The 56,708-nt window shown below is 71.3% G+C and carries 51 protein-coding genes and 3 pseudogenes (1 of these 54 only partly in view); 33 read left to right on the forward strand and 21 right to left on the reverse strand.

Features of this window, described 5'->3' with window-relative positions; translation table 11 throughout:
- Positions 1-496, forward strand: the 3' portion of a protein-coding gene (locus ACFV7R_RS31490; RefSeq protein WP_385269511.1) for a phytoene desaturase family protein. 1,082 nt of this gene lie to the left of the window's left edge; only the last 496 of its 1,578 coding nucleotides appear in the window; its start codon lies beyond the left edge, outside the window; it ends in the stop codon at positions 494-496.
- 93 nt (positions 497-589) lie between these two features.
- Here ACFV7R_RS31490 and ACFV7R_RS31495 read toward each other — a convergent pair whose 3' ends face one another.
- Positions 590-2,365, reverse strand: coding sequence for a serine hydrolase (locus ACFV7R_RS31495; protein WP_385269513.1), 1,776 nt, complete (start codon positions 2,363-2,365; stop codon positions 590-592).
- 180 nt (positions 2,366-2,545) lie between these two features.
- Here ACFV7R_RS31495 and ACFV7R_RS31500 point away from each other — a divergent pair, with 180 nt between their 5' ends.
- From ACFV7R_RS31500 to ACFV7R_RS31510, 3 genes and pseudogenes are all read left to right on the forward strand, one after another.
- Positions 2,546-3,655, forward strand: coding sequence for a nitronate monooxygenase (locus ACFV7R_RS31500; protein ID WP_385269515.1), 1,110 nt, complete (start codon positions 2,546-2,548; stop codon positions 3,653-3,655).
- Complete coding sequence (locus ACFV7R_RS31505) at positions 3,652-5,205, forward strand: acyl-CoA synthetase (RefSeq protein ID WP_385269517.1); 1,554 nt, start codon at positions 3,652-3,654, stop codon at positions 5,203-5,205. The genes ACFV7R_RS31500 and ACFV7R_RS31505 overlap by 4 nt, the downstream gene beginning before the upstream one ends.
- A gap of 3 nt (positions 5,206-5,208) precedes the next feature.
- A pseudogene (locus ACFV7R_RS31510) lies at positions 5,209-5,304 on the forward strand (chloramphenicol phosphotransferase); the annotation flags it as partial.
- On the opposite strand, the gene ACFV7R_RS31515 reads toward ACFV7R_RS31510, so the two are convergent.
- A complete protein-coding gene (locus tag ACFV7R_RS31515) occupies positions 5,303-5,869 on the reverse strand; it encodes an antibiotic biosynthesis monooxygenase (protein ID WP_385269519.1) in 567 nt (188 codons plus the stop codon). The pseudogene ACFV7R_RS31510 and the gene ACFV7R_RS31515 overlap by 2 nt on opposite strands.
- Positions 5,870-6,006: 137 nt before the next feature.
- Here ACFV7R_RS31515 and ACFV7R_RS31520 point away from each other — a divergent pair, with 137 nt between their 5' ends.
- Positions 6,007-7,500, forward strand: a complete 1,494-nt coding sequence (locus ACFV7R_RS31520; RefSeq protein WP_385269521.1) for an acyl-CoA synthetase — start codon at positions 6,007-6,009, stop codon at positions 7,498-7,500.
- Between the two features lie 49 nt (positions 7,501-7,549).
- Positions 7,550-8,380 carry an alpha/beta fold hydrolase gene (locus ACFV7R_RS31525; RefSeq protein WP_385269523.1) on the forward strand — a complete coding sequence of 277 codons (831 nt, stop codon included), beginning with the start codon at positions 7,550-7,552 and terminating at the stop codon, positions 8,378-8,380.
- A 4-nt stretch (positions 8,381-8,384) separates the two neighbouring features.
- Here the strand turns inward: ACFV7R_RS31525 and ACFV7R_RS31530 are convergent, their stop codons facing one another.
- Complete coding sequence (locus ACFV7R_RS31530; protein WP_385269525.1) at positions 8,385-9,989, reverse strand: acyl-CoA synthetase; 1,605 nt, start codon at positions 9,987-9,989, stop codon at positions 8,385-8,387.
- Positions 9,990-10,153: 164 nt separating this feature from the next.
- Here ACFV7R_RS31530 and ACFV7R_RS31535 point away from each other — a divergent pair, with 164 nt between their 5' ends.
- From ACFV7R_RS31535 to ACFV7R_RS31570, 8 genes are all read left to right on the forward strand, one after another.
- The gene (locus ACFV7R_RS31535; RefSeq protein ID WP_385269527.1) at positions 10,154-10,954 is read left to right on the forward strand and encodes a crotonase/enoyl-CoA hydratase family protein; all 801 of its coding nucleotides are present in this window, start codon (positions 10,154-10,156) and stop codon (positions 10,952-10,954) included.
- A 13-nt stretch (positions 10,955-10,967) separates the two neighbouring features.
- Positions 10,968-11,909 (forward strand): Zn-ribbon domain-containing OB-fold protein, encoded by a 942-nt coding sequence (locus ACFV7R_RS31540; protein ID WP_385269529.1) that lies wholly within the window; start codon positions 10,968-10,970, stop codon positions 11,907-11,909.
- A complete protein-coding gene (locus tag ACFV7R_RS31545; RefSeq protein WP_385269531.1) occupies positions 11,906-12,955 on the forward strand; it encodes a thiolase domain-containing protein in 1,050 nt (349 codons plus the stop codon). The genes ACFV7R_RS31540 and ACFV7R_RS31545 overlap by 4 nt, the downstream gene beginning before the upstream one ends.
- Positions 12,952-14,118 (forward strand): thiolase domain-containing protein, encoded by a 1,167-nt coding sequence (locus ACFV7R_RS31550; RefSeq protein WP_385269533.1) that lies wholly within the window; start codon positions 12,952-12,954, stop codon positions 14,116-14,118. Before ACFV7R_RS31545 ends, ACFV7R_RS31550 begins: the two co-directional genes overlap by 4 nt.
- 82 nt (positions 14,119-14,200) lie before the next feature.
- A complete protein-coding gene (locus tag ACFV7R_RS31555) occupies positions 14,201-14,443 on the forward strand; it encodes a DUF397 domain-containing protein (RefSeq protein ID WP_129797712.1) in 243 nt (80 codons plus the stop codon).
- 147 nt (positions 14,444-14,590) lie between these two features.
- Positions 14,591-15,496, forward strand: coding sequence for a universal stress protein (locus ACFV7R_RS31560; RefSeq protein WP_385269535.1), 906 nt, complete (start codon positions 14,591-14,593; stop codon positions 15,494-15,496).
- Positions 15,497-15,572: 76 nt separating this feature from the next.
- The gene (locus tag ACFV7R_RS31565; protein WP_385269537.1) at positions 15,573-16,172 is read left to right on the forward strand and encodes a CGNR zinc finger domain-containing protein; all 600 of its coding nucleotides are present in this window, start codon (positions 15,573-15,575) and stop codon (positions 16,170-16,172) included.
- A gap of 70 nt (positions 16,173-16,242) precedes the next feature.
- Positions 16,243-16,740 carry a hypothetical protein gene (locus ACFV7R_RS31570; protein WP_129797715.1) on the forward strand — a complete coding sequence of 166 codons (498 nt, stop codon included), beginning with the start codon at positions 16,243-16,245 and terminating at the stop codon, positions 16,738-16,740.
- Positions 16,741-16,744: 4 nt separating this feature from the next.
- Here ACFV7R_RS31570 and ACFV7R_RS31575 read toward each other — a convergent pair whose 3' ends face one another.
- Together ACFV7R_RS31575 and ACFV7R_RS31580 are read right to left on the reverse strand one after the other, a co-directional pair.
- A complete protein-coding gene (locus ACFV7R_RS31575; protein ID WP_385269539.1) occupies positions 16,745-18,718 on the reverse strand; it encodes an N-acetylmuramoyl-L-alanine amidase in 1,974 nt (657 codons plus the stop codon).
- A gap of 256 nt (positions 18,719-18,974) precedes the next feature.
- Positions 18,975-20,156, reverse strand: a complete 1,182-nt coding sequence (locus ACFV7R_RS31580; protein WP_385269541.1) for an aminoglycoside phosphotransferase family protein — start codon at positions 20,154-20,156, stop codon at positions 18,975-18,977.
- 245 nt (positions 20,157-20,401) lie between these two features.
- Here ACFV7R_RS31580 and ACFV7R_RS31585 point away from each other — a divergent pair, with 245 nt between their 5' ends.
- Entirely contained in the window at positions 20,402-21,910 is a 1,509-nt protein-coding gene (locus ACFV7R_RS31585) for a hypothetical protein (protein ID WP_385269543.1), read from the forward strand.
- Between the two features lie 11 nt (positions 21,911-21,921).
- Here ACFV7R_RS31585 and ACFV7R_RS31590 read toward each other — a convergent pair whose 3' ends face one another.
- From ACFV7R_RS31590 to ACFV7R_RS31605, 4 genes are all read right to left on the reverse strand, one after another.
- Positions 21,922-23,349 (reverse strand): PP2C family protein-serine/threonine phosphatase, encoded by a 1,428-nt coding sequence (locus ACFV7R_RS31590; protein WP_385269545.1) that lies wholly within the window; start codon positions 23,347-23,349, stop codon positions 21,922-21,924.
- Positions 23,350-23,627: 278 nt separating this feature from the next.
- A complete protein-coding gene (locus ACFV7R_RS31595) occupies positions 23,628-24,653 on the reverse strand; it encodes a Gfo/Idh/MocA family protein (RefSeq protein ID WP_385269547.1) in 1,026 nt (341 codons plus the stop codon).
- 61 nt (positions 24,654-24,714) lie between these two features.
- Positions 24,715-25,809 (reverse strand): chemotaxis protein, encoded by a 1,095-nt coding sequence (locus ACFV7R_RS31600; RefSeq protein WP_385269549.1) that lies wholly within the window; start codon positions 25,807-25,809, stop codon positions 24,715-24,717.
- A gap of 65 nt (positions 25,810-25,874) precedes the next feature.
- Positions 25,875-27,497, reverse strand: a complete 1,623-nt coding sequence (locus tag ACFV7R_RS31605) for an alpha/beta hydrolase (RefSeq protein ID WP_385269551.1) — start codon at positions 27,495-27,497, stop codon at positions 25,875-25,877.
- A 291-nt stretch (positions 27,498-27,788) separates the two neighbouring features.
- On the opposite strand from ACFV7R_RS31605, the gene ACFV7R_RS31610 reads away from it, so the two are divergent.
- The gene (locus ACFV7R_RS31610) at positions 27,789-28,448 is read left to right on the forward strand and encodes a chaplin (protein WP_385269553.1); all 660 of its coding nucleotides are present in this window, start codon (positions 27,789-27,791) and stop codon (positions 28,446-28,448) included.
- A 73-nt stretch (positions 28,449-28,521) separates the two neighbouring features.
- Here ACFV7R_RS31610 and ACFV7R_RS31615 read toward each other — a convergent pair whose 3' ends face one another.
- On the reverse strand, positions 28,522-28,998 hold the full coding sequence (locus ACFV7R_RS31615) for a nucleoside deaminase (protein ID WP_385269711.1): 477 nt from the start codon (positions 28,996-28,998) through the stop codon (positions 28,522-28,524).
- Positions 28,999-29,315: 317 nt separating this feature from the next.
- Here ACFV7R_RS31615 and ACFV7R_RS31620 point away from each other — a divergent pair, with 317 nt between their 5' ends.
- Positions 29,316-30,989, forward strand: a complete 1,674-nt coding sequence (locus tag ACFV7R_RS31620) for a hypothetical protein (protein ID WP_385269555.1) — start codon at positions 29,316-29,318, stop codon at positions 30,987-30,989.
- 6 nt (positions 30,990-30,995) lie between these two features.
- Here ACFV7R_RS31620 and ACFV7R_RS31625 read toward each other — a convergent pair whose 3' ends face one another.
- Positions 30,996-31,259 carry a GlsB/YeaQ/YmgE family stress response membrane protein gene (locus ACFV7R_RS31625; RefSeq protein WP_385269557.1) on the reverse strand — a complete coding sequence of 88 codons (264 nt, stop codon included), beginning with the start codon at positions 31,257-31,259 and terminating at the stop codon, positions 30,996-30,998.
- Positions 31,260-31,512: 253 nt separating this feature from the next.
- On the opposite strand from ACFV7R_RS31625, the gene ACFV7R_RS31630 reads away from it, so the two are divergent.
- Positions 31,513-32,280: an ArsR/SmtB family transcription factor gene (locus ACFV7R_RS31630; RefSeq protein WP_385269559.1), complete on the forward strand. Its 768-nt coding sequence runs from the start codon at positions 31,513-31,515 to the stop codon at positions 32,278-32,280.
- Between the two features lie 69 nt (positions 32,281-32,349).
- On the opposite strand, the gene ACFV7R_RS31635 is transcribed toward ACFV7R_RS31630, so the two are convergent.
- Positions 32,350-32,790: an SPW repeat protein gene (locus tag ACFV7R_RS31635; protein WP_385269561.1), complete on the reverse strand. Its 441-nt coding sequence runs from the start codon at positions 32,788-32,790 to the stop codon at positions 32,350-32,352.
- A gap of 178 nt (positions 32,791-32,968) precedes the next feature.
- Here ACFV7R_RS31635 and ACFV7R_RS31640 point away from each other — a divergent pair.
- Both ACFV7R_RS31640 and ACFV7R_RS31645 read left to right on the forward strand, forming a co-directional pair.
- Positions 32,969-33,373 (forward strand): annotated as a pseudogene (locus ACFV7R_RS31640) (MarR family winged helix-turn-helix transcriptional regulator); the annotation flags it as partial.
- Between the two features lie 397 nt (positions 33,374-33,770).
- Positions 33,771-33,949: pseudogene (locus tag ACFV7R_RS31645) on the forward strand (RNA polymerase sigma factor); the annotation flags it as partial.
- 176 nt (positions 33,950-34,125) lie between these two features.
- Here the strand turns inward: ACFV7R_RS31645 and urtE are convergent.
- From urtE to ACFV7R_RS31675, 6 genes are all read right to left on the reverse strand, one after another.
- Entirely contained in the window at positions 34,126-34,818 is a 693-nt protein-coding gene (gene urtE / locus ACFV7R_RS31650; protein ID WP_385269563.1) for an urea ABC transporter ATP-binding subunit UrtE, read from the reverse strand.
- Positions 34,818-35,591 (reverse strand): urea ABC transporter ATP-binding protein UrtD, encoded by a 774-nt coding sequence (gene urtD / locus ACFV7R_RS31655; protein WP_385269565.1) that lies wholly within the window; start codon positions 35,589-35,591, stop codon positions 34,818-34,820. Before urtD ends, urtE begins: the two co-directional genes overlap by 1 nt.
- Entirely contained in the window at positions 35,588-36,670 is a 1,083-nt protein-coding gene (gene urtC / locus ACFV7R_RS31660) for an urea ABC transporter permease subunit UrtC (RefSeq protein WP_385269567.1), read from the reverse strand. The genes urtD and urtC overlap by 4 nt, the downstream gene beginning before the upstream one ends.
- On the reverse strand, positions 36,667-37,563 hold the full coding sequence (gene urtB, locus ACFV7R_RS31665; RefSeq protein ID WP_385269569.1) for an urea ABC transporter permease subunit UrtB: 897 nt from the start codon (positions 37,561-37,563) through the stop codon (positions 36,667-36,669). Before urtB ends, urtC begins: the two co-directional genes overlap by 4 nt.
- A gap of 63 nt (positions 37,564-37,626) precedes the next feature.
- Positions 37,627-38,883 (reverse strand): urea ABC transporter substrate-binding protein, encoded by a 1,257-nt coding sequence (gene urtA / locus ACFV7R_RS31670; RefSeq protein ID WP_385269571.1) that lies wholly within the window; start codon positions 38,881-38,883, stop codon positions 37,627-37,629.
- 214 nt (positions 38,884-39,097) lie between these two features.
- A complete protein-coding gene (locus tag ACFV7R_RS31675; protein WP_385269573.1) occupies positions 39,098-40,210 on the reverse strand; it encodes a substrate-binding domain-containing protein in 1,113 nt (370 codons plus the stop codon).
- Between the two features lie 78 nt (positions 40,211-40,288).
- Between ACFV7R_RS31675 and ACFV7R_RS31680 the strand changes: the two genes are divergently transcribed.
- The 6 genes from ACFV7R_RS31680 to ACFV7R_RS31705 all read left to right on the forward strand — a co-directional run bounded on the left by ACFV7R_RS31680 (position 40,289) and on the right by ACFV7R_RS31705 (position 45,956).
- Positions 40,289-40,726: a MarR family winged helix-turn-helix transcriptional regulator gene (locus ACFV7R_RS31680; RefSeq protein WP_385269575.1), complete on the forward strand. Its 438-nt coding sequence runs from the start codon at positions 40,289-40,291 to the stop codon at positions 40,724-40,726.
- A 70-nt stretch (positions 40,727-40,796) separates the two neighbouring features.
- Positions 40,797-42,536, forward strand: coding sequence for a DNA polymerase/3'-5' exonuclease PolX (gene polX / locus ACFV7R_RS31685; RefSeq protein ID WP_385269577.1), 1,740 nt, complete (start codon positions 40,797-40,799; stop codon positions 42,534-42,536).
- 222 nt (positions 42,537-42,758) lie between these two features.
- Entirely contained in the window at positions 42,759-43,469 is a 711-nt protein-coding gene (locus tag ACFV7R_RS31690) for a chitinase (protein WP_129797734.1), read from the forward strand.
- A gap of 153 nt (positions 43,470-43,622) precedes the next feature.
- Positions 43,623-44,165 carry an MOSC domain-containing protein gene (locus ACFV7R_RS31695; protein WP_385269713.1) on the forward strand — a complete coding sequence of 181 codons (543 nt, stop codon included), beginning with the start codon at positions 43,623-43,625 and terminating at the stop codon, positions 44,163-44,165.
- A gap of 267 nt (positions 44,166-44,432) precedes the next feature.
- Positions 44,433-44,825: a VOC family protein gene (locus tag ACFV7R_RS31700; RefSeq protein ID WP_385269579.1), complete on the forward strand. Its 393-nt coding sequence runs from the start codon at positions 44,433-44,435 to the stop codon at positions 44,823-44,825.
- 57 nt (positions 44,826-44,882) lie between these two features.
- Positions 44,883-45,956, forward strand: coding sequence for an adenosine deaminase (locus ACFV7R_RS31705; protein ID WP_385269581.1), 1,074 nt, complete (start codon positions 44,883-44,885; stop codon positions 45,954-45,956).
- On the opposite strand, the gene ACFV7R_RS31710 is transcribed toward ACFV7R_RS31705, so the two are convergent.
- Together ACFV7R_RS31710 and ACFV7R_RS31715 are read right to left on the reverse strand one after the other, a co-directional pair.
- Complete coding sequence (locus tag ACFV7R_RS31710) at positions 45,944-46,453, reverse strand: DinB family protein (protein WP_385269583.1); 510 nt, start codon at positions 46,451-46,453, stop codon at positions 45,944-45,946. The genes ACFV7R_RS31705 and ACFV7R_RS31710 overlap by 13 nt on opposite strands.
- Before the next feature lie 28 nt (positions 46,454-46,481).
- Entirely contained in the window at positions 46,482-47,357 is an 876-nt protein-coding gene (locus ACFV7R_RS31715; protein ID WP_385269585.1) for a LysR substrate-binding domain-containing protein, read from the reverse strand.
- A gap of 127 nt (positions 47,358-47,484) precedes the next feature.
- On the opposite strand from ACFV7R_RS31715, the gene mgrA reads away from it, so the two are divergent.
- The 5 genes from mgrA (at position 47,485) to ACFV7R_RS31740 (ending at position 53,343) form a co-directional block, all read left to right on the forward strand.
- A complete protein-coding gene (mgrA, locus tag ACFV7R_RS31720; protein WP_385269587.1) occupies positions 47,485-48,474 on the forward strand; it encodes an L-glyceraldehyde 3-phosphate reductase in 990 nt (329 codons plus the stop codon).
- A 519-nt stretch (positions 48,475-48,993) separates the two neighbouring features.
- Entirely contained in the window at positions 48,994-49,404 is a 411-nt protein-coding gene (locus ACFV7R_RS31725) for a hypothetical protein (protein ID WP_129797741.1), read from the forward strand.
- Between the two features lie 70 nt (positions 49,405-49,474).
- Positions 49,475-51,814 carry an FHA domain-containing protein gene (locus ACFV7R_RS31730; protein WP_385269589.1) on the forward strand — a complete coding sequence of 780 codons (2,340 nt, stop codon included), beginning with the start codon at positions 49,475-49,477 and terminating at the stop codon, positions 51,812-51,814.
- 9 nt (positions 51,815-51,823) lie between these two features.
- Complete coding sequence (locus tag ACFV7R_RS31735; RefSeq protein WP_385269591.1) at positions 51,824-52,369, forward strand: hypothetical protein; 546 nt, start codon at positions 51,824-51,826, stop codon at positions 52,367-52,369.
- Positions 52,370-52,371: 2 nt separating this feature from the next.
- On the forward strand, positions 52,372-53,343 hold the full coding sequence (locus tag ACFV7R_RS31740; RefSeq protein WP_385269593.1) for a serine/threonine-protein kinase: 972 nt from the start codon (positions 52,372-52,374) through the stop codon (positions 53,341-53,343).
- 147 nt (positions 53,344-53,490) lie between these two features.
- Here ACFV7R_RS31740 and ACFV7R_RS31745 read toward each other — a convergent pair whose 3' ends face one another.
- Complete coding sequence (locus ACFV7R_RS31745) at positions 53,491-54,753, reverse strand: streptophobe family protein (protein ID WP_385269595.1); 1,263 nt, start codon at positions 54,751-54,753, stop codon at positions 53,491-53,493.
- A gap of 172 nt (positions 54,754-54,925) precedes the next feature.
- Here ACFV7R_RS31745 and ACFV7R_RS31750 point away from each other — a divergent pair, with 172 nt between their 5' ends.
- Both ACFV7R_RS31750 and ACFV7R_RS31755 read left to right on the forward strand, forming a co-directional pair.
- On the forward strand, positions 54,926-56,128 hold the full coding sequence (locus ACFV7R_RS31750) for a DUF6777 domain-containing protein (protein WP_385269597.1): 1,203 nt from the start codon (positions 54,926-54,928) through the stop codon (positions 56,126-56,128).
- Positions 56,129-56,222: 94 nt separating this feature from the next.
- Positions 56,223-56,675, forward strand: coding sequence for an ATP-binding protein (locus ACFV7R_RS31755; protein ID WP_385269598.1), 453 nt, complete (start codon positions 56,223-56,225; stop codon positions 56,673-56,675).
- The last annotated feature ends 33 nt before the right edge of the window (positions 56,676-56,708 follow it).

Below are 56,708 nucleotides of genomic sequence, written 5' to 3' on the forward strand. Positions count from 1 at the left end.
ACTGCCCGCCGCCCCGCCGTCCGAGATCTACTGCCACTCCCTGACCGACCCGACGATCCTCGCCCCGGACCTGGTCGAGCGGGGCTACCAGACCCTCACCCTGTTCGGCCTGCACACCCCCGCCCGCCTGTTCGCCCGGGACAACGACGCCGTGCGCGACGCGCTGCTGAAGGCGACCGTCGACCAGCTCGACGCCCACCTGGCCGAGCCCCTCGCCGACTGCCTGGCCACCGACGCCGACGGCCGGCCGTGCATCGAGGCCAGGACCCCGCTCGACCTGGAGCGGGAACTGCGGCTGCCCGGCGGCAACATCTTCCACCGCGAGCTGTCCTGGCCGTACGCCCAGGAGAGCACGGGCCGCTGGGGCGTGGAGACCCGGCACGCCAACGTGCTGCTGTGCGGGGCGGGCGCGGTGCGCGGCGGCGGGGTCAGCGGGGTGCCCGGGCACAACGCGGCGATGGCGGTGCTGGAGGGAGCCGACGGCCTCGCCGGGTGACGCCCGGGGCGGCGGTGGCCGACGGCTTCGCTGCGTGATGCCAGGGCGGGCGGGGCCGACCGGACCGGGGTGAGCCGGGGGCTTCGCGGGCCGTCAGTCGGCGGAAGCGGTCCAGCCCGTCGCCGTGATGCGGGCCGCGTCGGCAGGGCGCGCCTCGTCGAAGAGGACGGTGCGGTCGGCCTCGACCCGCAGGGCGTCGACGTAGGCGCCACGGCCGACGTACAGCCGGTCGGTGGTGTACCGCCAGCGCAGCGCGAGCCGTGGGGCCGCCGGGAGGTCCGCCGCCAGCCGGTGCCAGACGCGTCCCGACCATCCGGTGGCCAGGCCGGCCGGGTGGGCCTCGGGTTCCTCGCCGTGGCGTGCCGTCGTGAACGGGACCGGCTGCCAGGTGTCGCCGCCGTCCGCGGAGGACTCGAGGACGAGTCCGTCGGCCCGCGGTTCGGTGTCCCACCACAGGGCGCAGCGCAGCCGTGCCCCGCCCGAGGACGTGTCGAGTGCGGGCAGCGTGAGGGTTGCGGTCGTCGCGTTCGCCGTCCCGGAGAACCAGGCGGTACGTCCCCGCGCCGGGCGGACCGGTACGGCGCGCGCCAGGTTGTTCGCGGCGGCGACCCGGGGCGCGGAGCCGGAACGCCACCTGCGCACGGGGTGCACGGAGTTGCCGAGGACGACGAGGAACGAGTCGGTCGTCGGGTCGAGGACGAGTGAGGTGCCGGTGAAGCCGGTGTGCCCCGCCGTGCGCGGGGTGGCCATCGCGCCCATGTACCAGTGCTGGTAGAGCTCGAAGCCGAGGCCGTGCTCGTCCCCGGGGAAGGCGGTGTTGAAGTCGGTGAACATCAGCTCCACCGACTCCGGCCGCAGGATGCGCTCCCGGCCGTAGCGGCCGCCGTTGAGCAGGGTGCGGCCCAGCACGGCCAGGTCCCACGCGTTGGAGAACACCCCCGCGTGACCCGCGACGCCGCCGAGGCTGAAGGCGTTCTCGTCGTGCACCTCGCCCCACACCAGGCCACGGTCCAGCCCCGACCAGGGCTTTCGGGCGTCCTCCGTGGCGGCGATCCTCGGCTTCCAGGAGGCGGGCGGGTTGAAACGAGTGCGGTGCATCCCGAGTGGAGCGGTGATCTCGTCGTGGAGCAGGGCGTCCAGAGTGCGAGCGGTGATCTTCTCCAGGACGAGCTGGAGGGAGATCAGGTTGAGGTCCGAGTAGAGGTAGGCGGTCCCCGGTGGGTTGAGCGGCGCCTCGTTCCAGATGAGCTGGAGCTTCTCCTCGTACGTCGGCGCGTTGTACAGCGGTATCCATGCCCGGAACCCCGAGGTGTGCGTCAGCAGTTGACGGACCGTGATGTCCTGCTTGCCCCCGCCCGCGAAGTCCGGCAGGTACGAGGCGACGGCGGCCTCCAGCTCCAGCGTCCCCCGCTCGATCTGCTGCACGGCGAGGATGGAGGTGAACAGCTTGGACACGGACGCGAGGTCGAAGACGGTGTCCTCGGCCATCGGGATCTGCTCCCCGGCCGGGAACTCGACGCCGGTGTCGGTCTTCTCGTCGTAGGCGGCATAGCGCACCGCCATTCCGATCGGCTCGTGCAGCGCCACGGTGCCGCCGCGCCCGGCGAGCAGCACGGCACCGGCGTACCAGGGGTACTTGGGGGAGGGGCCGAGGAACGCCTCGGCGTCGGTGACGAGTTGGCGCAGATGGGCGGGGAGCAGCCCCGCGCGTTCGGGCGAGCCGGGGCGCAGGGTCGGGTGGCTCGATGCTGCCGGGGCGGCCGCGGCCGGTCCCGCCGGGAAGGGTGCCAGGGCGAGGGCGCCGCCCAAGGCGAGGGTTCCGGTGCCCAGTTGACGGCGGGTGAGGCCGGTCGCCATCTCTTCGCCCATCGAGGACCCTCCCGTACACAGGCTGAAAGTATCTTTCCGGGATCGCCTTGCGGAGTGAAACTTTCCTGTCAGGCGCGGGATGTGTCAATGGGGCGTGCGGTCCGCATGAGGTGACCAAAAAACTGACGGGACGTCAGAAAACCTCTTCCGTCGTCCGCCGGGCTGCGGCATCCTGCGCCCATGCAGACGGAGCTGAGCAAGAAACTGGGAGTCGAGTACGCCGTCTTCGGCTTCACGCCGTTCCCCGCCGTCGCCGCCGCCATCAGCCGGGCCGGCGGCTTCGGAGTGCTCGGCGCGGTCCGCTACACGGCCCCCGACGACCTCAAGCGCGACCTCGACTGGATCGAGGCCCACGCCGAGGGCAGGCCCTACGGCCTGGACGTGGTCATGCCCGCGAAGAAGGTGGAGGGCGTCTCCGAGGCCGACGTCGAGGCGATGATCCCGCAGGGGCACCGGCAGTTCGTGGCGGACACCCTCGCCAAGCACGGGGTGCCCGAACTCCCGGACGGCGAGGCGTCGGGATGGCGCATCACCGGCTGGATGGAGCAGGTCGCCCGCACCCAGCTCGACGTCGCCTTCGACTACCCGATCAGGCTGCTCGCCAACGCCCTCGGCTCACCACCCGCCGACGTCATCGCCCGCGCCCACGACCGGGGCGTGCTGGTCGCCGCGCTCGCGGGCAGTGCCCGGCACGCGCGCAAGCACAAGGACGCCGGCATCGACATCGTCGTGGCCCAGGGCTACGAGGCGGGCGGCCACACCGGCGAGATCGCCTCCATGGTGCTCACCCCCGAGGTCGTCGACGCCGTCGGCCCGCTGCCCGTGCTGGCCGCCGGCGGCATCGGCAGCGGACAACAGGCGGCCGCCGCGCTCGCCCTCGGCGCCCAGGGAGTGTGGACGGGCTCCATCTGGCTGACCACCACCGAGGCCGACCTCCACTCGCCCGCCCTGACCCGCAAACTGCTCGCCGCAGAGTCCGGCGACACCGTCCGCTCCCGCGCCCTGACCGGAAAGCCCGCCCGCCAGCTGCGCACCGAGTGGACCGACGCCTGGGACGACCCCACCGGACCGGGCACCCTGCCCATGCCGCTGCAGGGCCTGCTGGTCGCCGACGCGGTGTCGCGCATCCAGAGGTACGAGGTGGAACCGCTGCTCGGCACGCCGGTCGGCCAGATCGTCGGCCGGATGACCAGCGAGCGCAGCGTCCAGGCCGTCTTCGACGACCTCACCCGCGGCTTCGAGCAGGCCGTGGACCGCATCAACCGCATCGCCGGAAGGAGCGGCCAGTGACGAGCACACCCCCCGCCGGTTTCTGGGCCCAGGCCACCCAGGACCCCGGCCGCACGGTCCTGATCGCGCCGGACGGCGAACAGTGGACCGCCGGCCGTCTGCACGCCGCCGCCAACCGCCTCGTCCACGGCCTGCGCGCGGCCGGGATGGAACGCGGCGACGCCTTCGCCGTCGTCCTCCCCAACTCGGCCGAGTTCTTCACCGCGTACCTGGCCGCCACCCAGGCCGGCTTCTACCTCGTCCCCGTCAACCACCACCTCGTCGGCCCCGAGATCGCCTGGATCGTCTCCGACTCCGGCGCCAAGGTCCTCCTCGCCCACGAGCGTTTCGCCGGACCCGCCCGCCGCGCCGCCGACGAGGCCGGCCTCCCGCCCACCCACCGGTACGCCGTCGGCGAGGTCGAGGGCTTCCGCCCGTACGACCGACTCCTCGACGGGCAACCGGAGTCGGCACCCGCCGACCGCACCCTCGGCTGGGTCATGAACTACACCTCGGGTACGACGGGCCGTCCGCGCGGCATCCGGCGCCCGCTGCCCGGCAAGCTCCCCGAAGAGGCCTACCTCGGCGGCTTCCTCGGCATCTTCGGCATCAGGCCCTTCGACGACAACGTGCACCTGGTCTGCTCGCCGCTCTACCACACGGCCGTCCTCCAGTTCGCGGGCGCGTCCCTGCACATCGGGCACCAGCTGGTCCTCATGGACAAGTGGACCCCGCAGGAGATGCTCCGCCTCGTCGACGCCCACCGGTGCACGCACACCCACATGGTCCCGACCCAGTTCCACCGCCTGCTGGCCCTCCCCGACGACGTGAAGGCGCGCTACGACGTCTCCGCCATGCGGCACGCCATCCACGGCGCCGCGCCCTGTCCCGACCATGTGAAACGGGCCATGATCGACTGGTGGGGCGACTGCGTGGAGGAGTACTACGCGGCCAGCGAGGGCGGCGGCGCCTTCGCCACGACCGAGGACTGGCTGAAGAAACCCGGCACCGTCGGCAAGGCCTGGCCCATCAGTGAACTCGCGATCTTCGACGACGACGGCAACCGGCTCCCGCCCGGTGAACTCGGCACCGTCTACATGAAGATGACCACGGGCGGCTTCAGCTACCACAAGGACGAGGCGAAGACGCGGAAGAACCGCATCGGCGACTTCTTCACCGTCGGCGACCTCGGCGTGCTCGACGAGGACGGCTACCTCTTCCTGCGCGACCGCAAGATCGACCTCATCATCTCGGGCGGCGTCAACATCTACCCCGCCGAGATCGAGTCGGCCCTGCTCGCCCACCCCGCCGTCGCCGACGCCGCCGCCTTCGGCATCCCGCACGACGACTGGGGCGAGGAGGTGAAGGCCGTCGTCGAACCGGCCCCGGACCACGAGCCGGGCCCCGCCCTGGCCGCCGCCCTGCTCGACCACTGCGCCGCACACCTCGCCGGCTACAAACGGCCCAAGAGCGTCGACTTCATCGCCGAGATGCCCCGCGACCCCAACGGCAAGCTGTACAAACGGCGGCTGCGGGAGCCGTACTGGGAGGGACGTACCCGTCCCGTGTGAACGGCGACGGCCCGTGCAGGCGCCAGGGTCGTCGTCGATGACGTCTTCCTCGGCGGAGCGGCGTCCCGGCAGCGGTGGCAGAAGGCTCCGGGCGGACTCACTGATCCGGCGGGGAATACAGCCAGTGCCGCAGCAGGCGGCTCAGCCGTGGCATCACCAGGTACGTCAGCGTCGGCAGCAGCACCAGCGGGAAGACGGCGGCCCGCAGCGGCAGGGGCCAGGCGTCCGTGTGGGGCGTCACCAGCCACTGGATCAGCAGGGTGAACGGATAGGCACCCAGGAACGTGGTGAGCACCATCTTCCAGCGGGCCGGGGCCTGCACGGTGGTGCCGGGCAGACCGAACCAGGTCTCCATCCCGGACGTCGACTGCCGCTCGCTGCCGATCTCCGTGGCGACGCCCGCGATCCGCGCGTGCCATTGCGCCCGCTCGTCCGACTGCAGCCACGCGGCCAGCCGATGCGGATCGGACCAGCGCAGCACCGCGTGGAAGCGGTGACCCCCCTCGGGACGCAGCCACGAGACGCCCTCGTTGCCCGGGAACCGTCTGGCGCAGCGGGTGATCCCGTGCGTCCACTCCTCGAACTCCTGCTCCCGACCGGGACGCACTTCCCAGGTGAAGACCGTGGTGACCGGCTCGCCCCGCCGTACTTCGGTGGTGCTCATGCTCACCACGTGTCCCACGTACGGCGCGGGTCATGCCTCGTGGCCGTGGGTGACCAAGGTGCCGGCCGTCATCGTGAGGGCAGAATCGACGGGCGGCGGCTTGACCTCCCTCGGCGGTCGTCCGAGGATCGGGTGCCATGACGCCCGGACACGGCAGCACGGTCGACGGGGTGCTGCGGCGCAGCGCCCACCGCACCCCGGCACGCGTCGCGGTCGACTTCCGCGACCGCCGCTGGACGTACGAGGAGCTCGACGACGCCGTCTCCCGGGCGGCGAGCGTCCTCCTCGACCGGGGACTCACCCCCGGGGACCGGGTCGGCGCCTACGGCCACAACTCCGACGCCTACCTCATCGCCTTCCTCGCCTGCGCCCGCGCGGGCCTGGTGCACGTGCCGGTGAACCAGAACCTGACCGGCGACGACCTGGCGTACATCGTCGGCCAGTCGGAGAGCTCCCTGGTCCTCGCCGACCCCGACCTGGCCTCCCGACTGCCGGACACCGTGGACGTGCTGCCGCTGCGGGACGCGGACGACTCGCTGCTGAGCCGGCTGCCCGCGGCGGCGCCGTACGACGGTCCGGAACCGCGCAGCGAGGACCTGACGCAGCTGCTGTACACCTCCGGTACGACGGCCCTGCCGAAGGGCGCGATGATGACGCACCGCGCCCTGGTGCACGAGTACCTCAGCGCGATCACCGCCCTCGACCTCAGCGCCGGCGACCGGCCCGTGCACGCGCTGCCGCTCTACCACTCGGCGCAGATGCACGTCTTCCTGCTGCCCTGCCTGGCGGTCGGCGCGACGAACATCATCCTCGACGCGCCGGACGGCGACCGGCTCTTCGACCTGATCGAGACCGGGCGCGTGGACAGCGTGTTCGCCCCGCCCACCGTGTGGATCGGCCTGACGAACCGCCCCGACTTCACCACCCGCGACCTCAGCGGGCTGCGCAAGGCGTACTACGGCGCGTCGATCATGCCGGTCCCCGTCCTGGAACGCCTGCGCGAACGCCTCCCGAAGCTGGCCTTCTACAACTGCTTCGGCCAGAGCGAGATCGGCCCCCTCGCCACCGTCCTCGGCCCCGACGAGCACAAGGGCCGCATGGACTCCTGCGGCCGGCCGGTGCTCTTCGTGGACGCCCGGGTGGTCGACGAGAACGGCAAGGACGTGCCCGACGGAACACCGGGCGAAATCGTCTACCGCTCCCCGCAGTTGTGCGAGGGCTACTGGAACAAGCCGGACGAGACCGCCGAGGCCTTCCGTGACGGCTGGTTCCACTCCGGCGACCTCGCGGTACGCGACCAGGACGGCTACTTCACGATCGTCGACCGGGTGAAGGACGTCATCAACTCCGGTGGCGTCCTGGTCGCTTCACGGCAGGTCGAGGACGCCCTCTACACCCACGACTCCGTCGCCGAGGTCGCCGTCGTCGGCCTGCCCGACGAGAAGTGGGTCGAGGCGGTCACCGCGGTCGTCGTACCCCGCGGTGAGGTCACCGAGGCCGAACTCATCGCCCACGCCCGCGAGAAACTCGCCCCGTTCAAGGCACCGAAGCGCGTCCTCTTCGTGGACGAACTTCCGCGCAACTCCAGCGGCAAGATCCTCAAGCGGGAGCTCCGGGACCGCTTCAGCTGAGGCGGAAGTGTGTTGCGGCGACCGGCCCCAGGCCCCGATGATCGGCGCCATGCCCACCTTCACCGCACCCGACGGCACCCGGCTCGCCCACCACTCGCGCGGTGCCGGCGAGCCGCTCGTCGTCCTGCCCGGCGGGCCCATGCGGGCCTCCGCCTACCTCGGCGACCTGGGCGGGCTCACCGCGCACCGCCGGCTGGTCCTGCTCGACCTGCGCGGCACCGGGGACTCCGCGGTGCCGGCGGATCCGGCGACGTACCGCTGCGACCGACTGGTGGGCGACGTGGAGGCGCTGCGGATCCACCTGGGGCTGGAACGGATGGACCTGCTCGGCCACTCGGCCGGCGGCAGCCTGGCGATGCTGTACGCGGCCCGTCATCCCGAGCGGGTGGCACGGCTGGCGCTGATCACCGCGACCCCGTGGGCGCTGGGCCTGCCCGCGACGGCCGAGGACCGGCTGACCGCGGCACGGCTGCGCAAGGGCGAGCCGTGGTTCGAGGAGGCCTTCCCGGCGTTCGAGCGCTGGCTGGCGGGCGACGGTGACTTCGACCCGGTGTTCCTGCCCTTCTTCTACGGCCGTTGGAACGACACGGCCGCCGCGCACGCCGCGCTCGAGGAGGAGCAGACCAACGACGAGGCAGGGGAGACGTACGGCTCCGACGGTGCCTACGACCCGCCCGCCACCCGCGCCGCAGTGACCGCCCCCGTTCTCGTGTACGCCGGTGAACTCGACGGCGGCCCCCGCCCCGAGCTGGCGCGCCGCGCCGCCGACGTCTTCCCGAACGCCGAGTTCACCGTCCAGCCGGGAGCGGGGCACTTCCCGTGGCTCGACGACCCCGACCGGTTCGCCCGGCGCACCGCCGCCTTCTTCGACGGCGCCTGACGCCCTAACAGTCCGCCGCCACCGCCACCTCGCGCGCCCACCGGTAGTCCGCCTTGCCGCTCGGTGAGCGGCGGATGGACTCCGTGACCACCAGCTGGCGCGGGATCTTGTACCCGGCCAGACGGTCCCGGCAGTGGGTCTGGATGTCCTCCAGGGACGGGGTCGGCGCGCCCTCGCGCAGTTGGACGACCGCCGCGACATGGCTGCCCCACCGGGCGTCCGGAACGCCGGCCACCAGCGCGTCGTACACGTCCGGGTGGGACTTCAGGGCCTGCTCGACCTCCTCCGGGTACACCTTCTCGCCCCCGGTGTTGATGCACTGCGAGCCACGGCCCAGCACGGTCACCACGCCGTCCTCGTCGACGGTGGCCATGTCGCCGAGGAGCACCCATCGCTCGCCGTCCTTCTCGAAGAAGGTCTCGGCGGTTTTCGCCGGGTCGTTGTAGTAGCCGAGCGGAACATGGCCGCACTGGGCGATCCGGCCCACCTCGCCGACGGCCACCGGCTCGTGCGTGGCCGGATCGACCACCTGCGTACGGGAGTTGACGCGGATGCGGAAGCCGCGCTCGGGGCCGGAGTCGTCCGTGGCCGTGCCGTTGAAACCGGACTCCGAGGAGCCGAAGTTGTTCAGCAGCATCACCTGCGGGACGAGGGTGAGGAACTGCTGCCGGACCGTCTCCGACATGACCGCGCCGGACGACGACACGCTGAACATCGAGGAACAGTCCGTCCCCTTCATGGGCCCGGCGAGCGCGTCGATGAGCGGGCGCAGCATCGCGTCGCCGACCAGCGACATGCTGGTGACCTTCTCCCGCTCGACGGTCCGCAGCACCTCCTCGGGCACGAACTTGCGGTGCAGCACGACCCGTTGCCCGAAGTTGAAGCCGATGAACGCGGTCAGGGTGGACGTGCCGTGCATCAGCGGGGGAGCGGGGAAGAAGGTGATGCCCGAACCGCCCGCCGCGACCCGCTCGGCCAGCTCCTGCGGCTTCTTCACCGGCTCACCGGTCGGCGCTCCGCCGCCCAGCCCGGAGAAGAACAGGTCCTCCTGCCGCCACATCACACCCTTCGGCATCCCCGTCGTACCGCCGGTGTAGATGATGAACTGGTCGTCGCCCGAGCGCGCCGGGAACCCGCGCTCCGCCGAGCCGGCGGCCTCGGCCTCGGCGAACGGCACCCCCAGCGAGCCACCGGTGCCCACCCGCACCAGATGCCGCAGCTTCTTTGCCCGCGGCAACGCTGCCGCCACCCGGTCCGTGAACTCCGCGTCGAAGACCAGGGCCACCAGATCGGCGTCCCGGTAGAGGTAGACCAACTCATCTTCCACATAGCGGTAGTTGACGTTGACCGGCACGATCCGTGCCTTGAGGCAGCCGAGCACCGTCTGGAGGTACTCGACGCCGTTGTACAGATGGAGTCCGAGGTGCTCGCCGGGGCGGATCCCGCTGTCGAGCAGGTGGTGGCCGATGCGGTTGGCGGCGGCGTCCAGTGCGGCGTACGTCAGACGGCGCTCCGCACCCGTGCCGGGATGGTCGAGGTACACGAGCGCCTCGCGGTCCGGCACCACGTCCACGACCGACTCGAACAGGTCGGCAAGGTTGTACTCCACCGCTCCTCCTGACCTCGCTGCCCCTCGGTTGCCGGTCATCAGAGCAAAGGGCGGCACAACTGGGAAGGGTCCGCGCAGAGAAAACTGACTGACTGTCAGAAAACCCTTGAAGTGCTTCACCGCCTCCTGCAACCTGTTCTCGTTCCTGCGGACGGAGGACACCCATGGGTGGCACCGAACACCTCACCGTGCAGCGCGAAGGCGCCACGCTGGTGCTCACGCTCAACCGGCCCGACGCCAAGAACGCGCTCTCGCTTCCGATGCTCGTCGGCCTGTACGACGGCTGGGTCGAGGCCGACGAGGACGAGACGATCCGCTCGATCGTGCTGACCGGAGCGGGCGGCGCGTTCTGCGCGGGCATGGACCTCAAGGCCCTGGCCGGGAAGGGCATGGCGGGTCAGCAGTACCGGGACCGGCTCAAGGCCGACCCCGACCTGCACTGGAAGGCGATGCTGCGGCACCACCGCCCCCGCAAACCCGTGATCGCCGCCGTCGAGGGCCACTGTGTCGCGGGCGGCACCGAGATTCTCCAGGGCACCGACATCCGGGTCGCGGGCGAGTCGGCGACCTTCGGCCTGTTCGAGGTCCGGCGCGGGCTGTTCCCGATCGGCGGCTCCACGGTCCGGCTGCAACGCCAGATCCCACGCACCCACGCCCTGGAGATGCTGCTCACCGGACGCCCGTACAGCGCCCGGGAGGCCGCGGACATCGGCCTGATCGGGCAGGTCGTCCCCGACGGCACGGCGCTCGGCAAGGCCCTGGAGATCGCCGAACGGATCAACGCGTGCGGGCCCCTCGCCGTCGAGGCCGTCAAGGCGTCGGTGTACGAGACGGCCGAGATGACCGAGGCGGACGGCCTCGCCGCGGAACTCGCCCGCGGCTGGCCGGTCTTCGACACCGCCGACGCCAAGGAAGGCGCCCGCGCCTTCGCGGAGAAGCGGCCACCCGTCTACAAACGCGCCTGACGAGGGAGTCACCGTGCCCGAAGTCCTCAAAGCCCCCCTGGTCCTCGAGTTCCCTTTCACCCGCTCCCTCGGCCCCGTCCAGAGCGCCTTCCTGACCGGTCTGCGCGAACGCGTCGTCCTCGGCGTCCGCACCTCCGACGCACGCACCCTCGTCCCGCCCGTCGAGTACGACCCCGTCACCGCCGAGGAGCTGCGCGACCTCGTCGAGGTCGCCCCGACGGGCACGGTCACCACCTGGGCCTGGAACCACGCCCCGCGCCGCGGCCAGCCCCTCGACACCCCCTTCGCCTGGGCCCTGGTCCGCCTCGACGGCGCCGACACCGCCCTCCTGCACGCCCTCGACGCCCCCGGCCCCGACACGGTCCGCACCGGCATGCGCGTCCGCATCCGCTGGGCCGAGGAACGCACCGGCGCCATCACCGACATCGCCTGCTTCGAGCCGTACGACGGTGCAGCACCCCGGCTCACCGGTCACGACGGCCACTTCGACCACGCCGTCACCGGCATCGTCGCCCCCGCCCGCCTCGACTACACCTACAGCCCCGGCCGCGCCCAGTCCGCGTACATCGACGCGCTGTCCGGGCACCGCACCGTCGGCGAACGCTGCCCCGCCTGCCGCAAGGTGTACGTGCCGCCCCGCGGCGCCTGCCCCACCTGCGGCGTCGCCACCGCCGAACAGGTCGAGGTCGGCCCGCGCGGCACCGTCACCACGTTCTGCATCGTCAACATCAAGGCGAAGAACCTCGACATCGAAGTGCCGTACGTCTACGCCCACATCGCCCTGGACGGCGCCGATCTCGCCCTGCACGGCCGTATCGGCGGCATCCCCTACGACCGGGTGCGCATGGGACTGCGCGTCGAACCCGTGTGGACGCAAGGGTCCCGCTACCCCGACCACTACCGGCCCACCGGCGAACCCGACGCGGACTACGACACGTACAAGGAGTTGCTGTGACCCGGGACATCGCCGTCGTCGCCTTCGCGCAGACCGACCACCGGCGCACCAGCGACGAGCTCTCCGAGGTGGAGATGCTCATGCCGGTCCTGCACGAGGTGCTCGACCGCACCGGCCTGCAGACCGCCGACATCGGTTTCACCTGCTCCGGTTCCAGCGACTACCTGGCCGGCCGTGCCTTCTCCTTCACCCTCGCCCTGGACGGGGTGGGCGCCTGGCCGCCGATCTCCGAGTCGCACGTCGAGACGGACGGGGCCTGGGCGCTGTACGAGGCGTGGACCACGCTGCTCACCGGCGAGGCGGACACCGCCCTCGTGTACGCGTACGGCAAGTCCTCACCCGGCTCGGTGCGCGACGTGCTCACCCGCCAGCTCGACCCGTACTACGTCGCGCCCCTGTGGCCCGACTCCGTGGCTCTCGCCGCCCTCCAGGCGCAGGCCCTCATCGACGCCGGCGAGACCGACGAACCCGCGCTCGCGGCCGTCGCCGCCCGCAGCCGGGCGGCCGGTCAGGACAACCCCCATGCCCAGCTGAGAGGTTCGGTGCCGCACGGGGACTACCTCGTACGGCCCCTGCGCACCGGCGACTGCCCGCCCGTCGGCGACGGCGCCGCCGCCGTGATCCTCGCCGCCGGGGAGCGGGCCCGCGCGCTGTGCGCACGGCCCGCCTGGATCCGCGGCATCGACCACCGCATCGAGGCACACGCACTCGGTGTGCGCGACCTGACCGACTCGCCCTCCACCCGCCTGGCGGCCGAGCGGGCCGGCGCCTTCGACCGGCCGGTCGACACGGCCGAGCTGCACGCGCCGTTCACCGCGCAGGAGATCGTCCTGCGCAAGGCGCTGCGGCTCGACGACACGGTGCGCGTCAACCCGTCCGGCGGCCCGCTCGCCGCCAACCCGGTCATGGCCGCCGGGCTCATCCGCATCGGCGAGGCGGCCGCCCGTGTCCACCGCGGTGCGTCCGACCGGGCCCTCGCCCACGCCACGTCCGGTCCCTGTCTGCAACAGAACCTGGTCGCCGTACTCGAAGGGGATCCACGATGAGCAAGGAGCCTGTGGCCGTCGTCGGGATCGGCCAGACCAAGCACGTCGCCGCCCGCCGGGACGTGTCGATCGCGGGCCTGGTCCGCGAGGCCGCCCGACGTGCCCTGGCCGACGCCGAGTTGACGTGGGCCGACATCGACGCCGTCGTCATCGGCAAGGCGCCCGACTTCTTCGAGGGCGTCATGATGCCGGAGCTGTACCTCGCCGACGCGCTCGGTGCGGTGGGCAAGCCGATGCTGCGCGTGCACACGGCCGGATCGGTCGGCGGGTCCACCGCACTCGTCGCGGCGAACCTGGTCGCGGCGCGCGTGCACGGCACCGTCCTCACGCTCGCCTTCGAGAAGCAGTCCGAGTCCAACGCCATGTGGGGCCTGTCCCTGCCGATCCCCTTCCAGCAGCCGCTGCTCGCCGGTGCGGGCGGCTTCTTCGCCCCCCACGTGCGTGCGTACATGCGACGCAGCGGCGCGCCCGACACCGTCGGCTCGCTGGTCGCCTACAAGGACCGGCGCAATGCCCTGAAGAACCCCTACGCCCACCTCCACGAGCACGACATCACCCTGGAGAAGGTCCAGGCCTCGCCCATGCTCTGGGACCCGATCCGCTACTCCGAGACCTGCCCCTCCTCCGACGGTGCCTGCGCCATGGTCCTGACCGACCGGGCCGGCGCGGCCCGCGCGCCCCGGCCGCCCGCCTGGATGCTGGGCGGGGCGATGCGCAGCGAACCGACCCTGTTCGCCGGCAAGGACTTCGTGTCGCCGCGGGCCGGGCGGGACTGCGCCGCCGACGTGTACCGGCAGGCGGGGATCGCCGACCCGCGCCGGGACATCGACGCCGTCGAGATGTACGTGCCGTTCTCCTGGTACGAGCCGATGTGGCTGGAGAACCTCGGCTTCGCAGCCGAGGGCGAGGGCTGGAAGCTCACCGAGTCCGGGGTGACCGAACTCGACGGGGACCTGCCCGTCAACATGTCGGGCGGCGTGCTGTCCACCAACCCGATCGGCGCCTCCGGCATGATCCGCTTCGCCGAGGCCGCGCTCCAGGTGCGCGGACAGGCGGGCGAGCACCAGGTGGACGGCGCCCGCAGGGTGCTCGGGCACGCCTACGGAGGCGGCTCCCAGTTCTTCTCCATGTGGCTCGTGGGCTCCGCGCCCCCGCCCTCCTGAAAGGTCCCCCTCACGTGGCCTGTTGGCCATGGGAACCGATCGCTAGGCTGGCCGCGGACGACGAGTCGGGAGGAGCACGGACGTGGCCGAGACCACCACCCAGCAGAAGCCGCTCATGGGCTGGGACAAGCCGGAACTGGACCTGAGCAAGGCCGAATGGCAGTCCAGCAGCCGCGGCCTGGGGGATGTCCAGATCGCTTTCGTCGAGGGTTTCATCGCCATGCGCAACAGCGACCGCCCGGAGAGCCCCTCCCTCATCTTCACCCCCGCCGAGTGGGGTGCGTTCGTGTCGGGGGCACGGGAAGGCGAGTTCGACCTGACCTGAACCCGGGCAGCCACGTGGACGGGCCGAACCGGGGGTGTTCCGCCCGTGTTTTCCGGACACGCGATCCGGTGAACCCACCCGGGGCCACGCCTGAGCGAGGCTGGCCCTGGAAGAGATGGTGGGTCGCCGTCCGGAGGTGAGGACCCCATGAGCACCCTGCCGGTCATCGCGGCGTTCGACGGTTCGGACGACAGTCTGCGGGCCCTGGACTGGGCTCTCGACGCCGCCCGCAGACGTGCGGTACCCCTGCGGGTGGTCCATGTGCGGCAGTACGCCGTACGGGTACCCGCCGGTGTCGAGGTCGCCCGGCTGCCGGAGCCGGAGGACGACCCGGTGCTCGCCCGGGCCCGTGCGCACCTGGCCGGGCGCACCGACGGGCCGGTCGTGGAGTACCGCGGTCCGGAGGGCACCCCCAGTGCGGTACTGCCCGGACTGGGCGCCGAAGCCCAGCTGATGGTGCTCGGCTCCCGGGGCCGCGGCGGCTTCGCCCGGCTGCTGCTCGGCTCCAACGGCCTGGCCGCCGCCCGCGACGCCGAGTGTCCGGTCGTCGTGGTGCCCCGGCCCGGCCGCGAGGTCGACGACGCGCCGCCGCAGGAGCCGGGACCCCGGGTGGTCGTCGGTCTCAACGTGGACGGACCCGACGACGCCGCTCTCACCTTCGCCTTCACCGAGGCCGCCCTGCGCGACGCCCGCCTCCAGGTGATCGCCGCCTACCCGTGGCCGGTACAGCTGTGGGCGGGAGCCGTCGGTGAGCTGGTCCCGACCGGGATCGACCAGGACGCCGTCGAGAACGAGACGCGGGCCCTCGCGGAGGGCTTCCTCGCCCCGCACCGCGGGCGCCACCCGGGGGTCCGGGCCGAACCGTACGTGGTCCCGGGCGACGCGGCCGGCCACCTCGTCGCCAACTCGAAGGACGCCGAGCTGGTCGTCGTGGGCCGGCACCGCCGCCGGCTGCTCGCGCCCGCCCGCATGATGGGCTCGGTCACGCACGCCGTACTCCTGCACGCGGCGAGCCCCGTGGCCGTGGTGCCCCCGGCACCGCCGGAGGAATGACCCGGCCCCCGCGCGTCCCCCAACCCTCACTCACTCCCGTTCGTTAATGGTTGTGCGCGCACGTATCATTAGCATCATGCAGGACTCGCTCAGCAGGGACGCCCGGATCGCCCTGGATCTCGCCCTGACCGTCCGGCACGACGGACACGGCGGCGTCGCCGACGACCTCACCGACCCGGCGGGCCTCACCACGTGGGTGCGCGCGCACCCCGACACCGTCCCCGATGCCACCGTCTACACCGCCGACGCCGAGGCCCTGACCGCCGTCCGCGAGCTGCGCGCCGCCGTCCGCGCCCTCTTCGCCCGCGCCGTGCGCCCCGCCGAGCCCAGCCCGGCCGACGCGGCCCGCCTGCTGCCCGTGCCCGAAGCCCTCGCCCGCCTCAACGCCGCGGCCGCCCGCACGCCCACCGTCCCCGTCCTGCACTGGCCGGACGACGCCGGCCCCGCCCTGCACCGGCAGGCCGTGCACGGCGACGCGGAGCTCACCGCGGTGCTCGCACAGGCCGCCGTCGCCTTCCTCGCGAGCCCCGACCGGCAGCGGCTGCGCGCCTGCCATGCGCCGCGCTGTGTGCGCTACTTCCTCAAGGAGCACCCACGCCAGGAATGGTGCACACCGTCCTGCGGAAACCGCGCCCGCGTCGCCCGACACCACGAACGGCACCGGAAGCCCGCGTAGGCCTGCCCGAACGCCGCACGTGCGGCCGCCCACCCGACGCCGACGACCTGCGGGCACGTACCATGGCGGCATGTCCTTCCTCCGCCGCCGCAGCGCCACCCCCGCAGGGCCCGACTTCGACGTGCTGGCCATGGACCCGGGCGACTGGCCCGGCAATCTGGGCGCGGGCCTGCTGCCCGCCCCCGACGGCACCTGCCAGGGCGTGTTCCTGCGCTACGACCTGTTCGGCGGCCGCGGCCCCGCGATGATCATCGGCAATCTGCCGGAGGGCTCCCCGGCCCGCGAGATCGCCGAGGGGCAGATCCCCTTCGAGGTGGCCCAGCTGCTGCTGGCCCTGGAGAACGACGAGGAGGTGACCGTCGTCGGCACCGAGGACGTGCCGGTGATGCAGGGCGACAACCTCCTCATCGTGCGCCGTCTGAAGCTCTCCGAGAGCCGGATCTCCTGCGTGCAGTTCGACCGCAGCGACAACGTCCTGGTCACCATCGCCGCCTGGGACCGCCCCATCACCGACGACCTGTACGCCCTGCTGAAGCCGCTGCCCGCGGAGCTGTTCCAGCAGGGCTGAGGCTCTACGACGTCGCCGACGACACCGTCACGTCAGCCGCCCGCACGAACGCCACCCGGTGGCCGAACTGGATCTCGTAGTACAGGTCCTCGCCCACCACGACCTGGTGCGCGTCGGTCGCGAAGGTGACCGCGTAGTAGTACTCGCCGGGCACCTTGTCACCGGCGACGTACTTCTGGCCCTCGAGCAGCCGGTACGACAACGGGGACACCGCCTGGGCGGGCACTCCCGCCGGGTAGGCGGCCGCCTCCGGGTAGGCGCGGCCGTACACCGGAACACTCTCCAGGCCGTCCCTGGGCGTGACGACGAGACCCTTCGCGGGCACTGCCGTCGGGGCCTTCTTCGGGTTCTTGAACCAGGCCTTCTGGCCCAGATACCAGATCGCCGTCCAGTCGCCCTCGCGGCCCGCCACCGCATACTGCTGGCCGGTGGAGACCCGTGATCCGATGTCGTTGACGCCGATCGTCGAGTCCCCGCCGCCCGGGCGCAGACCGATGTCCTTGATGAGGGGGTAGTCCTCGCCGGGCCCCGAGTAGAGCCGTACCGCGCTCGAACCGTGCACCGCGCACGGTGTGCCCGCGGACGCGCAGCCCGTGAACGCGGGCCGGTTCGAGGCGTAGTCCGGAAGGATCGTCACCATGCCGCTGCCTGCCCCGGCGGTGGGGCCGAAGGGGCGGCCGAGCAGTGTGAAGTAGTGCCGCCAGTCCCAGTAGGGGCCCGGGTCGGTGTGCATGCCCGGGACCGTCGACGTGGTCGGGCCGGGCACGTTGTCGTGGCCGAGGATGTGCTGCCGGTCCAGCGGAATGCCGTACTTCCTGGCGAGGTACCTCACCAGGCGGGCCGACGAGCGGTACATCGCCTCCGTGTACCAGGCGTCCGGCGAGGCGAGGAAGCCCTCGTGTTCTAGGCCGATCGACTTGGCGTTGACGTACCAGTTGCCCGCGTGCCACGCCACGTCCTTCGCCTTGACGTGCTGGGCGATGTGGCCGTCCGTGGAGCGCAGGGAGTACTGCCAGGAGACATAGGTGGGATCCTGCACCAGGTCGAGGACACCCTCCCAGGCGCCCTCCGTGTCGTGCACGACGATGTACTCGATGCTCTGCGACGCCGGTCGCTCACCCAGGTCGTGGTTGCCGTAGTCGCCCTCCCCGAACTCCTCGTAAGGCGCCGGGATCCACTCACAGGACACGGTCGCCGGGCACTCGGTGCCCTCCGCGGCGGCCCGGCGCAGGCCCGTCCGGCTCAACTGCCCGGTGTCCGGGGCGAGGTCCGGCTGCGCGGCCAGGGAGATGCGCTGTCCGGAGTCGGTGAGGCGTTCCCCGCCGGTGCGGATGACGTCGTACACGTCGCCCGCGTACGCCGCCGCCGTCGCGGTGTCGTCCGCGCCCGAGAAACGGGCCACCGCCCCGTACCACTGAGCCGGATCCTCGCTCAGCGGCTCGCCCAGCTCCCGCTGCGCGGCGGCGAGCAGTGCGGCCCCGCCCGCCACATTCGCCGCGGGGTCGGTGCGCAACTCCTCGGCGCTCATACCGGTCAGCTCCGCCGCCCTGGTCAACGTCCGCAGTCGGGCCGGGAGTTCGGAGTCCTGAGGCAGCTCCGTGTCGGGGAGCAGCGGCGGGCGGGCGCTGTCGCCGCGCGGATCCTCGGTGCCCTCGCTGTGATGCGGGGGCGCCGTGGCGAGGGCCGTGCGGGCGTCGGTGAGATGCATCGGACCGTAGCCGCCGGTCACGCTCGCCGCACCGCCGTGTCCGTCCCAACGGGACTGGAGGTAGGAGACGCCGAGCAGCACGCTCTGCGGCACGTCGTACTCGGCGGCCGCCGCGGCGAACGCCTGCTGCAGCCGGCCGGCCGACCCGGCTTCGGACGGGGCTGCGCCGAGCAGCGGCAGCAGCAGCGCTGCCGAGGCCACGGCGCCGACGGCCCGGCGTACGCGTCTCGGCCCGGCGGCTCGGGTGGGGTCGGTGGCGGATCCTCGCAAAGCAGCCTCCTGTGACGGTCGGGCGCGATGAGCCGTGCGGGGCCGGGCGTGTCAGTGGTACCGGCTCTCGGACGATCCGTCAATCATGCTGCCCACGAGGCGATTTCCCATGTCAGGGCGGGGCGCGAGGAGTTTCGCGGCGGGGGCGGGCGGGCCTGCGGGGCGTCAGTGGCGTACACCAATGGTCCTGATCCCGGCATGACGACGACCGCGGTGCGCCGCTGTCTGCGGAACACACCGCGGTCCGTCATCCCCGTCAGCGAGTGCCGACGGCCGCGCGCACGGCCCGCCGGGCCAGCTGGCAGTCGTCGTGCAGCCGCCGCAGCAGCAGCCGCTGCTCCTCGCCGGACGGCGCAGCACCCGGTGGGGCCGCTCCCGGTGCCGCCGGGGTCGCGTCGTGCATCGAACGCTGCACGGCCGTCTCGTACGTACGGATCTCACGGGTCAGTACGAGCATCAGGTTCACCAGGAACGCGTCCCGTGAGGCGGGGCCCGCGGACTGGGCGATCTGGCTGATGTGCCGCCGTGCCACCGGCGCGTCGCCGAGCACCGACCACAGGACGGCCAGGTCGTAGCCCGGCAGATACCAGCCCGCGTGCTCCCAGTCCACCAGCACCGGACCCGCGGGGGAGAGCAGGATGTTCGACAGCAGCGCGTCGCCGTGGCAGAACTGCCCCATGCCCTGCCGGCCCGCGGCGAGCGCGATGCCGTGCAGCAGCTTCTGCAGGTCACCCATGTCCCGGTCGGTGAGCAGACCCAGCTCGTGGTACCGGGAGATACGGGCCGCGTAGTCCAGCGGAGCGTCGAACGTCCCGGCCGGGGGGCGCCAGGCGTTCAGCCGGCAGATCGCGCCCAGCGCCGCCCGGATGTCGGCGCGCGGTGGCGCCTCCACCGGGTGCCGCTGGAGTGCCGCCGCCCGTCCCGGCATCCGCTCGATCACCAGCGTGCAGTTGTCCGGGTCCGCCGCGATCAGCCGCGGCACCCGCACCGGTGGGCGGTGCCGGACGAACGAGCGGTAGGCCGCTATCTCGTGCCGGATCCGCTCGGCCCAGGCCGGGGAGTGGTCCAGTAAACACTTGGCGACGGCCGTACTGCGTCCTGTCGTGCCGACCACCAGCACCGATCGTCCGCTGCGCCGCAGCACCTGCACCGGCGCGAACTCCGGGCAGATCCGGTGCACCGAGGCGATCGCCGTACGCAGCTGGGCGCCCTGAGGGCCGGACAGGTCGAGTCTCCCGCTGAGCGGTTGGGTGCCGAGTCCTGCCGGGCGCCGCGACCGGCCGGCACCGAGCGCGGGGGCCGACGGGCGCGCCGGGGCGAGGTAGGGGCCGCCGCCGCCCGACAGGGGCGCCTCAACCGGCCTGGGGGAGGCGGGAGCCGGGGGGCGCGGGTACAGCGGCCGGGGCGGGGCGGACACGGAGGACGATGCTGCGTACATGGGCGAGACAGATCCCTTCGTGTGCCTGCGACGTCATTGCGCCACCCGACCCGGATGCCCGGGTGCACCCTGGGGAATGCACCAGCCGTATCTAGAAGGCGACCGGGTCGGGGTGGCGCGTTCCTACCTGACACCCGATGTGCAGTGGCACACCATCTGGCGTGCCCTGGCGAACCCTGGCGAATAGTCGCCCGGCAACTCTCCCCGGGCTACTGTCAACTCAGCCGAGAACCTGGGGGCTTGATGTGAGCGGAGAACCCAACACCCGCCTTGCGGACCTGTTCGGCCTGGCCGGCTGGTCCAAGGGAGAGCTCGCGAGGCTGGTCAACAAGCAGGCGGCGGCCATGGGCCACCCCCAGCTGGCGACCGACACCTCGCGGGTGCGGCGGTGGATCGACATGGGAGAGATCCCGCGCGATCCCGTGCCGCGGGTGCTGGCGGCCCTGTTCACCGAGCGTCTCGGCCGTGTCGTGACCATTGAGGACCTCGGTCTGGTCCGGCACGGGCGTACGGGGAAACGGCAGGACGGCGGGAGTGTGGAACATCCCGACGGTGTGCCGTGGGCGCCCGAACGGACCGCCGCGGTCCTCACCGAATTCACGGGAATGGACCTCATGCTCAACCGACGCGGCTTGGTGGGCGCGGGTGCCGCGCTCGCCGCGGGATCCGCACTCAGCAGCGCCATGTACGAGTGGCTGCACACCGATCCGGCCCTGACCGCCGACGCTCCCCACCTCGACAACCCCTTGCACGCCGACCCCCTGCACGCCGACCCCGTCGGGTCCGACCGCTATGAGGCCGCCCCCATCGGGTCCCAGGAGATCGAGGAACTGGAGCGCTCGGTCGAGGTGTTCCGTGCCTGGGACGCGGCCCGCGGCGGCGGGCTGCAACGCAAGGCGGTCGTGGGCCAGCTCAACGAGGTGGGCGGCATGCTCGCCTACCGTCACCCACCCCATCTGCAGCGGCGCCTGTGGGGTGTCGCCGCCAACCTCGCCGTCCTCGCGGGCTGGATGTCGCACGACGTCGGCCTGGAGCCCACGGCCCAGAAGTACTTCGTCATCGCCGCCCATGCCGCGCGAGAGGGCGGCGACCGGCCCAGGGCCGGCGAGGCGCTCTCCCGAGCGGCCCGCCAGATGGTGCACCTGGGCCGGCCCGACGACGCGCTCGACCTGATGAAGCTGGCCAAGTCCGGCTCCGGCGAACAGGTGCTGCCCCGCACGCAGGCGATGCTCCACACCATCGAGGCCTGGGCACAGGCGTCGATGGGCAAGGGGCAGGCCATGCGCCGCACCCTGGGGCAGGCGGAGGACCTCTTCGTCGCCGACAAGGGCGATGTGCCACCGCCGAGCTGGATGCAGACGTTCAAGGAGGAGGACCTGTACGGCATGCAGGCCCTGGCCTACCGCACGCTGGCCGAGTTCGAGCCGGGCGCGGCCGTGCACGCCCAGCACTTCGCGGAGAAGGCCCTCGCCCTGAGGATCGACGGGCGGCAGCGCTCGAAGATCTTCGACTTCCTGTCCATGGCCTCCGCCTGCTTCATCGCGGACGACCCCGAACAGGCGGACCGGTACGCACGCCTCGCCCTGGTGTCGATGGGATCGAACTCCTCCCACCGCACCTGGGACCGGTTGCGCCAGATGTACCGGCTCACCGCCGAGTACGCCGGCTACCCGAAGATCCAGGAACTGCGGGAGGAGATCAAACTGGCGCTGCCCAAGACGAAGGGCAAGGGCGGCAACAGCTCACAGGTGTAGTCCGGTGGTCGTTATGACGTAACCCTGGCGATGAGCACGCAGGCGTCGTCCTCGCGCTCCGACTCACCGAACTCCTCCACGACCGTCCGTACGCAGTCCTGCGCGGTGTGCGCCTCGGCGAAGCGCGGGGCCAGGTCGAGGAGGCGGTGCACGGCGGCCGTGCCGGGCGACTCCTCTCGCCCGGGCGCCAGCCCGTCGGTGTGCAGCACGATCAGGTCGCCCGCCTCGAGGGTCTCCTCGGCCTCGCCGTAGGTGGCACCCGAGGTTGCGCCGAGCAGGACGCCGTCCGGCGTGTTCAGCCTGCGCCCCGTCCCGTTGCGGAACAGCAGCGGGGCGGGGTGTCCTGCCTGCGCCCAGACCAGGGTGCGGGTCTCGGGGCGGTAGCGGCAGCAGACGGCGCTGCCCAGGGCCGGCTGGACGGTGGTGTCCAGCAGCTGGTTGAGCCAGGCCATCAACTGGCCCGGGCGGGTGCCCGCCATCGCCATGCCGCGCAGCGCGCCGAGCAGCATCGCCATGCCCGAGGTCACGGTGACTCCGTGTCCGGTGAGGTCGCCGACGCTCAGCAGCGTCTCGCCGCCCGGCAGTTCGAGTGCGTCGTACCAGTCACCGCCCACCAGCGCGCTGGTGGACGACGGCAGATAGCGGGCGGCCAGGTCCAGGCTTCGTGGGCCCTGGTGCGGGAGCCGCAGGGTGCCGCGCCACGGCGGTAGCACGGCCTCCTGCAACTCGACCGCAAGCCGGTGCTCGGTCTGTGCGCGGTGCCGGTGGCGTTGCAGCGAGTCACGGGTCTCGCTGACCGCCTGCTGGCTGCGGCGCAGTTCGCTGACGTCCCGCAGTACGGCCCACATCGAGGCGGTGCTGCCGTCAGTGTCGAGCACGGGCTCGCCCATCATGTGCACGGTCCGGACCTCGCCGTCCGGGCGCACGATCTGGAACTCGCCGTCGATGCGCTGGGCGTCGACCAGACAGTCCGTGACCATCGCCGTCAGCTTGGGCCGGTCCGCGTCGAGCACCAGCGAGGGCAGCTCGTCGAGAGTGAGCGGGGGAGCGGCGGGGTCGCGGCCGAGGATCTCGTACAGCTCTGAGGACCAACTGGCTTCGTCGGTCAGCAGATTCCACTCCGCACTGCCGACCCGGCTGAGCAGCGAGCCGCGCCGCGGGGCGGCGGGCGGCTCCGTGGCGGCCGGTTCGGCGGTCGGGGGCGGGGGGCCGTCCCGCAGCTGTGCCAAGTGCTCGTCGAGGTCGTTGAGTTGGTGCAGGGCGAGGTCGTAGAGAGCGCGCTGCCAGCGGTCCTGCGGGTCCGATCCGTCGCTCTGCGCCTCCCGCCGTACGGCGTTCACGTCGCCCTTGAGCCGCCGCGTCTGCGATATCAGCGTGTCGACCGGGCCGCGTCCTGGCGGCTGGGCGGCTGGGCGGTCCGCAGAGAGATGGGACGGCATGACGCACTCCGATGAGGGGGACGGTACGACCAAGGCTGACGGAGGGACCGTTATGACTGTTGCACAGCCCGCGACGCCCTGTAAGGGATTTGGCAACACACGATACGGTGGTGCTTCCGGCATATGCCACAGTCTTCACGGAGTGGTTCCGGCGTAGGTGAGGCGTACGCCGCCGCATGAGCAAGTCGTAGACCACGTACGTGACTTGACGGGCCGTCCGACGTTTCCTGTCGCGGTCATTCGCACGTTCGGTGCGCATGTGTTCGAGGCGGGTGAGCCTACCGGCCGACGCCCGCGTACAGCTCCGGGCGCGGGGCGAGCTCGACCGTCGTGCGGTGCCCGCTCTCCAGCGCCCGGACGCCGACCTCGGCGACCGCTGAGGCGACGTAACCGTCCCAGGCGCCGGGGCCGGTGACCCGGCCCTGCCGGGTGGCGTCGACCCAGGCCTGCACCTCACGGTCATAGGCGTCCGCGAACCGCACCAGGTAGTCCTGCGGCACCTCCTCGCGGGTGCCGCCCTCCGCCGTGACGACCATGGTGTGCCCGTCGCCGATCCGGGCGCTGCCCGCCTCGCACACGGCCTCGCAGCGCACCTGGTAGCCGAAGCCGCAGTTGACGAAGACCTCCACGTCGACCAGGGCGCCGGCCGAGGTCTCGAAGAGCACGAACTGCGGATCGAGCAGGCCGGCCGGGGCATGTGCGGAGGACCTGGGGCGCAGCACGGTCACGGCCGTCACCTCCTGCCCGAGCAGCCAGCGTGCCGCGTCGATCTCGTGCGAGACGGAGCTGCTGACCAGCATCGCGCTGGTGAAGCCCGGCGGCGAGGAGACGTTGCGGTGGGTGCAGTGCAGCATCAGCGGACGCCCCAGCCGGCCACCGTCCAGAAGGGACTTGAGCTGTCGGTACTCGGTGTCGTAGCGCCGCATGAACCCGGTCTGCGTCAGCCGCCGCCCGAGCCGCGCCTCCGCCTCCAGTACGCGCAGCGCGCCCGCGGAGTCGGGCACCAGAGGCTTCTCGCACAGCACCGGAAGCCCGCGCGCACAGGCCGCGAGCAGGGCCTCCTCGTGCGCCGGGTCGGGGGAGGCGATCAGCACGGCTGCGACGCCGGGGGCGTCCAGGGCGGCCTCCGCCTCCGCGTGCACCGAGACCCCGTCGATTCCGGCCGCCGCCTCCTCGGCCCGGGCGATGTCGGGATCGGCCACAGCGGCGACCCTGGCGCCGCTCACCACCCGGTCGAGCCGCCGTATGTGGTCGGCTCCCATGCGTCCCGCGCCCAGTACCGCCACGCCCAGCAGGTCACCCACGTGCGCACTCCCTCGTCGCCGGCTGTCCCGGCGTAGCGTAAGGGGCGGCGCGCGGATGCCGTCAGTAGCGCAGCACGCCGGCGATCCCGTTCGCGTCGCCCAGCGCGCCGTCGGGGACGAAGCGGACCTCGGCGCCGGTCTCCAGGCACTGCTCGACGATCTCGTCCACGATGTCCTCGCGGGCGTCGAGGTCGTCGCTCGACGCGGGAACCAGGTGGGCGCCGTCGTCGCGCACGGTCACCCGGAAATTCTCCTCGACGGCCAGCAGCCGCACCCGGGCCTGCCGGGCGTTCTGCCAGACCTCGTCGACACCGGCCGCGAACTCCTTGCGCCCACGGGCCGCCACGAGTTCCTTGGTCACGGCCTCGACCGTCCGCAGGGCCTCGGCATCGACCACCGGCCGCACGGCCTGCCAGACGGCGTCCGGGGTGGCGTGCGTGAGGCCGCCGTGCGGGACGTGCACCGCGCGCCTGGCGACGTCGCCCACCTCGTCCAGACAGGACAGGGCGGCCTGCTCACCGGTCACGTACAGCGGGCGCGAGCTCTCGCGCAGCACCGAGCCCATCGCCGTGTCGACATCGCGCAGGAAGTGGCGGGTGCCCTCGTCGCGGTACGTGCTCGGCATGTCGCCGATCTGCTCCATCCGCTCGGGATCGAAGTTGTCGGCGCGCCTGGTCAGCGGAAAGCCGCCGGTGCGCTCCTCGGTGACGCGGCCGGCGCCGCCGTTCCAGAGGGTGGCGCGGTCGGCCGAGACCGACAGCACCCAGAACGGCCGCTCGGAGGCCTGTGCGGAGACCAGGTTGCGCGTGAGGAAGGTGTCCGAGAGCACCACGCGTTCGGGCACGGTGCGAGTGAGCGACCACACCTGGTGCTCACCCGGCGCGGCGTAGATCACCAGGCCGTCGTCGGCATACATCAGGTCGACCTCCGTGAGGGCCTGGTCGAGCTGCGCCACGACATCGGCGCGCCGCTCCCGGGTGACCGCGGGATCGGACTCCAGCTGCTTCTTGGCCTCGGCCACCACATTGCGCAGCCGGACCCGGTCCTGCTCGTGGTAGGGCTCGCGCCGGTGCGTCGGCGTCAGCACGGACACCGCCGGGTAGGGGCGCGGGCGGCGCAGCTCGGCGAGGGTCGTGGGACTGAGTGCGTGCTCCATGACAGAACCATAGGACCGATTCACGTATCGGGCATTTGGTGTGAGTACGTCGCGCCGTGCGGCCCTCATGCGCCGTCCTCGGGGGACTCGGGGCTCTCGGGGCCGCAGGAGCTGCCGCTCGCCGGCAGGGAGCCGTACAGCAGGAAGGCATCGACCTTGCGCTGCACGCAGGTGGACGACGCATACCCGGTGTGGCCCTCGCCCTTGTTGTCGAGCACCACGGCCGACGGGCCCAGCCGCTTCGCCGTCTGCGTGGTCCAGCGGTACGGCGTCGCCGGGTCGCCGCGCGTGCCGATGAGCAGCATCCTGGCCGTGTCGACGTCCTTGACCTCGTCGCGGATGAAGTCGGTGCCCTTGGGGCGGCCGTAGCACATGAGCACCTGGGTGAGCCGGTGCCGGCCGAAGACCGGGGACGCCTCCTCGTACGCGGCGCGCAGCCGGCCGAGCTCTCTGGTGATCTGCCGGGCCGTGGGGCGATCGGGATCGTCCGCGCAGTTGATCGCCATGAGCGCCGCCGGGAGATTGTCGAGGGGGACGTCCTCCTCGTCGGCCAGGCCGCCGTCGCCGGCCGGCGTGGTCTTCGGCCGCGGCTCCGGACTGCCGGGAGGAGCGAAGCCGCCGGTGGCGAAGGCCTCGACACCGTGCGTTTCGCCGTCCTCGACCAGTGAGGCGAGGGCACGCTCCAGCGACGGCCACAGGTTCCTGCTGTACAGCCCCTGACTGATGGCGACCACCAGGTCCTGGCCGGTGAACTCGCCGCTGAACGCGCTCGGTACGGGATCCTCGTCCATGGAGCGGACGAGTCGCTCGACGTCCTCCCGTGCGCCGCGCGGGTCCTGTCCGAACGGGCAGGCGATGTCCTGCACGCACCAGTCGAGGAAGTCCTCCAGTGCGGTCTGCTGACCCTTGGCACCCGCCACACCCTGCTGGGTCAGCGGTTCGGTCAGCGTGTCCACCCCGTCCAGCGCCAGCCGCCCCACCTTGTCGGGGAACTGCGCCGCATACACCGCGCCCAGGCGGGTTCCGTAGGAGAAACCCAGGTAGTTGAGCTTGCTGTCGCCGAGCGCCTCGCGTATGACGTCCAGGTCCCGCGAGGCGTTCACCGTGCCTATGTACGGGAGGACGGGCCCGGAGTGCTTGACACACTCGCCGGCCGTCTTCTTCAACTGCCGGAGCACGGACTGCGGATCACGCAGCGCCGCGTCGGTCTCCTGCAGGACGGCGGAGTCCTCGTACGAGCCGTCGCCGCAGCTGACCGGGGAGGACCGGCCGACGCCGCGCGGGTCGAAGCTCACCACGTCGTAGCCGTCGCTCAGGCCCATGAAGTCGTCGCCACTGTAGGCGAGTTCGGTGACGCCCGCGCCGCCCGGACCGCCGAAGTTCAGCACCACCGAGCCGCGCTTGTCCCCGGTCGCCCGGTAGCGGGCCAGGGCCAGTTCGAGTGTTCCCCTGCCGGGGCGCGCGTAGTCGAGGGGCACGGTGACCTTCCCGCACTGCAGGTCCGTGGGCGTCTCCGCGCCGTCGCACGCCGTCCAGGTGATCTTCTGGCGGTAGAACCGGGTCAGGTCGGGCTGGGGGCGGTCCTCGGCAGTCGTCGCCGGCAGCCCGGCGCCCAGCAGCGCCAGGCCGACCGTGCCGGCGAGCGTCCAGCGCCGGACCGTGTGCCGCGGTGACAGCTTGGCCAGCATCGATGCCTCCAGGGGCGCCCCGTTGCGGACGGGTGTACGGCACCCTCGCTCACGATAGGCGGATGCCGGAGGCCACGCCTCCGGGCGAGCGGGCCCGGCCGGAGGGCCGTACCCTGCGCCGCCTCGGTTCCAGGCCGGAGGCGACGGAGGCTTCGGACGGCTTTACTGCTAGTTCGACAAACCTGCCACTCGATGGGGTGAAAGGCAGATAAGCCATAACTCGGATGGTTCGCCTGCGTTTTATCCGATGCGGGCGAGCGCCCGCGACCAAGTCTGGAAGGCAGGGAACCTATGAGACGGGTTACCCGAAACGGTGTGATCGCCGTCGCCGCCGCCTCGGGCGCGATGGCCGTGACGTTGCCGGCGTACGCCGACTCCGGGGCGCACGGCGCCGCGGCCGGCTCGTCCGGCCTGATCTCCGGCAACACCGTTCAGGCCCCGGTGCACGTGCCGGTGAACGTGTGCGGGAACACGGTGAACGTGGTGGGCCTCCTCAACCCCGCCGCGGGCAACCGCTGCGCCAACGACGACGGCGCGGACGAGGAGCGCCCGGCGCGCGGGGGAACAGCGAGTGGCGGTGCGACCGCAGAGAGCAGCGCAAACGATTCGCCGGGAGTGCTCTCCGGCAACGGCGTACAACTGCCGGTCGACCTCCCGGTCAACGTCAGCGGCAACTCCGTGAACGTCGTCGGTGTCGGCAACTCGGCCGTCGGCAACGAGTCCGTGAACACGCCCGGTGACCGCCCGGCCCGCCCGGCGCCCGAGCCGAGGCCGTCCACCCCGCCCAAGGCGAACCCGGCACCGAAGCCGGCGCCGTACTCCCCACCGCCCACCACGGCTCTCGCCGAGACGGGAGCGGACGCAACCCTGCCCGCCGCCGTCGGAGCCGCGGCACTGGTCCTGGGCGGGGCGGTGCTGTATCGGCGCTCCCGCGTCCAAGGGGGGCGCTGACCGGGGCGTTCTCGTCCCCTGCCCGGTCCGTGAGTCCGCAGACGCAACGCCGGCTCACGGACCGGCGCGATGCTCAGCGCCGATGGAACCGCCGGTGCAGCGCCTGCACCTCGTCGGCCAGTTCCGGTACCGGGCCGTCCACCAGCACACCGGGCGCGACCTCGTTCACCGGCAGTGTCCGTACCGGCGGCGCCGGCACGCCCAACTCGGCCAGCCAGGCGGAGAGTTGCTGCGAGGACGCCACGTACACGATGCGGCCGAGGCCCACCCAGGCGTGGGCGGCCGCGCACATCGGGCAGTGCTCGCCGGACGTGTACACGGTCGCGGCCGCCCGCTGCTCCGGCGTCATATGGGCCGCGGCCCAGCGCGCCAGCTCGAACTCCGGGTGGCGGGTGCGGTCACCGGAGGCCACCCGGTTGTGGTCCTCGGCGAGCACGGCGCCGTCCGCGCCGACCAGCACCGACCCGAACGGCTCGTCCCCGGCTTCGAGCGCCTCCGTCGCCAGCTCCACACAGCGACGCAGATACGGCAGCTCGGCGTCCTCCACCATGACGTGCGGCCCTCCTTCCGGCATACGGCCATCATGCCGACATGATCGCCGGCTTGCAGCCTACGTTCGCCCGCGGGACCCGACCGCCGGCGTCCGCACCCGTGGTCCGGGTCAGGGATGAGCCTCCTCCGGGTCGGCAACTGATGGTTCGGTTGTTGGCCATGGCTGGCCGACGTGTCCCCCGTCAGGGTGAACGGGGCCGGTTGCCGGGATCCTGCGTGTCCTGGGAACGCATGACCGGTGATGGCAACCGAGTTCGTGGCGACCCGGGGAGAGGAGGGAGGCCAGTGGCTCGTCAGCGCGGGAGGAACCATGCGTTGCGTACGATCGCGCCCCCGTTCACCGTGGCCGCACCCTCGGGTGCCCGGATCCGGGACCGGCTGCATGTCGATGTCGTGGACGAGAAGGTCCTTACCCTGGTCGGGCAGCACCTCGGCCGTCATCAGCGGGCGGATCTCGCTGAGCGCGTTGCGATCGGCCTGGTGCCGGTGAAGGACAACCGGCGCGCCGAGCGGAAGAAGAGGCTGACGGCGGTGTCGTCGTCGCGCTGGGCGGGGGCGATGACCCGTGCCGGCGAGGACCAGTACCAGCTCAGCATGCGTTGCCTGTACGACGAGCGTGCCGGGCTGCGCCGGGCCATCGGGAAGATCGCCCGTCGCCTCGCGGTGCCGTGCGGGCAGCGTACGGGCCGGGTGCGCGGCTATAAGGACCGGGGTGAACGCTTCCAGAAGCAGCGCCGCCTGCAAGCACTCCAAGCCCGTCTTGCCGTGGTCGAGCAGCACATCGCCGAGGGACGGCCGTCCGTAGTCGTGGGCGGGCGCCGTCTGGCGACGATGCGGCACAACCTGGCGGATGGCCGGCTCACCGCCGAGGACTGGCGCAAGCGGTGGGATGCGGCCCGGCTGTTCCTCACTGCGGACGGCGAGTCCGGTGCCCCGCACGGGAACTACACCATCACGGTGGATCCGGCGGACGGCAGCGTGACGATCGTGCTGCCTGAACCGCTCAGGCATCTCGCGAACGCACCACGCGGCCGCTACCGGCTGGCCTGCACCGTCGCCTTCCACCACCGCAGGGAGGAGTGGCTGGACCGCGCCTGCGCGAATCAGGCCGTCCGCTACGACATCGTGCGCGACCCCGTACGCGGCCGCTGGTACCTCGACGCCTCGTGGTCGGCAGCGAAGGCCATTCTGCCGTCGCCGCAGGAGATCCGGGCGTCCGGACGGCGTCTGCTCGCGGTCGACCTGAACGCCGACCATCTCGCAGCGTACGTGCTCGACCCGCACGGCAACCCGGTCGGCGAACCCGTCACCGTGCCGCTGGAGTTGACTGGTGACGCGTCCCGGCGTGACGGCAGACTGCGGGCCGCGGTCACCTCGCTGATCGGGTTGGCCAGGACACACGGCTGTACCGGGATCGCGATCGAGAACCTGGGCTTCACCGACGTCCGGCAGACGGGCCGGGAGACGATGGGCCGCGGCAGGCGCGGCAAGGCCTTCCGCCGCACGGTGGCGGGTATCCCGACCGCGAGGTTCCGGGAACGGCTGCGCGGCATGGCCTACCACCAGGGACTGGTCGTGGTCGCCGTGGACCCGGCCTATACCTCCCGCTGGGGAGACGCGCACTGGCGAGGCCCCCTCGACGAGCAATCGAAGATCACCGTCACCCGGCATCATGCAGCCGCGGTGGCGATTGGCAGACGCGGCCTGGGACAACGGGTCCGGCGTCGGCCAGGTGTGACCGCTTCCGACCGGAGGATCGGACAGCGGAGAGCTACCGGCCAGACCGTACCCGTGCCCAGGCCGCGTGGGACCACGAGCCCACCCAGGACCACAGGCACGCCCCACGGGAGCGGCAAGACCTGCCGGAGCCGAAGTGACCAGCTCGTGCTGTTCCCTGCACCCAGGACCGTTCGGGGTGCACCCGGCGCCATACACCTCACACGTGGCCCGGAACGGGTTGATTCGGCCAACACCGGCCAACAATGCTAGGAACGGTCAGCGACGTGCCCGTGCCCGGTCCAGTGCGGCGACACCCAGTGCGGCGAGGCCGATCTGGATGAGCCACTCGACCCAGTCGACGCCGTCGGTGTCGGCGACGTCGAGGGCGCTGGCGATCGCCGTGCCGACGAGTGCGGCAGCGATGCCGACGAGGAGCGTCCACAGGATTCCTATGCGCTGGCGGCCTGGTACGACGAGCCGCCCCAGCACACCGATGATGATGCCGATGACGACGGCACTGATGATGCTCGAGATCTCCATCTCCGCCCCTCTGGTCGGGACCCCGCTGCTCTCCATGTGCCCGCTGGAGACGAAGCCACTCCGCTCCGTTCGCACCGCGCTGAGGCTCGAGGCCCCGCCGCCGGCCGGTGGCCGCGATTGCTTTGCCGTCTGTCTCATGACGATCGGGCGTCATGGCGGTGAACTGGCGGCGCTGCTGCGGTGACCGTCCGGCATTGACGTGCAGGTAATTGCCTGCATAACGTTGAGTGTGCGATCAGAGGGCGACTCGGGGATGGACAGGGTCTTCAAGGCGTTGGCCGACGACACCCGCAGACGGCTGCTGGACCGGCTGCACGAGCGGAACGGGCAGACGCTGGGAGAGCTCTGCGAGTGCATCGACATGGCACGCCAGTCGGTGACGCAGCATCTGGCCGTCCTGGAGGCCGCCAACCTGGTCAGCACGGTGCGGCGGGGGCGGGAGAAGCTGCACTACCTCAACCCGGTCCCGCTCCACGAGATTCAGGAGCGGTGGATCGACAAGTTCGAGCGCCCGCGCCTCAGCGCGCTCGGTGCCGTGAAGCGACGAGCCGAGGAAGCCATGACCGACAAGCCCACGTTCGTGTACGTCACGTACATCGCGAGCACGCCCGAGAAGGTCTGGGACGCGCTCACGGACGCCGACCTCACCGCCGCCTACTGGGGCCACAGCAACGTCTCCGACTGGCAGCCGGGATCACGCTGGGAGCACGTCCGTACGGACGGCTCCGGCATCGCCGACGTGGTCGGCACCGTCACCGAGAGCAAGCGTCCGACCCGCCTGGTCACCACCTGGGCCGCGCCCGAGGACGAATCCGACGCGGACAAACACTCCCGCGTCACCTTCGACATCCAGCCGCACGGCGACATCGTCCGGCTGACCGTCACCCACGAGAACCTCGCCGACGAGGGTGAACGCGCCGACGCGGCGTCCGGCTGGGCGGCCGTGCTGTCCAACCTCAAGTCCCTCCTGGAGACCGGCAGCCCGCTGCCCGAGGAGCCGTGGCTGGTGCCGAACCGCTGAGCGGACGGGGGAACGGCCGGTCCGCCACGCCGCGAACCGGCCGTTCCGTTTCTCCCTTCCCGACGTTGTCTACGGCCTGGGGGCGCTCCTCGCCGCCGTACCGGCGCACACGAGTCCCAGGATCACGGCCAGGGCCCCGATGACGACGTTGCTCGACACGACGCCGGCGTCCGGGCTCTCGCCGACGATCCACGGCGAGATGATCATCCATACGCCCAGCGCGCACATGGCCCAGCTGAGGCCGTACATGCGTTCGGGGGCCCTGGTGAACCCGAGAGCCAGCAGGGCGATCGCGATCCCGACGATCAGATTGTGGGTCACGAGCGCGGGCTGGCTGGTGGTGAAGTGGAGTATCCACGGGGATGCGGCGCAGTACAGACCGAGCAGGAACACCGGTCCGTCCACGAGCGCCACATCACGACCGCCGAGCATACGGGCGTACCGTGCCCGCATTTCGGATGCATCAGGGTGGCTGGTTATGTCACCTCTGGTGGGCGAGACGTTGGCCATGACTCGTCTCCTTTGACTGTGCAGGCCTGACCGCGTCTGGTGCGGTATGCGGTAAGCGCCGCGTAGGTTTATTTTGCGCTTATTCAGCCTTTATGTGTAGAGGTCAGAGGGCCGCCCCGGCTGCCCCGCTTGGCGGCGGCCCGGATGCCGGATCCGGAGATATCCATACGCTGATCTTGTGACCACAACACACGACCGGCAGCGGCAGGCGGCGCTACCACGGAAGCCGCCGTCAGGCCCCGCGCGCATCGACCCGCACGCCATCGCCGTGCAGCTGCGGCGGATGAGCATCGAGATCAACCGTCTGGTCCACCACTTCGCGGGCGACAACGGCCTGCACTCCACCGACGTCCAGGCGCTGGCGGCGATCCTGGACGCCGACGAGCCGATGACCCCCGGGCGGCTGCGCAGACAGCTCGGGCTCACCTCAGGTGCCGTCAGCGCGTGCGTGGAGCGGCTGGAGCGGGCCGGGCACATTCGCCGGGTCAGGCACAGCAGCGACCGCCGAGTGGTCCATCTGCACTACGCAGCCGACGCCCGCTCGCATGCCCGGTCCTACCTGCGCCCGCTCGCCGAGGCGACGCCTCGTCGACAGCCGGTGGCGTGGAGTCCGCCCGTCTGCACATGGGCGCGCGGATCCGGGGCAGGCGAACCGTACGGGAGTTGTTCCTTCAAGAACTTCACGATGAACAACCGGATGAACCAATTGGGAGGTGCCTGCCGCTATGGGCGCGAAGGTGTTGGAGCGGTTTCCGGCGGGGGCTCCGCGCGGATCGTGGCCGGCCGAGGAGTACGCGGCGGCGCTGCGCGCCGAGGGTGAGCCCGCGACGGTCGTGATGGACCTGAAGTCGGACGCGTTCCTCGTGGTGGTGCCGGTCGGCGAGGAGAACTGAACGCTCCCGGTCGCCCAGTGAGACCGCTCACCTCCTGCAACGTTCCGCTCTGCCCCGTGCAGCGCCTGGCAGTCTTCCGTCGCGACCCAGCCGCAGGTCGCCCTCACCCTGTGGCTCCTCGGTGAGCTCTTCACGACCCGGATCGCGCCCGGGCCTTCCTGGTGCCCGAGCCGACGATGGCACAGCGCTCGGTCCGCGCCAAGGAGAAGATCCGGGACGCCTGATCCCGTACCGGGTGCCCCGCGACGCCGACCTCCCTCGAGGCGCGAGAGGCCTCGACCTGGTGGACGCGCTCGACCCCGACCGCTGCCACGTCGTTCACGCGGCCCGCGCCGACCTGCTGCGCCGCCACACCGATGCCGTACGGGCGTACGAGGCGGCGCGCTCGTCCTCACCGAGAGCGCGGCGCAGCGCGCCTGCCCGGAACGCCGCCGCCGGGAACTCACACGCTGAGCGCCTCCCGTACCGCGAACTCCGACTCCTTGCCGCCCGCGCCGGAGGACGTGACCCGCCCGGCTTCCAGGACGTAGTACCGCTGCGCCGCCCGCATCGCGAAGCCGACGTGCTGTTCGACCAGCAGCACCGAGAGTCCGCCGCGCGCGGCCAGCGCCAGGATCGTCTCCTCGATCTCGGCCACCACCGACGGCTGGATGCCCTCGGTCGGCTCGTCGAGGAGCAGGATCCGAGGCTCCGTCACCAGGGCGCGGGCGATGGCCAGTTGCTGTCGCTGTCCGCCCGAGAGCAGCCCGGCGCGGCGGTTCGACAGGGCCTGCAGCGCCGGGAAGAGGTCCAGCGCCTCGTCGATCGCGGCCTTTCCACGTCGGCGTCCGTCGGCCACGAGCTGGAGGTTCTCGGCGGTCGTGAGGTGGGGGAACGCCTGCTGGCCCTGTGGGACGTACGCCATCCCGCGCGCCACCCGCTCGTGCGGCCTGCGGCGCGTGATGTCCTCGCCGTCGAGGCGGACCGTTCCGCTCAGAGGCGTCAGCAGCCCCACGGCGGCACGCAGCAGCGTGCTCTTGCCCGCGCCGTTGTGCCCGAGCACCGCGGCGACCCCGTCCTTCGGCACGTCGACGCTCACCCCGTGCAGCACGGTGCTGCGGTGGTAACCGACGCGGATGTCCTCGATCTCCAGCATCACGCCTCCTGTACCGCCACGTCGGTGACTGTCTCGGCGGCCGCGTGCCCGAGGTACACCTCCTGCACCTTCGGGTCGGCCTGCACCTCGGCCACCGTTCCCTCGCTGAGCAGTCGGCCCGCGTGCAGCACGCTCACGCTGCGCGCGAAGGACCGCATGAAGTCCATGTCGTGCTCGATGACGACGACGGTCCGCTCCGCGCTGATCCGCTCCAGCAGCTCACCGGTCGCCTGCCGTTCGTCGTGGCTCATCCCGGCCACCGGTTCGTCGAGCAGCAGCAGCCGTACGTCCTGCACCAGCAGCATGCCGATCTCCAGCCACTGCTTCTGCCCGTGTGCGAGCGTTCCGGCGGGGGAGTCGGCGAGCTTCGTGAGCCCGATCGTCTCCAGTGCTCGGGCGACCGGCTCGGGAACGTCCTTGCGGCGGCGCAGCATGGTCCACACGCTCCGGCCGGCGCCCGCCGCGATGTCCAGGTTCTGGAGGACCGTCAACTCCTCGAAGACGGTGGCCGTCTGGAATGTCCGTCCGATACCCGACCGGGCGATCCGGTGCACACTCCGTCCGAGCAGCTCCGTGTCGCCGAAGCGCACCGAGCCCTCCGCCTTCACCAGACCGGTGACGGCGTCGACGAGGGTCGTCTTGCCGGCGCCGTTCGGCCCGATGAGGAACCGCAGGTCCCCCGGCCGCACGTCGAGGTCCACCCCGTCGACGGCGGTGAACCCGTCGAATGACACGCGCAGTTGACGTATCTCGAGCCCTGCCGGTTCGCTCATGCCGCTTCTCCCACCGCAACGACGGCTGCTTTCCGCTGTCGGGCCCTGCGCCGCTGTAGGACCCCGCCCAGCGAGGCCAGGCCGCCCGGCAGGAACGCCAGTGCCACGATGAACAGCAGCCCTTGGAAGTACGTCCAGGCTGCCGGGAACTCCTCCGACAGCGCCGTCCTGGCCCAGGCGACGCCGATCGCGCCGAGCACCGCGCCCACCAGGCTGGCACGTCCGCCGACCGCGGCGCCGATGACGAACTCGATGGACGGCACGATGCCGATCATCGCTGGGGAGATGATGCCGACGGCCGGTACGAACAGTGCGCCCGCGAGCCCGGCCATGCCTGCGGCGACGACGTATGCGACGAGCTTCACCTTCGCAGGGTCGTAGCCGAGGAAGCGCACCCGTTCCTCCGAGTCCCGTACGGCGACGAGGAGTTCGCCGTAGCGGCTGTGGATCAGCTGGCGGGCGAGGGCGATCAGGAGCAGCAGGGCGGCGGCGATGATGAAGTACACGGTCCGCTGGTTGACCGGGTCGTCGAGGTCGTAGCCGAAGAAGCCCTGGATGTCGGTGAGCCCGTTGGTGCCACCGGTCGTGGCCTGCTGGCCGATCAGCCAGATGGCGAAGGCGGCGGCGAGGGCCTGGCTGAGGATTGCGAAATAGGCGCCCTTGACCCGGCGTCGGAAGATGAACGAGCCGAGCAGCGCCGCGACGGCCATCGGCAGCAGCACGGTGGCGGCGAGCGCAAACACGGGGTCGGCGAACGGCCGCCACCACCAGGGGAGTTCGGTGGCCGTGCCGTACAGCTGCATGAAGTCGGGCAGGTTGCCCGGCCCGGCGTCGGCGATCTTCAGGTGCATCGCCATGGCGTAACCGCCGAGCCCGAAGAACAGGCCCTGGCCCAGGGTCAGCAGGCCACCGCGCCCCCAGGCCAGGCAGATGCCGACCGCGACCATGGCCGTGCACAGGTACTTGGCGAGCAGCCCGAGCCGGAAGTCGGTCAGCGCGAGCGGGGCGAGGGCGAAGAGCAGGACGGCGGCGCCCGCGAATCCGGCCCAGGTCCGGGCGCGCCCGTGGAGAAGGGTCATACGAGACTCCTCGTACGCAGCGTGTACAGCCCCTGGGGCCGCCACTGGAGGAACGCGACGATGGCGACGAGCACCAGCACCTTGGCGACGCTGACGGTGGTGGAGTACTCCAGGACTGACTGCAGCACGCCCAGCACGAAGGCGACGATCACCGTGCCCTTGAGCTGCCCGATCCCGCCGACCACGATCACCAGGAAGGCGTCGATGATGACGTTGGTGCCCATCGTCGGCCCGATCGGACCGACCAGGGTCAGCGCCACCCCGGCGATGCCCGCGAGACCGGAGCCGAGGAAGAAGGCGGTGCGGTCGACGCGTGCCGTGGAGATGCCGGACACCTCGGCGAGGTCCCGGTTCTGCACGACCGCCCGGATCCGGCGGCCGAGCGGCGTCAGCCGCAGCGTCAGCGTCAGCGCGACCACCGCCGCGATGGCGAGGCCCAGGATGAACAGCCGGCTGTTGGCGACGGTGAGCGGGTCCTCGCCGCCGATCAGCGTGACGTTCCCGGTGAGCCAGTCGGGCGCCCGGGTCTGCACGTTCGGCGCGCCGAAAATGTCCCGGGCGAGTTGCTGAAGCATCAGCGAGACGCCCCAGGTGACGAGAAGTGTGTCGAGTGGCCGTAGATACAGGCGTCGTATCAGCACCCATTCGAGAAGCGCGCCCAGAGCGCCCGAGACGAGAAAAGCGACGGGAAGGGCGACCAGCAGCGAAATTCCGGCGCTCGAAATGGACTTCTGCAGGACGTACGTCGTGTAGGCGCCCGCCATGATGAACTCGCCGTGGGCCATGTTGATGACGTTCATCTGGCCGAAGGTGAGCGAGAGACCGAGCGCGATGAGCAGCAGGACGGCACCGATGCTGATGCCGGTGAAGGTCTGACCGAGGATCACGGTCATACGGCGGCTCCGGGGAGAGGGGCCGCCGTGGGCCACGTGTGGCCCACGGGCGGTGAGGGGCGGTCAGGACAGGCCGGAGGCCCAGGAGTAGCCCTTCAGGTACGGGTCCGGCTCGATGGGCTTGCCGGAGTCCCACACCTCCTTGATCAGACCGTCGGTGCCGATCTCGCCGATGCGGGCGGTCTTGTGGATGTGCTGGGTGGCACCGTCGACGGTGACCTTGCCCTCGGGCGCGTCGAACGTGATGCCGTCGGAGGCGGCCTTCACCTTCTCCGGGTCGAAGGAGCCGGCCTTCTCGACCATGGCCTTCCACAGGTAGACCGAGGCGTACGCGGCCTCCATCGGGTCACTGGTCGGCTTATCCTCGCCGTACTTGGCCTTGTACGCCTTGACGAACTTCTCGTTCGCGGTGCCCGTGGTGGTCTGGTAGTAGTTCCAGGCCGTCAACTGGCCGGCCAGGTACTGCGTGCCGATCGACTTGACCTCCTCCTCGGCGATCGACACCGACACCACCGGCATGGACTTCGCGGTCAGACCCGCCGACTTGTACTCCTTGAAGAACGCCACGTTCGAGTCGCCGTTGAGGGTGTTGAAGACGGCATCCGCCTTCGACGCCTTCACCTTGTTGGCGATCGTGCTGAACTCCGTGGAGCCGAGCGGCGCGTAGTCCTCGCCGAGGATCGTCATGCCGTTGGCCTTCGCATACGCCTGGATGATCTTGTTGGCGGTGCGCGGGAAGACGTAGTCGCTGCCGACCAGGTAGAGCTTCTTCAGGCCCTTGCCCTTGAGGTAGTCGAGCGCCGGGACGATCTGCTGGTTGGTGGTCGCGCCCGTGTAGAAGATGTACGGCGACTGCTCCAGGCCCTCGTACTGCACCGGGTAGAACAGCAGCGACTTGTTCTTCTCGAACACCGGCTTGACGGCCTTGCGGCTGGCGGAGGTCCAGCAGCCGAACGTGGCGGCGACCCGGTCCTCCTGGATCAGCTTCTGCGCCTTCTCGGCGAACGTCGGCCAGTCGGAGGCGCCGTCCTCGCTGATCGGCTGGATCTTCTTGCCGAGCACCCCGCCGGAGGCGTTGATCTCGTCGATGGCCAGCTTCAGCGAGTCGCGCACGGTCACCTCGCTGATGGCCATGGTGCCGGACAGCGAGTTGAGCAGACCGACCTTGACCGTGTCACCGCTGACGTCGGCCTTCGCGGCCTTGTCGGACGAGCCGGCCGCGTCGGTCTTCGCCCCGCACGCGGACAGTGCCACGACCGCCGCGAGCGCGGCGCCGCCGGCCAGGAAACGGCGACGGAGAATACTGGAACCGCTGGACAAATGGACCCCCTCGGGTGTGGAGGAAGACAACCTCCTGAAGTGCGGTCCACAGCCTCAAGTCACGCTGTTTCCAGAGTGTTTCGCGCGACTTTCCCCGGCGCAACAAAAAACGCCCCGGAGGCTTGCGTCGTGCATTCGGAAATCGAATTCACAATTCGCCCGAGGCATTCTAGTTACTTTCTGTGGGAAGTATCTTGGCGTAGGCGCGGACGTGTCAAGGGCGGGATCCGTGAAGATCGAGCTCCGTGAGCACGTCGAAGTCGCAACCGTCCGCGCGCGCCAGGTAGATCCGCTGCCGCACATGGCTGCCTCGCAGATGCAGCAGCCCGCGCGGCCCCTCGTACGACACCGTCCCGGCCGCCGCCCCGATCGCCGACACCTCCAGAGTCCCCGCCCGGCCGATGAGCGCGGCCAGCAACAGCACGCCCTCGTAACAGGATTCGCCGAGGCTGCCCAGCGCGGGCGCCTCGATGCCGTAGCGGTCCGCGTACTCGCCGTGGAAGTCGAGCGTGTCCCGGTTGGCCAGCGAGGCGAAGAACCCGGCGGTGCTGTGCAGGTCGACGGTGGCCGAAGGGCCGCTCGCCATCAGCATGTTCTCGTCCATCAGTGTGCTCAGCCGCAGACAGCGCGCGTCCAGACCGCAGGCCGCGAACGCCCGGTTGAACCGCACCGCGTCGCTGCCGACCAGCAGCATCAGCACCGCGTCCGCGTCGGACCGCTCGATGTGTCGCAGTACGGGCTCGAAGTCGTGGGTGCCGAGCGGGAGATACACCTCTCCGGCGATGCTTCCGCCCGACTCGCGGGCGAACGAGTGGGCCGCCCGTGCCGTGCGCCGCGGCCAGACGTAGTCGTTGCCGACGACGAACCATCGGCGCACCCGGCGTTCGAGTGCCAACAGGCCCATTGCGGGCCGCAGTTGGCTGCGAGGAGTCTCGCTGGTCAGGAACACGCCCGCGGTGTGCTCGCCGCCCTCGTACAGCGCGGTGTAGACGTACGGCACGCGATGGGCGATTCTCGGCGCCAGCGCCTGTCGCACCGAGGAGATGTGCCAGCCCGTGACGCCCTGCACCACGCCCAGGTCCACCAAGGCCTCGACACGGTCGGCGATCTGCCGCGGCGACGCGCCGCCGTCGACGGGGACCAACCGCAGCTCCCGGCCGAGGACCCCGCCCGCGCGGTTCACCCGCTCCGCGGCCAGCTGGGCGCACAGCTCGCAGGCCGGACCGAAGATGCCCGCCGGTCCCTGCATGGGGAACACGAGGGCCACCCCGAGCGCCGAGGCGTCGGCCGTGAACCATTCGGGAGCGGGAGGATCGTGCCGGAACATGGCGTCATGATTTCGGGTCCACCGGGTGAACTCCAGCCTGTCTCATACGATGTGCACACCCGGTGAACTAGGAGCAGGATGTCCACCTCTTCGCGTCGGCCCCACGATCTGATGCAGCTCCTGACGCGGGCCGAGCGGCTGGCCGCGCGCCGCCTCCAGGTCGTTCTGGAGGAGGAGGGCTGCTCGGTGGAGGCCTGGCGGGTTCTCGCCCTGCTCTCCGACGGCTCGGGGCACCACATGACGGCCGTCGCCGAGGCGGCCTTCCTGCCGGCGCCGAGCCTGACCAAGCTCGTCGACCACCTTGTCGACCAGAACCTCGTCCACCGTCGGGTCGACCCCCTCGACCGCCGCCGCATCCTCGCCCACCTCACCCCGCGTGGTCGGGAGTACTGGTGCCGTGTCGACCGGGCGGTCCGCGCGGACTGGCCGTCGCTCGGGGACGGCGACGAGGAACTGCTGCGCGCCCTGCTGGAGCGGCTCGCCTCCACGCTGGACCGGACGGCGTCCCGCGTGTGACGCGGCCGGCGACCTCGGGGAAGCCGCTGAGCCGAACGCACGGGCGTCGGACCTCGCCTACCCTGGAGGTGTGGCTCGTGCGAACGACGAGGTCGCCGCGCTGCTGGCCGAGTACGCGGACCTGATCTCGATCACCGGAGGAGACGCGTTCAAGGCACGCGTCTACGAGAAGGCCGCCCGCGCGATCGGCGGTTACCACGCCGATATCGCCACGCTCGACGCCAAAGGCCTGAAGGAGATCCCCAACGTCGGCAAGTCGATCGCGGAGAAGATCGTCGAGTACCGCCGTACCGGCAGCGTCTCCGCGATCGAGGAACTGCGCGCGAAAATCCCCGCCGGGGTCCGGCGGCTGACGGCCATCCCCACGCTCGGCCCGAAGAAGGCCCTGGCGCTCTACGAGGAGCTGGGCATCTCCTCCACCGAGGAACTGGCCGACGCCATCCACGAGGAGCGGCTGCGGGACCTGAAGGGCTTCGGCCCCAGGACGGAGGAGAAGATCCTGCACGGCATCGCGCTGCTGCAGTCCTCCGGGGACCGGGTGCTGATCGACGTCGCCATGGACGTCGCCGAAGGCGTCGTCGCGGAGCTGTCCCGGGTGACCGGCTGCCGGCGGTGCACGTACGCCGGCTCGCTGCGCCGCCTGCGCGAGACCATCGGCGACATCGACATCCTCACCGCGGCCGACGAATCGGAGCCGCTGATGCGGGCCTTCACCGAGCTGCCGTACGTCATGGAGGTCATCGCGCAGGGCAGGACCAAGACGTCGATCCGCACCACCAAGGGCCTCGCCGTCGACCTGCGCGTCGTACCCCCGGACTCCTGGGGCGCGGCGCTCCAGTACTTCACCGGTTCCAAGGCGCACAACATCCGCACCCGGGAACTGGCCGTGCACCAGAAACTCAAGCTCTCCGAGTACGGGCTGTTCGACGTCGGGAGCGGGGAGAAGATCGTCTCCGAGACGGAGGAGGACGTGTACGCCCGGCTCGGCCTGCCCTGGATCCCGCCGACCCTCCGGGAGGACCGCGGCGAGATCGAGGCCGGGCTGAAAGGCGAACTCCCTGAACTGATCGAGGAGTCGGACATCCGGGGCGACCTGCACACCCACACCGACCTCACCGACGGCCTCGCCCCGCTGGAGGAAATGGTCGCCGCGGCCGCCGAACGCGGACACGCCTACTACGCGATCACCGATCACGCGCCGAACCTCTATATGCAGCGGATGACGGACGAGCGGATGCTGGCCCAGCGCGAGCATGTACGGGAGCTCGACGGGAAGTACGGCCGGCACGGCAAGCGCCGCGGCATGCGGCTGCTGCACGGCGTGGAGCTGAACATCGACCCCGACGGCGGCGTGGACTGGCCGGACGACTTCCTGGCCGGATTCGACCTGTGCGTGGCCTCGGTGCACTCGCACTTCAACCAGAAGCGCGAGGCGCTCACCCGCCGGCTCGTCCGGGCCTGCGAGAACCCGTACGTCAACATCATCGGCCACCCCACCACCCGTCTCATCGGCAAGCGGCCCGGCATCGACGCCGACCTCGACGCGGTCTTCGCCGCCTGCGCACGCACCGGCACGGCCCTGGAGATCAACTCCCATCCCGACCGGCTCGACCTGTGCGACGAGCACATCCTGTGGGCCAAGCGGCACGGGGTGAGGTTCGCCATCGACAGCGACGCCCACTCCGTCCTCCACCTGGCCCACCTCCGCTACGGCGTGGGCACGGCGCAACGCGGGTGGCTCACCAAGGACGACGTGATCAACACCTGGCCCCAGGCGCGACTGCAACGGTTCCTTCGCAAGGGTCGGTAACCGCTTCCTCGATCTGATCGGACGTCAACTCCTCCGAGATCCCGGACGGTTGACTGGTCTACACCCTTGACTGGTACAGACCAACGCGGTTGAGTGTGCCTCCACACCCCCCACCACGGCCGCCCCCACGCCGTGGCCGGTATCACCGGCATGTGCGCACGAGGACCGGCTCCGCCCTGCCCTCGACCGGGAGCGGCCGTGCACCGCAAAGGAGTTGACCCTGTGTCGAGGCGCCGTATCTCCGCAGTCCTGAGCTCACTCGCCCTCGCGGGCACCGCCCTCGCCCTCCAGCCGGCACCGACCGCGTCCGCCGCCGGATTCGTCGTCAGCGAGGCGCAGTTCAACCAGATGTTCCCGAACCGGAATTCCTTCTACACCTACAGCGGCCTCACCGCGGCCCTGAGCGCGTACCCCGCCTTCGCGAACACGGGCAGCGACACGGTGAAGAAGCAGGAGGCCGCCGCCTTCCTCGCCAACGTCAGTCACGAGACCGGCGGTCTGGTGCACATCGTGGAGCAGAACCAGGCCAACTACCCGCACTACTGCGACTGGAGCCAGTCGTACGGCTGCCCCGCCGGCCAGGCCGCCTACTACGGCCGCGGCCCCATCCAGCTCAGCTGGAACTTCAACTACAAGGCCGCGGGCGACGCGCTCGGCCTGAACCTGCTGAACGACCCCTGGATGGTGCAGAACAACGCCTCCGTCGCCTGGAAGACGGGCCTGTGGTACTGGAACACCCAGACCGGCCCCGGCACCATGACCGGCCACAACGCCATGGTCAACCAGGCGGGCTTCGGCCAGACGATCCGCAGCATCAACGGCGCCCTGGAATGCGACGGCAAGAATCCCGCGCAGGTGCAGAGCCGCGTGTCCAACTACCAGCGGTTCACGCAGATTCTCGGGGTGTCGCCGGGGGGCAACCTCTACTGCTGACGCCGGAGTGCGTGTTTGACGTACTGCCTCAGGAGCCCTACGAGCCGCCTCAATGCGGATGACGGCCAAGGCGATCGCCCGTGGCTGCTGCGTCTTGAGGTTCGTTGGGTAGGGTCATGGCTGATCATTGTCACTGAGGAGGGGGAGCCGAGGATGAGCGGCATGGTGACGGCAGTCAGCAGCAACGGCGAGTACTCGTTCACCAAGCCGAACCGGGACAGCATCACGTTGCTCGCCGGGCTCGGTGTGGAGGGCGACGTACACGCCGGCGTGACGGTCAAGCACCGCTCGCGGGTCGCCCAGGACCCCACCCGGCCGAACCTTCGCCAGGTCCATCTCATCCACGAAGAACTCTTCGCCGAGGTCGGCGCAGCGGGATTCAAGGTGGTGCCCGGTGACCTCGGGGAGAACATCACCACCCGCGGCATCGATCTGCTCGGCCTGCCGGTCGGCACGCTGCTGCGCATCGGCGAGGAGGCAGTGCTGGAAGTGACCGGCCTGCGCAACCCGTGCCTGCAGATCGACAACTTCCAGGACGGACTGCTCAAGCAGGTCGTCGGTCGCGATGAAGCCGGAAACATCGTGCACAAGGCCGGAATCATGAGCATCGTGAAGGAGGGCGGTGCGGTGCGCCCGGGTGACACGATCGAAGTGGAGCTTCCCGGCGAGCCGCACCGGCCCCTGGAGCGGGTCTGACGTCGCTCTCGCCCCCCTTCTGCGGCCTCCCGGCGAGTTGATCGGAGAACTCGCACCACGTCGTAAAGCGCGTGGCGAGTCCGGATCGACGGCACCGAGACCCAGGCCCTGAGGGGGATCAGTGATCGCCGTGCCCGGCATGCCGGTGGCCGGCCCGTCGGCGTGCCCCGGGCCGCGGGCGTGAGAACTTCGGTCTCGGCGGCGACTGGCGCCCGCCGGGTTTTACGTATAACCTCTCCGGTCAATCGCACGTCCGGAAAGGCCCCGATGAGACGCATCGCCCTGGTCACCCTCGTCGTCGACGACTACGACGAGGCGATCCGCTTCTACACCGAGGCCCTCGGTTTCCGGCTCGTCGAGGACGCGCCGCGTCCGGACGGCTCCCGCTGGGTCGTCGTCGCACCCGGGGCGGAGGCAGCTGGCACCGCCCTGCTGCTGGCCCGCGCCAAGGGCGAGGTGCAGCGTGACCGGGTCGGTGACCAGACCGGCGGGCGCGTCGGTTTCTTCCTGCACACCGACGACTTCGCCCGCGATCATGCCCGCATGCTCGCGGCGGGCGTGACCTTCCTGGAGCAGCCGCGGCACGAGCCGTACGGCACGGTCGCCGTCTTCCAGGACCTGTACGGCAACCGCTGGGACCTGCTCCAGCCCGCCGACTGACCTGCGCCTCCGCCCCGGAGTGCCTCCTTCGAACCTCCCGCCAAGGAAAGACCCGCCATGACTGCTACGCGCGTAGACGCAGACGCCATCCGCCGGCTCCCCAAGGCCGTGCTGCACGACCACCTCGACGGCGGTCTGCGCCCCGCCACCGTCGTGGAGCTCGCGGACGCGGTCGGCCACACCCTGCCCACCACCGACCCCGACGCGCTCGCCGCCTGGTACTACGACGCCGCGAACTCCGGCGACCTGGTCCGCTACATCGCCACCTTTGAGCACACCCTCGCCGTGATGCAGACCCGCGAGGGCCTGCTGCGCACCGCCGAGGAGTACGTCCTCGACCTCGCCGCGGACGGCGTCGTCTACGGCGAGGTGCGCTACGCACCCGAGCTGATGCTCAAGGGCGGGCTGACCCTGCCCGAGGTGGTCGAGACCGTGCAGGAGGGGCTGGCGGCGGGCATGGCCAAGGCGGCCGCCGCCGGGACGCCGGTCCGGGTGGGCACGTTGCTGTGCGGCATGCGGATGTTCGACCGCAGCCGGGAGATCGCCGACCTGGTGGTCGCCTTCCGGGACGCCGGTGTCGTCGGCTTCGACATCGCGGGCGCCGAGGACGGCTTCCCGCCCGCCGACCACCTCGCCGCCTTCGAGCACCTGCGCCGCGAGAACGTGCCGTTCACCATCCACGCCGGTGAGGCGCACGGTCTGCCCAGCATCCACCAGGCCCTCCAGGTGTGCGGCGCCCAGCGCATCGGTCACGGAGTCCGCATCACCGACGACATCCCCGACCTCGCGGCCGGCAAGCTCGGCCGCCTCGCCGGCTGGGTCCGCGACCGCCGGATCGCGCTGGAGATGTGTCCCACCTCCAACCTGCAGACCGGCGCCGCCACCTCCATCGCCGAGCACCCGATCACCGCGCTGAAGGACCTCGGCTTCCGCGTCACCCTCAACACCGACAACCGGCTCGTGTCGGGCACCACGATGACCCGGGAGATGTCCCTGCTGGTCGAGCAGGCGGGCTGGACGGTCGAGGACCTGCGCACGGTCACCGTGAACGCCGTCAAGAGCGCCTTCATCCCCTTCGACGAGCGGGACGCCCTGATACGGGACGTCGTCCTGCCGGGCTACCCGGCCTGAAGCAGCCCCCGCACATAGGCGGCCTGTCCGACGTGCTGGAGATCGTCGGACAGGACGCTCACCAGCCGCACGCCGAGGCTGACCGGCGGGTCCCAGCGCTCGTCCACGATGCGTTCGAGGTCCTTTGCGGTCAGCCCGCGCACGAAGTCGAGCGTCTGGTCGTGCACGGCGTCGTAGTACCCGGTCAGCAGGTCACCGGAGTCGACCCGCACCTTGGCGACCTTCGCCGGGCTGTGCCCGTATCCCGTGTCGTCGCGCGGCAGGCCGAGCCCGAAGCGCTTGTCCCAGCCCTGGGCCGGCCAGACCTGGTCGAGCCCCGAGGCGTCGGCGATGTGGTCGTCCTGGACGCGGGTGAGGTGCCAGACCAGCCATGCGATCGAGTTGGCGCGGGCGGAGGGGCGGGCGTTGAGGTCGTCGGCGCCCAGACCGTCGACGACGGCGTGGACTTCTTCCTGGATGCGGCTGTATCCGTCGCTGAGGATGTCCTTGGCGTGCATACGCCCCACCATCGCCCATCGGCGGCGTTCATGCCTCCAGCAGCGCCATCAGGGCTCGGGCCGCGGGGCTCGTGGCCTGCGGGGGAGGGAGGAGGGCGACCGTCTCGTAGAGCGCCTCGCCGGTGCCCTTGAGGGGGAGGGCGGTGAGCGACTCCCGCTTGTACCGGAAGTGGTGCGGCACGACGGCGACGCCCAGGTTCTCGTCCAGCAGGTCGAGGAGGCTGTGCACCTCGTTCACCTCCAGCGCCACGGTCCGCTGCACGCCCGCCGCGGTGAAGGCGGCGTCGGTGATGCGACGCGGCCCCCAGTCGGGATGGAAGTCGACGAACACCTCGCTCCCCAGCTCCTCCGGAGTGACGGCCGCGCCGGCTGTGGCCAGCCGGTGTGTCGGATGGCACAGGACGGTCATCGGCTCGCTGGTCAGCGGTACGGAACGCAGCTGGTCGGAGTCGGTCCGGGTACGGACCGCGAACGCCAGGTCCAGCCGCCCCGCATCGATCTCCTCCGCCAGCGCCCCGGAACCCGCCTGGCGCAACCGGATCTCCACGTCCGGGTGACGCCGCCGGAACGTGGCGAGCAGCCCGGCGACATCCACCCCGGCGATGCACTGCTCGGTGCCCAGCGCGAGCGTGCCGCGCAGCACGCCCTGCACGGCGGCCACGGCCTCGTGCGCCGAGCGCACCTGTGCCAGGATGCGTTCCGCCTCGCCGAGCAGCGCACGGCCCGCCTCCGTGAGCGTCACCCGCCGGGTCGTCCGCACGAACAGCGGGGTCTGCAACTCCCGCTCCAGCGCCCGGATCGAGGCGGACAGGCCCGACTGGGACACCATCAGCCGTTCCGCGGCCCGGGTGAAGTGCTGGTCCTCGGCGACCGCGACGAAGTGCTGGAGGTGGCGCAGTTCCATGATTGAGAAGCGTACTCGCTGAATTCCATCGGATTCTTCTGTTGGACTGCTGCCCGTGGGCCGAGAAGGATGGAGAGCGGTTTTTCCCGGAACCGTTTCCTCGTGGGCCAACCTTTCTGGAGTCGCGTTGTACACCGCACACCCCGACCGCTACGCGGACATGCCCTATCGGCGCACCGGACGCAGCGGCCTGAAACTCCCCGCGCTGTCGCTCGGCCTGTGGCACAACTTCGGCCCGGACCGGCCGGTCGAGACCCAGCGGGCCATCCTGCGGCGCGCCTTCGACCTCGGCGTCACCCACTTCGACCTGGCCAACAACTACGGCCCGCCGCCCGGCGCGGCCGAGTCCGCCCTCGGCGAGGCGCTGCGCGCCGACTTCACGCCGTACCGGGACGAGCTGGTCATCTCCACCAAGGCCGGCTACCTGATGTGGCCCGGCCCGTACGGCGAGTGGGGCTCCCGCAAGTACCTGCTGTCCTCGCTGGACCAGAGCCTGAAGCGGATGGGCCTGGACTACGTCGACATCTTCTACTCGCACCGCCCCGACCCCGCGACTCCGCTGGAGGAGACGATGGGCGCGCTGCACTCGGCCGTGCAGCAGGGCAAGGCGCTCTACGTCGGCGTCTCGAACTACTCCCCGGAGCAGACCCGGGAAGCCGCCCGGATCCTGGGCGAGCTGGGCGCCCCGCTGCTGATCCACCAGCCGCGCTACTCGATGCTCGACCGGCGCCCCGAGGAGGGGCTCCTGGACGCGCTGGACGAGCTGCAGGTCGGCTCCATCGCCTACTCGCCGCTGGAGCAGGGCCTGCTGACCGCCCGCTACCTCGACGGCATCCCGGAGGACTCGCGGGCCGCGAGCGACAGCCCCTTCCTGAACTCCGACGCGGTGACCGAGGAGCTCGTGGGCCGGCTGCGCACCCTGGACGACATCGCCAAGTCCCGCGGCCAGTCCCTTGCGCAGATGGCACTGGCCTGGGTCCTGCGCGGCGGCCGGGTCACCTCCGCGCTGGTCGGTGCGAGCAGCCCGCGCCAGCTGGAGGACAGCGTCTCGGCGATCCGCAACCTCGACTTCGACGCGGACGAACTGGCCAGGATCGACGCCGCCGTCAAGGCCTGACCCATCGATCCGGTGCCCGGAGGTGACCATCGCCTCCGGGCACCGGCTTGCCGTGACGGAATTCCGGAAAGAGTGCCCGTCGATGGTCCCGCGGATCTTGCCTCGTCCGCGGGTGCCGGAATAGGCGACGGATTCGCGCCAGGCGAGATATGTCCAGCCGCCTTTGATCGGCTGCTCGCGCAGGACTGCGGCGAATTCCGCATCCACGTTTCCGGTGGTTCCCCGCCCGCCGTGGTCTCACTGCCTTCCCACTGGAGACCTCGTCAACGGGAAAACTCGTCGCGGCCACCCGTTCGGCCCCGCTGCAGCCGAAGATCGTGCCCTGCGGCCTGCCCTCCCTCACCCGTCGCATTCCGGCCAATACGCGCGGTGAATATGCCAAGAGACTGGCCGGAAAGGCGTGGTGACAGTGGTTCAAGAGTGAAGATACTCGAACGCCAGGGACAGTTTCCCAGCACAAGAGCCGCACCGAAAGCGAGGCGCCACCGGCAAGCGAGCAACGCAACGGGGGAGGCGGACGTGCACGACGAATTCCTGTGCCATGTCACGGCGTACGGCACCTGCGGCGGCCGGCGCATCGGCGTACCGCTCGGCACCTACCGGGCCCCCACCCTCGCCCTTGCGCTGTGGTGGCTGCGGGACCGCGCCACCTGGATCGCCGAGCGGCTGGACCCGCAGCCCGGCGACGGGCCCTACCCGCCGCACGCGCTCGTCCCGGTCGGCGACGCCGTGGCCGATGTGCCCGCCGCGCTGCGCGACTGGTGCGCGGACGTGCGTCGGCAGGAACTGGTCGCCGAGGAGTTGGCGGCCGGGCGGCTGGTCAGGATCGCCACCAGCGACGACACCACGGAGTACGAACTGCTCGCCGAATCCGTCGACGCCCTGCGGATGCAGCGCACGATTCCGGCGCTGGTCGTGCCCGTCGCCTGATACGTGCCGACGGCTGCGCGGGACGATGTCTTGACAGCGCACATATGGACGAATCGGTAGAATTTCCGCCATGGTGAAGCAGCCGGTCGCGTCGACAGCGCCCGAACTCGTCCTCGAAACCGAGACGGGCTCCACCGTGATGATCCCCGTCCGCGACTACCGCGTCGGACGCGACCCGCTGAGCGACATAGTCCTCGACGACGACCGGGTCTCCTGGCACCACGCGGTGCTGCGGCCCAACGGCGGCCACTGGACCCTGAAGGACGAGCACAGCACCAACGGCACCTACGCCGACGGCCGCCGCATCGACGCATGGGACGTCGGCCCCGGCAGCGTCATCCGCTTCGGCAACCCCACCGACGGCCCGCGCGCCGTCCTCGTCGGCCTTGCCGACCCGGCCCCGGAGCGCCCGTCGGCGGTCTCCCGCCCCGCCCTCACCCACACCTTCCGGGAGCCCACCAGCGTACGGCCGCTGCCCCATCGGACCGTCCGCATCGGCCGCGACGAGGACAACGACCTGGTCGTCGACGACCTGCTCGTCTCGCGCCGGCACGCCGAGCTGCGCGCGCACACCGACGGGACGTACGAGATCGTCGACCTCGGCAGCCACAACGGCACGTACCTCAACGGGCTGCAGGTCACCGCCGCCCTCATCAACCCCGGCGACATCGTCGGCATAGGCCACTCGGACTTCTGCCTCGTCGGCGACCAGCTGCAGGAATACGTCGACACCGGCGAGATCTCCCTCGACGTACAGGACCTCACCGTCGTCGTCGACCGGGGCAGCAAGACGCTCCTCGACGACGTGTCGTTCCCGGTGGGGGAGAAGTGCCTGCTCGCGGTCGTCGGCCCGAGCGGCGCGGGAAAGTCCACGCTGCTGAACGCCCTGACCGGCCAGCGCCCCGCCGACCACGGCACGGTCCTGTACGACGGACGCGACCTGTACCACGACTACGCAGAGCTGCGGCAGCGCATCGGCCTCGTCCCGCAGGACGACATCCTGCACGCCCAGCTGACCGTCCGCAGCGCCCTGACCTACGCTGCCGAGCTGCGCTTTCCGCAGGACACCGCCAAGGCCGAGCGTCTCGCGCGCGTCGAGGAGGTGATCCGCGAACTGGGGCTGGAACAGCGCGCGAACCAGCCCGTGCACAGCCTCTCCGGCGGTCAGCGCAAACGGGTCAGCGTGGCGCTGGAGCTGCTGACCAAGCCGTCGCTGCTCTTCCTCGACGAACCGACCTCCGGCCTGGACCCCGGCATGGACCGCTCGGTGATGCACATGCTGCGCGGCCTCGCCGACGACGGCCGGACCGTCATCGTCGTCACGCACAGCGTCCTCAGCCTCGATGTCTGCGACCGGCTGCTCGTCCTCGCGCCGGGCGGCACGGTGGCCTACTTCGGCCCGCCCGGCGACGCCCTCGCCTTCTTCGGCTTCGCCCACTGGCCGGAGGCCTTCGAGGCGTTCGAGTGGGACCGCGACCGGGACTGGGCGGGGGAGTACCGCGCATCGCCCTTCCACCGGCAGTACATCGCCGACGCGACCGCGCAGCCGCACCTGCCCCGCGAGGGCCCGGTCATCGTCGGCCCGCCGCCCAGACCGCGCCACTGGAGCGCCCAACTCATCACGCTGGTCCGCCGCTACACGGCCGCGCTCAGCGCCGACCGCACCTTCCTCCTCGTCATGATCGCCCTGCCCTTCGTCATGGGCGGCATGGCCCGCGCCCTGGCGGGCAGTGAGCTGACCCGGCGGTCGGCGATGAACGCACTGCTCATCCTCTGCGTCGGCGGTGTGCTCACCGGTGCGGCCAACGCCGTGCGCGAGATCGTCAAGGAACGTGTGATCTACCAGCGAGAGCGGGCCGTCGGCCTGTCCAGATCGGCGTACCTGATGTCCAAGGTGGTCGTGCTCGGCACGGTCACCGTGCTGCAGGCCGTCGTGCTGACCCTGGTCGGCCTGCTCGGCGTCGATCTCAACGCACCGGGCGGACGGGGCGTGGTGATGCCGCCCCTTGTGGAGATCACCATCGCCGTCGCCCTGCTGGCTTTCACGGCGATGATGCTCGGTCTGGTGATCTCCGCGCTGGTGCGCAAGGAGGAGGTGACGATGCCGCTGCTCGTGCTGCTCGCCCTCGTCCAGGTCGTCTTCTGCGGCGCTCTGCTGCAGCTGGACGGTGTGCCGGGACTGGAGCAGGTGGCCTGGCTGGTGCCTGCGCGGTGGGCGTTCGGCGCGATGGCCGCCACCATCGACCTGGCCCGCGTCTCGCCCGGCGACCTGACCGGCGATCCCCTGTTCGAGCATGCGGTCGGAGTGTGGCTGCTCGACATCGGCATGCTCGTCGTCCTGTCGGTGGTGTTCGGCTACGTGGTGTCCCGGCTGCTGCGCCGCCGCGAGCCCGTCGTGATGCGGAAGTAGGTCCCGGCCATGGCGAGCCCCGGGTTCCGGCCCACCCACGTCGTCCCCCGGCACGGGATGCCCGCCTGGGAGTCGCCCGACCCCGCCCGGCCCACCGTGCCCCTCGATCCGCTGCTGCCGGTCCAGCTGGTCGAGCGGCGCGGCGACTGGGGGCGGATCCTGTGCGCCAACGGCTGGTCGGCCTGGGTCGACGGCCGTTGCCTGGTCGCCGTACCCGAGGACCCGCCCACCGAGCACCAACCGCTCGCCACCACCGCCGACCCCCGGCCCCTGCTCGCCCGCGCGGAGCGGGCACTCGCCCGCTACCGGGCGGCCGTCGAGGACCTGGCGGCCGGCGGGCTCGACGGCGAGTCCTTCCGCGACCGGACACAGGGAGCGCGGATCGGAGTGGTCGTCGACGGGGAGTCCGTGTGGCTGTACGACGCCGAGGGCGGGCAGTGGGCGTACAGCGACGGGGCGCGGCTGAGCACCTACGCGGCGGACGAGGTGCCGCGCGCCACCGAGGATCCCGGCCGCGCCCCCACTCGGGTCGTGACACCCGACGGTGAGACCTGACGGTGGGCGACACCGGCCTGTTCTCCGGGCGGCCCTCCGAACTGATCGGGCGGCAGGTCGCCGGCTACCGGATCGAGCACGAACTCGGCCGCGGCGGCATGGCCGTCGTCTACCGCGCCCGCGACCTGCGCCTGGACCGCACCGTCGCGCTCAAGCTGCTCGCTCCCGAACTCGCCCGCAACGACACCTTCCGGCGGCGCTTCAGCCATGAGTCCCGGGCGGCCGCCGCGATCGACCATCCGCACATCGTGCCGGTCTTCGAGGCGGGTGAGACGGACGGCGTCCTGTACATCGCCATGCGCTACGTCGCCGGCAGCGACCTGCGCCATCTGCTCGACCGGCAGGGCCCGTTGCCGCCCGCGACCGCCGTCCGCATCGCGGCGCAGGTCGCCTCCGCGCTGGACGCCGCCCACGAGCACGGGCTGGTCCACCGGGACGTCAAACCCGGCAACATCCTGGTGGCCCGCGGCACCGACAGCGACCATCCCGAGCACGTCTACCTCACCGACTTCGGTCTGACGAAGAAGTCGCTGTCCCTGACCGGCTTCACCACGGTGGGACAGTTCGTCGGCACCCTCGATTACGTCGCCCCCGAGCAGATCGCGGGCCGCCCCGTGGACGGCCGGTGCGACGTCTACGGCCTCGCCTGCGTGGTCTACGAGTGCCTGGCCGGCCACCCGCCGTTCCGCCGTGACGACGACATGGCGCTGCTGTGGGCCCACCAGTACGACCCGCCACCGCCCCTGACCGAGGCCCGCCCCGAACTCGCCGGACCTGTCGACCCGGTCCTCGGCCGCGCCCTGGCCAAGGTCCCCGACGAACGGTACGACTCCTGCCTGGCCTTCGTCACGGACCTGCGCACCGCCCTGGCCGGTGTCAGGAACGGCGCCCACCCGCCGACCGAGGCCGACCTGAGGGTCCCCCCGAAGCCGCCACCGCACTGGGCCGAGCCCGTCGTCGGCCGCCGTCCTTAGGGCCGGTTCGTAGGCCGCCGCCGGGTCGGGCAGCGCCCTGAGGGGGCGCGGGGCTGTGCCGATATGCGGCTCCGCCGCGCGGGCGCGACCAGCCACGACGGTGCCGCAGACGACCGACGGCACATCGCGGCACTTCCAGCGGAGCGCTCAGGCGGCCGCACCCCGCCGCCGCACCCTTGCGGCCGGCAGCGCGCCCAGGAAGCCGGCCACCAGACCCCACAGCACGGCCAGGCCCACCGCCGTCCAGATCCGGGGCCGCAGAAACAGTTCTCCCGCGAGAAAGCCGCCCAGGTCGCCGATGCCGAGCACGGACAGGCCGTACGACGCGGAGATCCGGCCGACCAGACAGATCATCAGCACCGTGAGGGCCAGCGCGACCGCCATGTGCACGGCGTGCCGCCAGGCCCGCAGCCGGGCCGGAGAACGCGCCGCCATCACGAACGCGGCCGCCGGCACCAGCACCGCGGCGGCCACCACCAGCCACCACACCCGGCCGTCGTGCTCGGCGAGCGTGCCCACATTGAGCACGGCGACGTCCGATGAGCGCAGCACCTCGTCGAGGACATGCGGCATCGGCAGCTCGAACGGCCCCTCCACGCGGCCGTCCCAGGTGGCGCCCAGGCCGATCGTGAACGCGAGCCACACCAGGTTCGGCAGACCCAGCAGGATCACGGCGAACGTCTCGGCCGGGTGCCCGCGCGTCGCCGCGACGACCAGGCCGATGACGACGCCGAGCACGACGTACGTGAGGAGAAGGGCGACCATGGCGTACGCGGCCGGGCGCACCGACTCCCGGAACCGCAGCAGCCTGCCCGGCAGCGGAGCTCCGGGCGCCACCAGCAGTGCCAGCACCAGCACGCCGGCCAGCCACAGCAGCCCGAAGACCAGCGTCACCGGCACGTCCGTGGTGAAGCCCACCTCGGGCGAGATGCCGAACAGATCGGTGATGTCGCTGATCGCGTCCTCGCCGAGGGTGACGGTGAACGTCTGCCGGGCCCCGAGGGCCAGTCCGAGCAGCGCGAGCAGCCACAGGACGGCGATTCTGGCGGCCCACCCGCCCAGCTCCCCGGCACCGGCCACCGCCCGGTGCCGCAGCGGTCGCAGGAATCCCACGGCGACCACCAGGGCCCCGGCGAGCGTCACCGACAGCGGAATCACGGTCAGCCCCGCCTCGGTCTCGGCGAGGCCCCCGAGGTCGCCCGACAGCTCGACGGCGCCGCCCACCGCCGTGACGACGGTCGCGGCAGCCACCCGCGGGAACGCACCGTCCGGGAGGTCGCCGGCCCCCGCCGCCCACAGGCCCAGCGTGGCGGTGATCCCCATGGCGATCATTCCCGCCAGCACGACGGCGACGGCCTGCACCCAGCCGTGGCGGGCGGCGGCCTGCTCGGAGGGGATGCGCGGGCTCACCTTGTCACGCTAAGCAGCCCCGGCACCGGGCGCGCGCCGGGAGGTCCGTCCGCGTCGGCTTGCGGGCCGTACCCGACCGAAGCACACAATGATCGGAACACGGAAGAAAGCTGAGAAAAGCGGCGAAATTGAGTTTGAGGGCCGCAGGCACTCCACAACGGGAGCGGAGCTCGTGAGCGTCGAACCGCCGTCGTCCGGCCGTCCCGCCGGCCCACCCTCCGGCCCGCTGTCGGGACCGCCCGAGCCGCCCCCGGGACCGCCCTCCCAGCCGCCCGGTGGGGGAGCCGAGTCCCCCGGGCCACGCCCGCCATGGTGGCGTTCTGCACCCCGGATCGCCGTGCTCGCCGCCGTCGTGGTGGCCGCCGTGGTCGTCGCCGTCGTCCTGACCCGTCCCGACGGCGGGGGCACCGGCTCGCAGGGCGAGGTCTTCCTCCAGCCCGCGGGCAGCACGGGACCCGACCCTTTCACCGAGTCCACCGCGACGGACAGCTCCGCCCCGCCGGCCACGCCGAGTCCGGCGACCGGATCGGCGCAGCCGAACGCCGTACGGGGCGTGGCCGGCGGCGCCCCCGGGCTCTACGGCGGCACCCGCAACGTCGCCACCTGCGACGTGGAGAAACAGATCAGGTTCCTCCAGGCGGACGAGGCCAAGAACAGGGCCTTCGCCTCGGTGGCCGGCGTCGCCCCGTCCCAGGTCCCGGCCCATCTGCGCTCGCTCACCCCCGTACAGCTCCGTATGGACACCCGCGTCACCAACCACGGCTACCGCGCCGGTGCCGCCACCAGCTACCAGGCCGTCCTGCAGGCGGGTACGGCGGTCCTCGTCGACGACCGCGGGGTGCCCCGCGTGCGGTGCGCCTGCGGAAACCCGCTGACCCCGCCGGTCGCCCAGCGGACCACGCCGAAACCGACCGGCGAGGCCTGGCCGTCGTATCGCTCCTCGAACGTCGTCACGGTCGCCCCCGCGCCGAAGGCCGTCGACGTCTTCGTCCTCTACGACCCCGACCGCGGCGAGTGGATCGCCCGCCGGCCCGGCGACACGGGTGAGAAGGACAGGAGGACCGAGCCGCCGGCGAGCCGGCCCACACCCTCGCCCACCCCGTCCACACCGGCGTCACCGGCCCCGGACTCTCCGCCCTCGCCGTCCCCGAGGCCCCGGACGCCCACGCCGGAGCCGCCGGCCCCGCAGCCGGAGAGCCCTCAGTCCCCGAGGTCCCCCGAACCGCCGGAATCCCCTGAGCCCCCTGGGTCCCCTGAGACCCCCGAGTCCCCTGCGCCCTCGCCGCCGCAGCCCCCGCTCGCATCCGGGCCGACCGCCCGGTCGTCGTTCACGGACCGTGTTCCCGAGGCGCCCGCTCCCGCTCCGGCAGTGTGACGCGTCCTGCACTATGGACTGCGGCGCCCGGCTCGGGGTACGAGGACTGGTGCAGCAACGTCCGGCACGGCCGGCTTCGGAGAGAGACACACGCATGATCGAGTACCGGGACGGGGCCGTCGTACCGACTGGTTTCGACGTGCCCGTGGAACCGCTGCGGCGGGCGGCGCACTACACCGGCGAGCCGGGATGCATCGCCGAGGCACGCTCCCTCGCCGCACTCTTCCTCGAGCAGCTCAGGACCGAGTGGTGCGCCGAGATCGGCTCCCGCGCCGAACAGTCGGTGCTCCTCGTCGTCAGCGAGCTCGTGACGAACGCGGACCGGCACAGCAACGGTCCGTACATCCTGGAGCTGGAGGGCACGGACAGCTCCATGACGGTGTGCGTCTGCGACAGCAGCGCCGCACTGCCCCTGCGGTTTCCCCGCGATCCCGCACGGGTCGGCAGGCACGGTCTGGAGATAGTCCATGCGCTGGCGACGAAGGTGACCGTCGAACGGGTGCCGGTCGGCAAGCGGGTGAGCGCCGTCGTCGAGCTGAGCGGCTGAGCGAGCCCCCGGACGCTGTGTCGTGACGCCGGA

The sequence above is a fragment of the Streptomyces sp. NPDC059866 genome (assembly GCF_042731325.1).
Classification (GTDB): Bacteria; Actinomycetota; Actinomycetes; order Streptomycetales; family Streptomycetaceae; genus Streptomyces; species Streptomyces flavusporus.

Excerpts from the sequence above, each read along its gene's own strand:
- ACFV7R_RS31590 (WP_385269545.1), bottom strand. The coding sequence starts at position 23,349 with ATGCCGTCCCATCTCTCTGCGGACCGCCCAGCCGCCCAGCCGCCAGGA.
- ACFV7R_RS31635 (WP_385269561.1), bottom strand. The coding sequence starts at position 32,790 with ATGGCCAACGTCTCGCCCACCAGAGGTGACATAACCAGCCACCCTGAT.
- ACFV7R_RS31560 (WP_385269535.1), top strand. The coding sequence starts at position 14,591 with ATGAGCACCCTGCCGGTCATCGCGGCGTTCGACGGTTCGGACGACAGT.
- ACFV7R_RS31680 (WP_385269575.1), top strand. The coding sequence starts at position 40,289 with ATGTCCACCTCTTCGCGTCGGCCCCACGATCTGATGCAGCTCCTGACG.
- ACFV7R_RS31605 (WP_385269551.1), bottom strand. The coding sequence starts at position 27,497 with ATGCTGGCCAAGCTGTCACCGCGGCACACGGTCCGGCGCTGGACGCTC.
- ACFV7R_RS31570 (WP_129797715.1), top strand. The coding sequence starts at position 16,243 with ATGTCCTTCCTCCGCCGCCGCAGCGCCACCCCCGCAGGGCCCGACTTC.
- ACFV7R_RS31730 (WP_385269589.1), top strand. The coding sequence starts at position 49,475 with ATGGTGAAGCAGCCGGTCGCGTCGACAGCGCCCGAACTCGTCCTCGAA.
- ACFV7R_RS31525 (WP_385269523.1), top strand. The coding sequence starts at position 7,550 with ATGCCCACCTTCACCGCACCCGACGGCACCCGGCTCGCCCACCACTCG.
- ACFV7R_RS31630 (WP_385269559.1), top strand. The coding sequence starts at position 31,513 with ATGGACAGGGTCTTCAAGGCGTTGGCCGACGACACCCGCAGACGGCTG.
- urtE (WP_385269563.1), bottom strand. The coding sequence starts at position 34,818 with ATGCTGGAGATCGAGGACATCCGCGTCGGTTACCACCGCAGCACCGTG.
- urtC (WP_385269567.1), bottom strand. The coding sequence starts at position 36,670 with ATGACCCTTCTCCACGGGCGCGCCCGGACCTGGGCCGGATTCGCGGGC.
- ACFV7R_RS31705 (WP_385269581.1), top strand. The coding sequence starts at position 44,883 with ATGACTGCTACGCGCGTAGACGCAGACGCCATCCGCCGGCTCCCCAAG.
- urtB (WP_385269569.1), bottom strand. The coding sequence starts at position 37,563 with ATGACCGTGATCCTCGGTCAGACCTTCACCGGCATCAGCATCGGTGCC.
- ACFV7R_RS31715 (WP_385269585.1), bottom strand. The coding sequence starts at position 47,357 with ATGGAACTGCGCCACCTCCAGCACTTCGTCGCGGTCGCCGAGGACCAG.
- ACFV7R_RS31735 (WP_385269591.1), top strand. The coding sequence starts at position 51,824 with ATGGCGAGCCCCGGGTTCCGGCCCACCCACGTCGTCCCCCGGCACGGG.
- ACFV7R_RS31700 (WP_385269579.1), top strand. The coding sequence starts at position 44,433 with ATGAGACGCATCGCCCTGGTCACCCTCGTCGTCGACGACTACGACGAG.
- ACFV7R_RS31580 (WP_385269541.1), bottom strand. The coding sequence starts at position 20,156 with ATGTACGCAGCATCGTCCTCCGTGTCCGCCCCGCCCCGGCCGCTGTAC.
- ACFV7R_RS31600 (WP_385269549.1), bottom strand. The coding sequence starts at position 25,809 with ATGGAGCACGCACTCAGTCCCACGACCCTCGCCGAGCTGCGCCGCCCG.
- ACFV7R_RS31615 (WP_385269711.1), bottom strand. The coding sequence starts at position 28,998 with ATGGTGGAGGACGCCGAGCTGCCGTATCTGCGTCGCTGTGTGGAGCTG.
- ACFV7R_RS31695 (WP_385269713.1), top strand. The coding sequence starts at position 43,623 with ATGAGCGGCATGGTGACGGCAGTCAGCAGCAACGGCGAGTACTCGTTC.
- ACFV7R_RS31500 (WP_385269515.1), top strand. The coding sequence starts at position 2,546 with ATGCAGACGGAGCTGAGCAAGAAACTGGGAGTCGAGTACGCCGTCTTC.
- ACFV7R_RS31610 (WP_385269553.1), top strand. The coding sequence starts at position 27,789 with ATGAGACGGGTTACCCGAAACGGTGTGATCGCCGTCGCCGCCGCCTCG.
- ACFV7R_RS31565 (WP_385269537.1), top strand. The coding sequence starts at position 15,573 with ATGCAGGACTCGCTCAGCAGGGACGCCCGGATCGCCCTGGATCTCGCC.
- ACFV7R_RS31515 (WP_385269519.1), bottom strand. The coding sequence starts at position 5,869 with ATGAGCACCACCGAAGTACGGCGGGGCGAGCCGGTCACCACGGTCTTC.
- ACFV7R_RS31550 (WP_385269533.1), top strand. The coding sequence starts at position 12,952 with ATGAGCAAGGAGCCTGTGGCCGTCGTCGGGATCGGCCAGACCAAGCAC.
- ACFV7R_RS31710 (WP_385269583.1), bottom strand. The coding sequence starts at position 46,453 with ATGCACGCCAAGGACATCCTCAGCGACGGATACAGCCGCATCCAGGAA.
- ACFV7R_RS31625 (WP_385269557.1), bottom strand. The coding sequence starts at position 31,259 with ATGGAGATCTCGAGCATCATCAGTGCCGTCGTCATCGGCATCATCATC.
- ACFV7R_RS31535 (WP_385269527.1), top strand. The coding sequence starts at position 10,154 with ATGGGTGGCACCGAACACCTCACCGTGCAGCGCGAAGGCGCCACGCTG.
- ACFV7R_RS31755 (WP_385269598.1), top strand. The coding sequence starts at position 56,223 with ATGATCGAGTACCGGGACGGGGCCGTCGTACCGACTGGTTTCGACGTG.
- ACFV7R_RS31675 (WP_385269573.1), bottom strand. The coding sequence starts at position 40,210 with ATGTTCCGGCACGATCCTCCCGCTCCCGAATGGTTCACGGCCGACGCC.
- ACFV7R_RS31495 (WP_385269513.1), bottom strand. The coding sequence starts at position 2,365 with ATGGGCGAAGAGATGGCGACCGGCCTCACCCGCCGTCAACTGGGCACC.
- urtD (WP_385269565.1), bottom strand. The coding sequence starts at position 35,591 with ATGAGCGAACCGGCAGGGCTCGAGATACGTCAACTGCGCGTGTCATTC.
- ACFV7R_RS31520 (WP_385269521.1), top strand. The coding sequence starts at position 6,007 with ATGACGCCCGGACACGGCAGCACGGTCGACGGGGTGCTGCGGCGCAGC.